The sequence below is a fragment of the Clostridium felsineum DSM 794 genome (genome assembly GCF_002006355.2).
Lineage (GTDB): Bacteria > Bacillota > Clostridia > Clostridiales > Clostridiaceae > Clostridium_S > Clostridium_S felsineum.
The window spans coordinates 4,671,388-4,729,058 of record NZ_CP096980.1; the positions used below are offsets into that span (position 1 = coordinate 4,671,388).

Below are 57,671 nucleotides of genomic sequence, written 5' to 3' on the forward strand. Positions count from 1 at the left end.
TAAATTAAAGCAAAAGGATATAGAACTCCAAATGCTTCAAAATCAAATAAACCCTCACTTTATTTATAATACCCTTGAATCCATTCATATGATGGCTGAAATAAATAACGATAAAGAAGTTTCAAAAATGTCAGTTACTCTAGGACAAATATTAAGATATGGTCTCAGTAATAAAACTAAACCTGTAACCGTTCATGATGAAATATCTAACTTAAAGCATTACCTTATGCTTCAAGAAATACGATTTGATAATTTAGAAAATATTAATATTGATATTGATTCTTCTCTATATAATAAAGAAATATTAAAACTTACCTTTCAACCTATAATAGAAAATGCCCTTTATCACGGCTTAAATTCTATGGAAACAGGTGGAAGGGTATCTATTATTGGCAAAAATCTTGGACTTAATATGACCTTTTGTATAAGTGACAACGGCCTTGGCATGGATGAAACTCAAGTTTCCCTTTTAAACGAATATATAAATGGTGGTAATGAAAATTTTAAAAGCATAGGACTTAAAAACGTAAATAGCCGTATAAAACTCCATTATGGATCTAACTATGGAATCAAAATCAAAAGCAAACTTAATCTAGGCACAAAGGTAATTGTACTTCTCCCTTGCATTACAGTTAAAGAGACATAATAGACTTAACTTTTTGAACTAAAATATTAGCCATTTTATTATGAGTCTCTATACTTGGATGTCCACCTATTCCTTGCCCATCTTTTTCAGGACAGTGTTTAGGAAACTCTAAAAAATTCAAATTATAATCTTTGTTAAAATGCTTAATAATTTTATCCTTTATACACGATTTTATTATTTCTAGTGCTTTTCCCTCCATTAATGGCCCAACCGCACAGATTATTTTTGAATTTTTATAATTTCTATGGATTACTTTTATGAACTCTATATACCCAGATATAAACTTATCTAAATCTGGTATATCACCATAGCAAAAATCATTTGTTCCTAAGTTTATTACAACTACATCTGGAACCCATTTTGAAAACTGCCAATTAATGCGGCTCTTAGGTGTTATAAGATTGTACTTAAGTGGTACTGCTTCCTTCTCATCACCCAAATAATTTTGTATCATGCCATAGCCTGAACATCCTATTATTATGGTTTCTGCCTCTAAGCTTCTTCCTGCTATTGCGCCATATGACATATACCCATTATCTTTAATAGGTTCATATTCATCTTCATTTTCTCCTTCATTTCCAAAACCACAACTTATAGAATCACCTATTATTTCCACTTTAAGCTTTGGATCATGCTCTGATTTTAAAAGTTGTCCCCCATAAAAGTTAAAGCCTAAAAATCTAACGGTTCCAACATTAAATTCATTTCTCTTTATAAGTCTTATTTCATGTGCACCCTCTGACAAATTTTCTGCTAAAATAAATTCACCACCATTACTTATATCAAGGCAATTATTTATAATCTCCCCATCCACCATAATAATCAAATAATTTAATCCAAAAGACTCAAATTTTGCAGAAAGCTTTTTTGACATAAAATTAGCTCTAACTTCACTACCTGTCCATGCAAATAATGGCCCTTTTTTTTCGCTAAAATCAAACCTTCCTATATATTTTATCTCGTTTGATATCCAACCTCTAATCTCTGACATTCTTCCTCCTCCTTTAATCTATTACTCCTACAAAAATAAGCCTAAAGTTTGTTCCTTTACAATATTCACCTTTTCCATGAACCACCTCTAACTCAAATGTATGTTCTTTATTTTCTATACTATCATAAAAGTTTTCAAGCTTAAACCATCCTTGATCTTGTACCCAGTCTGGTCTTTCACGTTTTGTCTCTCTCCATTCTCCTTTATCCAATCTATATCTAAATTCAGAAGAGGTTCTTCCAAAATCACAAGCTATAGACATGCCTCTCCCCTTAAATTGAAATGATAATTTAGCTCCTACCGCAGCTGTTTCAAGAAGCTGTGGAATCATATTGTTACTTCTTCCTCGTCTTATGCACCAAGGTCCTTTAAGCTTAATATCCTCAAATGAGACAAAATGAGTGTGTTCCCAATTATTTTTATTTAGCGATAAGGGTAAATTTTCACCATATGGTGCTTTTTCTAAACTTGTCTTATCAATCAATTCCTCTTTTAAAAATTTAGCTACACTTTCTCCGTAAACTGAACTTCCTCTTTCATCTGGATGTAGTCCATCTGGCAGCCACTCTTCCCATCTCATCATACCTTCTTTAACTTGATTTAGTGCATAAAGTCCCATAAATACAGAACTTATATTATAATATTTTGCAATTTTTTCGAATTCCTCTACCGTATTAGGCAATTTATCCTTCATTAAGCTTTCATACATATCCTGACAATAAGTATAGGTTATTATGACATCCATTTGCTGCTTTAAAATTTTTCTTATAAGCCCTTCTCTTGTTCTCATTCTTTTTTCTGAAGTTTCATCATTATCATTTACCGCATATTCTACAAAAACCACATCACATTTTCTTTCGATTATATCTCTATCCACTCTAAATACTGCAAGATCACTTCCTGTAGCACCTATTGCTGCGTTTTCAACATAAAGTCTTACTTGTGGAAAATTTTTTTCAAACCAGCCAACTATATATTCTGGCCATCTTTTATGTGGCTCTCCATCAGTTATAGATCCACCAATAAATCCAAGTGTTACTTGTCCTTTATTTAGTGCCTGAATTAGTTTTGGCATTCCACTTCTATGTTTATATACCTCAAGTTCCATTTTTACCTCACCCTAATAAATTTTATACATAAATAAATATAGATTAATTTAAGGTTTAATAACATAACAGAATTTAAGATTTATTAACCTAGTTTCACATTAAATATTTCCTAGTGGCTCTGTTGCCTTTGAATTTTTTATTGATATAATATATTGAAAATATTCTGTAGTAAAGCCTTTGGAGGAATCATCAATAAAATGTTTAGTATTATTAAGTGGAGAATTCTCCCCATTCAATTTAAATAAAGTAATATCACTTTTATCATAATTGCTAAGAAGCTTATCATTTATCACTGTAGGTATTTGTGTAGACCTATTATCATAATTAACATTCATATAAAAACTATCCTCATAAGCATATTCTATAGACAACACCTTACCCTTTACTGGTGATTTATTACTACTATTTAAAAAGGTTGCAAAATTTTTTGAGTTTTTACTTGAATATAAATCATAATTTTTCTGATAAACATGTTCCATTCCAAGCTCACCAAAGTACTTACCTGTTGGATAATGTTTATATATTTTTCGAAAATTATTGCAAATAGACATTTCTCTTACAGTATTAAAGTCAGATTTAAAAGCATTCAATTTATTAACCATGTTTTCAACTATAAAATTAACATCAAAATAGTTCTTTCCTAAATAAGCTTTATAAAATTTTGGGTTTGTCTTCATACTATTTTGTAAATCCTTGATTGCTTTTTTAACAATCTCTTCATTTTGCAATTTAGAGCTATCTATAAACTCATTTAAAACTGATTTTATTTCCTTCGGTGCATGCAGCATTATAAGGTAGTTCCGTTAAAGAATATTTTAACTTATATTTTTTATTAAGATAAATTAATAGTGCTAGCTGAACTTTAAAACTCTTTGATGTTGCATGATCTTCACCTGTTAAAAGCACATCATTTTTTTTAATATCCTCATCCATTATACTAAAGCTCTTATTACTTATCTTTTGATTTAAATTTACATACTCATGGTTTTTATTTATAAAATTACTCACCTCCTTTATTGATGAGCTTGCTTCTTTAGAACTATTATTTGAACAGCCTGTGCTAAAACATACAATTATTATTAAAGTAGCTATTAGCCTTATATATTTTTTTCTATTAAAATTCATTATATCTCCTCCAATAATATAACATTATACATATTAATTACATAACTATAAAATATATTTAATAATTTCCAAAAAATAAAAGAACGTTGCCTTTTAACTTAGCAACGTTCTATATATTTATATTTTATCTTCTATCTACATCTTTCTTTAAGACTGTAAGTAATAATGCTGATACTACCATACCTGCTATTATTGCTATTATATATCCACCTAAATTTTTAACAACATGAGGTATGAATAAAACCCATACTCCACCATGAGGAACTGCAAGTGTTGAACCAAATATCATTGATAATGCTCCAGTTACTGCTGAACCTGCCATAATTGAAGGAATAACTCTAAGTGGGTCTGCGGCTGCAAATGGTATTGCTCCTTCTGTTATAAATGATAAGCCAAGTGCCCATGCTGCTTTACCTGCTTCTCTTTCTTGTTCAGTAAACTTCTTCTTTGCTATAACAGTTGCAAGAGCTATTGCAAGAGGTGGTACCATTCCTGCTGCCATTGTAGCTGCCATTATAGTTGTTCCTGCTGTTGTTATTGTTCCTGTTGCGAATACATATGCTGCTTTATTGAAAGGACCTCCCATATCAAATGCCATCATGCATCCTAAAACTATACCTAAAACTGCTGCATTTGCTCCACTTAATCCTTTTAAGAAATCTGTAAGTCCAGTGTTAATTGCTTTTACTGGATCACCTAAGACAAACATCATTATAAGGGCCATAAATACTGTAGAAAGTACTGGTATTATAAGTACTGGCATTAAACTGTCTAAAGCTTTTGGAAGTTTTATATATTTCTTTAATAATAGAACAAAGTAACCTGCAATAAATCCTGCGAGTAACGCTCCTATAAATCCTGCGCCTATAGTACTTGCTAGCGCTCCACCAACAAATCCTGGAACAAGTCCGGGTCTATCGGATATTGAATATGAAATGTATCCTGCTAATACTGGGAGCATTAATGCAAAAGCCTGTTTTCCTGTGCTGAATATAACTTCTCCTATTGTTCCTGGAGTTTTAAAAACGTAAATTCCTCCAATTGCAAAGCCTAGTGCTATTAGTATTCCTCCTGCTACAACGAATGGTATCATGAAGGAAACACCTGTCATTAAGTGTTTATATATTCCTGATGCTACACTCTTCTCTTCTTTTCTGTTTTCTACCTTAACCTCAGACTTTTCCTTGCCGTTGCCATATACATTTTTTGAGTTAAGTGCCTCATTTATAAGTCCTTTGGGATCCTTTATAGCATCCTTAACTGGAACTTCAACTAAGATCTTTCCTTCAAATCTTGATTTATCAACATTAGTATCTGCTGCTATAATAACTGCATCTGCATCGTTTACATCACTGGTAGTTATTACATTCTCTGCTCCTACTGAACCCTGAGTTTCAACTTTAATTTCATGACCCATTTCTTTTGCTGCCATCTGAAGTGCCTCTGCTGCCATATATGTGTGAGCAATTCCTGTTGGACAAGATGTTATAGCAACTAACTTTTTCATTTTCTTTTCCTCCCTTATTATATATTATTATAAACACTTAATGTAACATTGTATTCTTTATTCAAAAACTTCTATAAATTCTTCAAAGCTTTGTGCATTTTTTATTTTTTCTCTTACATCCGCATGCATAAGCTTTCTTGATATTTCACTTAAAGCTCTAAGATGCACATCATTCGATTCTTTTGGAACTGCTATTAAAAAAAACATATGTGCTGGCTGATCATCCATTGATTGATAATCTATTCCTTCTTTGCTAAGTCCAAAAGTTATTGCTGCTTCTTTAACAGCACTACATTTACCATGTGGAATAGCTATCCCCATTCCTATACCTGTAGAAAATTCTTCTTCTCTTTTTAGTACTGCTTCTCTTAATTCTTCCTTACTAGTAACTTTTCCATCATTGTACAAAATATCTATAAGCTCATCTATTGCCTCTTCCTTTGTTTTTGCTTTTAGATTAAATGTAACCCTTTCTTTTGAAAACATCTCTTTTGTTGACATAATCCTATACCTCCTCAACTTCTACTCTCTTTAATAATTCTTGAACATCTTCTAAGCTGCATGCTTCTGTTCCCTCAGTTGATACTGATGCTGCTCCACATGCGATAGAAAATCTTAAAATTTCCATTTCATTAAGACCATTTATTATTCCATATACAAATGCTGCTACCATAGAATCTCCTGCACCTACAGTGCTTTTAACTGGCACTACCAAGCCTTTAGCATAATATGCTTTATCCTTAGTTACAAATAGTGCTCCCTTAGACCCTAATGATATTAAAACATTTGAAACACCTTTAGCAATTACTTCCTTTGCTCCTTCTATAATGTCATCATTGTTTTTGAACTTTTTACCCAATAGAAGTTCAAATTCCATGTCATTAGGTTTTATAATATACGGTTTTTCTTTTATGCCTTCACTTAAAAGCTCTCCCTCTGCATCTAAAATCACAAATGCACCATTATCCTTAGCTATTTTAGTTAAAGTTCCATATATATTTTTTTCAATTCCTGGAGCTACTCCTCCTGATAATACAACAATATCATCTTTATTACACATAGCTTTGAATTTATTTATAAATACTTCAAGTTCATCATGACTTATATTAGGCCCAGCTTCATTTATATCTGTATAAACCTTATTTAAATCATCAACAACTTTAGTATTAGTTCTAGTATCTCCATTTATAGTTATAAATTCATTATTTATTTTTCTTTTTTCTAGTTCTTCTTTAAAACTGCTTTCCCACATGCCACCAATAAAACCAGTACATTTTGATTCTACGTTAAAGTTTTTTAATACCTTTGATACATTTATACCTTTACCGCCAATATCATATCTTATACTACCTACTCTATTGACAACTCCTACATTAAAATCATCAATATTTAGAGTTTTATCCATAGCCGGATTCAATGTTACTGTTATTACCATGATTTCACCTCCAATTACGTAATTATTACTTCTACCCCTATCTTATTAAATTCATTTATTTCTTCACTTGACAGTTCTCCACTTGTAACAATTTGCGTAACCGCTTCTGATTTACAAATTACTGAGAAACTTATTTTTTCAAATTTAGAACTATCTGCAACAACTATTACTTTATTTGCGGAATCTATCATTGCCTTTTTGGTTTGAGCTTCCGTAAAATTTGGAGTTGTTATTCCCTCAATGGGCGTTATACCATTAGCTCCAATAAAAACCTTATCAACTCTAAAATTTTTAAGTATGTCCTCGCATAGCTTTCCAACCATTGCTCTAGTATTGGCTCTGAGAATTCCTCCTGCTACTATAAGCTCTATATTTTTTTCTTTTCTATTTAATAATTCTGATGCTATATCAATAGAATTTGTTATAACTGTTATATCTTCTGCTTCTATATTTTTTGCAATTTCAAGAGTCGTAGTTCCCGAATCTAAAATTATAGTATCTCCATTTTTAATCATTTTAGCCGCATATTTTGCAATAGCTAATTTTTCCACTTGTCTTTCATCTTTTTTATCTGTAAATGAAGGTTCAAAATTAGTTATATCTATTGGAACTGCGCCACCATGTGTTCTTGTTAGAATTCTTCTTTCTTCCATTTCTTTAAGATCTCTTCTTATTGTGGCCTCTGAAACATTAAAATAATTTGATATCTCATTTACTTTTATACTGCCTTCTTTATCTAAAATAGCTTTTATCTCTTTTTGTCTCTCTTCTGCAAACATATAAATCACCTTTCATATATTCGTTTACGAGCGTTTATGTCTATATTTGTTTGATTGATTATATTGTAAACGAATTCAAACATAATGTCAATATCTTTTCTCAAACTTTTTTAAAAAATAATTCACATATGAACACAAACGCTCAAGCTTTGTATTTTCAATTATTATATTATTCTTATATTTTGTTATTATAATATAAAAAAAGGTGATGTCTCAAAATGATTAAAATTAATCAAAATTTAATTATGAGAAATATTCTTTTTTTAAGCTATTAAATTGATTATAATTTTTTATATACTAATAAAGAGCTATTACAAAACTAATTTAGAGTTTTGCAATAGCTCCCTTACTAATTAGAGATATATTAAATTAAGCTTTTATAACTTTAAATTTAATTAAATCTCTATGCATTTTTTTAGTCATTACATTTAAATTTTCAGAAGTTTGTCCAACACTTTTGGCCGACAAGCTCATTTCTTCAGCTGAGGCTGCTATTTCTTCAGCAGCAGAAGCTATCTCTTCTGATACGGCAGAACTGTTTTCTATACTTGATACTATGCTCATTTTCTTTTCGTTAATGTTCATAGCAGACATATTTGCTATCTCTATCTTTGGTATTACTTCACCTATTTTTTGAATTATATTTTTAAAGGAACTTATAGTAACATTAATTATATTTGTCTGACCATCTAGCTCTTTGTTCATAAGATTTGAGCTATCTAGCATATTACCCATATTATTTACAATGTCCTTTATTAAAATGCCAATATTTTCAGAAGAAGCTTTTGATTGCTCTGCAAGAGTTCTTATCTCTTCTGCCACAACAGCAAATCCCTTTCCAGATTCTCCTGCCCTTTGAGCTTCTATCGCAGCATTTAAAGCTAAAAGGTTTGTCTGATCAGCAATGTTATTAATTAAGTCTGTTATTTCATTTATCCTGTTTACGTCTTGTTCTAAGGTAGATATCTTTGTTATAAATTCATTGAAGGAATCACTTAAGTTATCAACTGAAGATAAAAGTGTTTCCATGTTAGTTCCACTATTGTTAGCCAAATTAGTAATTCCTTTTGAATTATCATCAATACTATTTATAGACTCTACAACTTTATCTAATTCATGACTAAATTTATCTATTGCATTATTTATATCAAGTAAATTTTGAGATTGTTCTGATGTTCCCTTAGCAGTTTCCTGTATAGCTATTGAAACATTAGCAGAAGAAGAAGTCATTTCCTCTGCAACAGAAGCTAAATCATGAGATTTTGAATCTATATCATCAAACTTAGATTTTATATCATTTATCATATTTGAGATATTTATTATAGTTTTTTCCAAAGAGCTGCTCATTATGCCAAATTCGTTTTTAGGGCTACTATCCACTTTAACAGTGAAATCACAATTAGCAACTGATTCTAAATTCTCTATAATTTCTCTTGATGAACTTTTAATAATTTTTACAACTGCAGCACAAATAAAGGTTGATATGAAAATGGCAAACATCAATACTATAATAAAAGCTTCATTACTAGAAGAATATATTGAATCACTTGAATTCATAACCAATTGAGCTTTTTTAGTTTCATAATCTCTTAAAGTAGTAAGGGATTTATCTATTATATCACCAAGTTGTGCAAATCTATTTGCCTTGCTTTCTGTTATTTTCCCACCAGTCTTTAATGCAGAATTTAATTCTGCCCATAAATTCAAGTATTCTTCATAGTTAGAATTAAAAGCTCCTATATAAGTTTTTTCACTTGAATCTAAACCACTGCCTATGAAGTTCTCAAGATAAGTCTTTATACTATTATCATAATTTTTTATATTAGAGTCGTACTCAGAACTATAGCTTGTACTTCTTGCAGCATTAGTAGCATCAAGACGTATTTTTAAAAACTCTGATTTTATTCCACCGATATCAGAAATTGGCATTAAGTTTTGATTATACATACTTTTAACATTATTATTTATCTTCTGCATGTTATTGAAACCGAGAAAACCAACAATAGAAGTTAAAAGTATAGAAAATACACCCATAAATATAATTATATTTGATATTTTTACATTTTTTATTTTCCTAAACATTACTTCATCTCCCGTATTTTATATTGAATTTATACACAAAGAAATAACTATGCGTCTTTAAAATTCACATAAATTTCCACTCTCCTCGGAAAAATAAAATAGTAATCTAAAAATAAATCACCTAAAGTATAGTCCCCTTACACTACTAAATTCAATGTAAAATTATTTCATGCATTAGATATAGTTAGTTAATAATATCTAAGGTTACAACTATGAGTTTATTATATAAATTGATTTTAATATACAATGTTAGTTATAAAATGTGTTAAGTGGTCTGTTATACTATTTAAGCATTAATATGAGTTTCATTTCTATGTATTAAAATACAATATATTCCTTTATATTGTAATACAAAATAAGTATTGGTATCTAGCAATTGCTAACCTTAGGAAATAACTTAATCTATCTTAATTAAGTTGAAATTTGTAGCTTATAAGAAGTACAATTATATATGAGGTTTTATTACAATCTTGTATATGATTTTCTAAATGAGAAAGGATGATTTAATGTGGTAAAGGTAGTAGCGAAAAACTTTATTAAAGAAGAGAAAATAGAAGATTTTTTAAAGATATCAAAAGAATTAGTAGAACTTACAGTTACTCAGGACAAAGGATGTATAAAATATGAGATGTATCAAGATTTGAATGATAAAACAATTCTTACTATGATTGAAGAATGGGAAAGCATGGAGTTTTTACAAAAACACATGCAATCTAAACATTTTAAAAGATTAGTGCCTATGATGGGGGAATATTCTAAAAAGCAAGGAGAAACGAATATATACACAAAAGCAGTATAAAGGACTATGGCAAAATGATTAAAATTTAATGATAATATAAATTCCAATTCGTCATTAAATTGATATAATTTTTTGTGTACGATTTAGTTATTTTCATAATCTACTAAATAAAGAGCTATTGCAAAACTAGTTTTGCAATAGCTTCGAGCATGTGAAGAAAAGTCTGTAAATAAAAATAATAAGGCTTTCTATGGTAAAATAAAATCATAGGAGGCCTTTTATTATGGCAAGAAAAAAAGATATTTATAAGGTAAAACCAATGAATGAAGGAAAAAGAAATATTATATCAGCTCTTATAGACGAGTATGATATTCAGTCAGCTGAGGATATTCAGGAAGCTTTAAAAGATCTATTAGGTGGAACTATTCAATCTATGCTTGAAGGTGAAATGGACGAGCATTTAGGCTATGAACCATATGAACGAGCCGAAACTACAAACTCAAGAAATGGGAAAAAACAAAAAAGAATTCGAAGCAAATATGGTGAGATGAATATAGATGTACCACAGGATAGAGAAAGTTCTTTTGAACCTAAAATAGTACAAAAACACCAGAAAGATATTTCTGGTATAGAAGAAAAAATTATTTCTATGTATGCTAAAGGATTAAGTACCAGACAAATTTCAGAACAAATTGAAGATATATATGGGTTTGAAGTTAGTGAAGGAATGGTTTCAAATATAACCAATAAACTTCTTCCTGAAATAGAAGCATGGCAACATAGACCTTTATCTACAGTATATCCAATTGTTTTCATTGATGCAGTTCATTTTTCCGTAAGGGAAAATAACGTTATACGTAAGCTTGCAGCTTACATTATTCTTGGTATAAATAATGAAGGCAGAAAAGAAGTACTTTCTATAAATATTGGAGAAAATGAAAGCAGTAAATATTGGCTTAGTGCTCTCAATGAATTAAAAAATAGAGGTGTTCAAGATATCCTTATCCTTTGTGCAGATGGTCTTACAGGGATAAAGGAATCTATATCAGTAGCTTTTCCAAATACTGAATATCAACGTTGTATAGTTCATCAAGTAAGAAATACATTAAAGTATGTTTCTGATAAAGATAAAAAAGAATTTGCAAAAGATTTAAAAACTATATATCATGCACCTTCTGAGGAAATTGCATATAAGCAATTAGAAGAAATCACTGGAAAATGGGAAAAACATTATCCTAACTCAATGAAAAGCTGGAAATCAAATTGGGATGCTATTAGCCCTATTTTTAAGTTCTCTGCTGATGTAAGAAAAGTTATTTATACTACAAATGCAATCGAAAGTCTCAACAGCACATATCGTAGATTAAATAGACAAAGAACTGTATTTCCAAGCGATACATCACTTTTAAAAGCTTTATACCTTGCTACTTTTGAAGCTACAAAAAAATGGCGTTTGCCACTAAGAAATTGGGGTAAAGTGTACGGTGAATTATCCATTATGTATGAAGGACGACTTACTGAATAAAAAGCTTAATATGCCAAAAACGCCTGTTTTTAAAGGCGTTCTTGACATACATATTTTTAGAATGTATATTTAAAACAAGATAGAAAGTCACTTTTGACAATCTTGTCTTTTAAAACTTACCATAGAAAGTTATTTTACAGAAAGAATTTTACACTCTCATAGCTTCCCTTTTACTTTCCTGCTATAGTTATATTCTTCATTTCTATCGCCTTAGGTCCTATAAATCCATTTTCACTCTGCATTTCTTTTGACAAGAAGATATTATTCTGCACATCTTGTATATTTATATTTAGAGAACCTCCTGTAACAGGTATAGTTTTTTCACCATCAAAATACCATCCAAGTCTTATTTCTCCTCCAAAATCTCCTGTTGTTGAATCCATTTGAAAATCAGAGAAAGCTACGAGCTCTAAATATGGTTCCTTTTTCATTTCTTCTATACTCTTACTTCCGGTCTCTACAACAAAATTTTTAATTACTCCTGTGGGTTTGTTTTTCAAGTAATAGCTATGTCTTAAATCTCCATGATAATTTTTAAGTTTTCCATTTTCTAAGATTTGAGTCTTTGATAAAACAACTCCATCATCATCTATTGGTGATGAATATATAGAATTCTTTACACTAGGATCAAGAATTAAGTTTATTGAATCTCCCTTGATATTATCTCCTTGAATGGAATCTTCCATTTTAAAGGTAGATATTTTATTGTAAATATTATTAGCATTAGATTTATCTAAATAATAGCTTAAAACTTCTTTCACAGGACTTCCACTTAGTATGAGTTTATATTTTCCTGAATTAACTGTATTTTTAGCCTTAGCTCTTTCTTTAGCTAAAAATAGCATTTCACTAGCAGCTTTTGATATTGCTTCTGGATCATAATCTGAGAAAGTTAACATCTTATATAATTCAATCTCCTCATCTGTTTCCTTCCAAGATGTTATAAATTCAATCATACCTTCATAACTTTCATAGCTTAAATCTACCCCATAAGATGTAATTATTCTTTTATACTTTTTGTTTAAAAACATCTCAGCTGAATTAATTTCACCATTTTTTTCATTATCACTTTTATATAAAGCTTCTACTAATTTAGGCATCCAATCTGCTAATGTACCTTCTGAGAATTTACTTTCAACATTTTTAATTTCTGCTGTTTCCATTTTAGGAATATCATAATATGCATTTTTTACAAAACCAGCTGCAAAAATCCCATCTTCTATTATTTCATTAATCTCTTTATCATTCATAGTTGGATCTACATTAAATGTAGAACTTCCTCTATATTTAACCTCATTCTCCTCAAAATCTTTATATACAGTAACCTTATAATGATGTACTTCCTTACTTCTTGTCATATCTATATCTTTTTTAACAAAAAACGCTTCCTCTGAATTTATCTTTTCTTCTATAATCTTATAGTCATCAATACTTTTACTCTCTAATATTTCCTTTATTCTACTTACCATTATCCTAACCTCACTTTAGCTTTAATATATGGTCCACCACTTGAAACTTTTACTAGCTCTTTATATCCTTTTCCACAAGCTCCTCCACCTTCAAGCTGAACATTCTCAGAAACCATAGAAATTGATTTTAAAAGGTCAGGTACATAACCCGTTAACACTACTGGTGATACAATTTTTCCAGTTAATTTTCCATCTTCAATTTCTAATCCATAATTAAGCATACACTGGATGCCCCAATTCTTAGGATCCTCCATACCACTATAAGGACATTCTAGTAAATATCCCTTCTTTATTGAAGCTATCATATCTTCAATCTTATCTTTTCCTTCCGAAAAAAAGGTATTTGTCATTCTTGCATAAGTTTTTCTTTCAAATGAAAATCTCTTACCGTTACCTGTAGGTTTACTACCTAATCTCATAGCAGATAGAGTATCTGAAAGCCCTCTTTTTAATATTCCATTTTCTATTATTACCGTATCAGTTCCTATAACACCCTCATCATCAAATAAATATGACGATACATGGTTTGCACTTTTGGCTCCATCACGCATAGATACTAGTTTTGAAGCTACTGGTTTATCTATATATTCAACAGCTTTTGCTCTATTTTTTACAAACATATCCATTTCAACACCATGTCCAAAGGCTTCATGTGCAATTATTCCTGATACATCTGGAGAACATACAACTTCATACTCGCCTGGTTTTACTGGCTCAGCATCTAATAACCTAACAGCTATATCTGCTGTGTCTTTAACTTTACTCTCTACTTCATCTAATAATTCAGGTCCTTTTAATCCAGAACATGATGAATAGTTTACTCTTGTAATATTATCTTTTCTTGATAAAATTGTTATATATCCTTCGCTCCATATATATGATTGATATAAATCCTTATCATTTGAAATAAAAATTTTTGACACATGTACTTGATGAAATATAGCCTTTGCTTCAATTATAAAATCAGATATAGCTAAAGCTTTATCCTTCATCTTAGTGAGCCTTTCTATTATATATTGACTATTAGCCTTTTCTTTAGGTATTGCAATTTCCCCCAAAAAGCTATCTTGCATTTTTTCTTCTTTAATAACATCATATTGAGTTATTTCATAAGATTTTTTTAACTTATCTATTTGATCATTTACTCTATGTTTTATATTTTCTGCTAACCTATCTATATTATTTTCGTCCAACTCGTTAAAGGAATATTCAGAATAACCTATTCCATTGTATACCCTTACTACAAAACCTCTTTCATTCCAAAAAGAATCAGATACATCAATACCTGTCTTTTGCACTATGTATTTTTTACCATAAGAATCAGTGCCTAAAACAGATACATATTTAAAATCTTTATTTAATATTTGTATAAGTTTTTTTATGCTCTGTTTTTTTTCTACTAAAAATTCAGACATTTTAACCTTCATTATTTTTTCCCACCTTTAGCAAATTTTAAGTATATAAATTAATATATACTTAAAATAAAAAAAACTCAAGTATAAACTTGAGTTTTTTGGTGGCCGGACCAGGAATCGAACCAGGGACACGAGGATTTTCAGTCCTCTGCTCTACCGACTGAGCTATCCGGCCAAACATTACCCGGCGATGACCTACTCTCCCACAGAGCCTCCCCTGCAGTACCATTGGCGTTCTGGTTCTTAACCTTCGTGTTCGGTATGGGAACGGGTGTTACAACCATGCTATGATCACCGGATTTATTTAATTATAGAAAGTACTTTATACTTTCAAGATTGCATAGTAATTATTATATATTTACTTATTAATTGGTCAAGCCCTCGACCTATTAGTATCAGTCAGCTTAAAATGTTACCATTCTTACACCTCTGACCTATCACCTGTTGTTCTTACAGGGGTCTTACTAACTTATGTTATGGGAAATCTAATCTTGAGGTGGGCTTCACGCTTAGATGCCTTCAGCGTTTATCCCTTCCCGACATAGCTACCCAGCCGTGCCTTTGGCAAGACAACTGGTACACCAGAGGTCAGTCCATCCCGGTCCTCTCGTACTAAGGACAGCTCCTCTCAAATTTCCTTCGCCCGCGACGGATAGGGACCGAACTGTCTCACGACGTTCTGAACCCAGCTCGCGTGCCGCTTTAATGGGCGAACAGCCCAACCCTTGGGACCTACTTCAGCCCCAGGATGCGACGAGCCGACATCGAGGTGCCAAACCTCCCCGTCGATGTGGACTCTTGGGGGAGATCAGCCTGTTATCCCCGAGGTAGCTTTTATCCGTTGAGCGATGACCCTCCCACGAGGAGTCACCGGATCACTAAGCCCGACTTTCGTCTCTGCTCCACTTGTTTGTGTCGCAGTCAGGCTCCCTTCTGCCTTTGCACTCTACGCGCGGTTTCCAACCGCGCTGAGGGAACCTTTGGGCGCCTCCGTTACTTTTTAGGAGGCGACCGCCCCAGTCAAACTGCCCTCCTAGCTATGTCCCGTGACCAGTTTCATGGCCTCCGGTTAGAACCTCAGTACTGTCAGGGTGGTATCCCAAAGACGACTCCACAATTCCTGACGGAACTGCTTCCAAGTCTCCCACCTATTCTGTACAGACAATACCGAAATTCAATGCTAAGATACAGTAAAGCTCTACGGGGTCTTTCCGTCCAATCGCGGGTAGCAAGCATCTTCACTTGCACTACAATTTCGCCGGATTTGCTGTTGAGACAGTGCCCAAATCATTACGCCATTCGTGCGGGTCGGAACTTACCCGACAAGGAATTTCGCTACCTTAGGACCGTTATAGTTACGGCCGCCGTTTACTGGGGCTTAAGTTCATGCCTTCGCTTGCGCTAAGCATTCCCCTTAACCTTCCAGCACCGGGCAGGCGTCAGCTCCTATACTTCAGCTTTCGCTTTAGCAGAAACCTGTGTTTTTGATAAACAGTTGCTTGGGCCTATTCTCTGCGACCTACTCTCGTAGGCACCCCTTCTCCCGAAGTTACGGGGTCAATTTGCCGAGTTCCTTAACAGCAATTCTTCCGATGGTCTTAGGATTCTCTCCTCACCTACCTGTGTCGGTTTGCGGTACGGGCACAGAGCTCCTGGATAGAGACTTTTCTTGGCAGTATGAAATCAGATATTTCGGTAGTAAACTACCTCACCATTACACCCCAAGCTTAAGGAAGACGGATTTTCCTATCTTCCACTCTCAGTGCTTAGACGTACTTCCAATAACGTACGCATATCCTATCCTTCTGCGTCATCCCATTTCTCATAACGTTACTCTGCGGTATCGGAATATCAACCGATTGTCCATCACCTACGCCTTTCGGCCTCGGCTTAGGTCCCGACTTACCCTGGGCGGACGAACCTTCCCCAGGAAACCTTAGGTTTTCGACCACTAAGATTCTCACTTAGTTCTCGCTACTTATGCCAACATACTCTCTCCTGTACAGTCCACCGCTCCTTTCGGTACGACTTCAGCCCATACAGGATGCTCCTCTACCACTTGTACGAAGTACAAGTTCACAGCTTCGGTGTTAGATTTTAGCCCCGGACATTTTCGGCGCAGGATCTCTTGACTAGTGAGCTATTACGCACTCTTTTAATGAATGGCTGCTTCTGAGCCAACATCCTAGTTGTCTTAGAAATCCCACATCCTTTACCACTTAATCTATACTTTGGGACCTTAGCTGGTGATCTGGGCTGTTTCCCTTTTGACTACGGATCTTATCATTCGCAGTCTGACTACCATGATTCAAGTATCCAGCATTCGGAGTTTGATAGAGTTCGGTAACTGTTGTCAGCCCCTACCTCATTCAGTGCTCTACCTCCGGTACTCATTCATGGCGCTAGCCCTAAAGCTATTTCGAGGAGAACCAGCTATATCCGAGTTCGATTGGAATTTCTCCCCTATCCACAGCTCATCCCATGGTTTTTCAACACCATTGTGGTTCGGGCCTCCACGGAATTTTACTTCCGCTTCACCCTGGCCATGGATAGGTCACCCGGTTTCGGGTCTACAGCATGCAACTATGCGCCCTATTCAGACTTGGTTTCCCTTCGGCTTCGCACCTTAAGTGCTTAACCTTGCTGCATACCGTAACTCGTTGGCTCGTTCTACAAAAAGCACATCATCACACATTAACGTGTTTTGATCGGTTGTGGACACACGGTTTCAGGTTCTATTTCACTCCCCGTCTGGGGTTCTTTTCACCTTTCCCTCACGGTACTGCTTCACTATCGGTCACTAGGTAGTATTTAGCCTTGGGAGGTGGTCCTCCCAGCTTCCCACAAGGTTTCACGTGTCTCGTGGTACTCTGGTACAGATCGGGCTTTTTTCTCTTTTCACCTACAGGACTATTACCTTCTATGGTTTAACTTTCCAGAAATCTTCGGTTAAGATATAAAGCTTTAATGATCTGCCCGCAACCCCGGAAACAAGTTTCCGGTTTGGGCTCTTTCCGTTTCGCTCGCCGCTACTAAGGAAATCGATTTTTCTTTCTCTTCCTCCAGGTACTTAGATGTTTCAGTTCCCTGGGTTTACCTCTATATACCTATGAATTCAGTATATAGTTCATGGGGTTACCCATGAGAGTTTCCTCATTCGGAAATCTTCGGTTCACAGACTATTTGCGTCTACCCGAAGCTTATCGCAGCTTATCACGTCCTTCATCGGCTCCTAGTGCCAAGGCATTCACCATGCGCCCTTTGTAGCTTGACCTTAAATAAATATATTTAAATACAAACAACAAAGAATTAACTTTGCCTTGCTTTAGAGTATTACTCTTAATTACTATGCAATTTTCAAAGTACAATGGTGGGTTTAAATGGACTCGAACCATCGACCTCACGCTTATCAGGCGTGCGCTCTAACCAGCTGAGCTATAAACCCACGTATGGTGGAGAATAAGAGATTCGAACTCTTGACCCCCTGCGTGCAAGGCAGGTGCTCTCCCAGCTGAGCTAATCCCCCACATTATAGATATTATAGAGAGTTGAACTCTCAAAATTAAACAGAGAACAAAGAACCTTCATGGAAATTACATTTCCATGTCGACTCCTTAGAAAGGAGGTGATCCAGCCGCAGGTTCTCCTACGGCTACCTTGTTACGACTTCACCCCAATCATCAACCCCACCTTCGACCGCTGGTTCCAAAAGGTTACCTCACGGGCTTCGGGTGTTGCCGACTCTCATGGTGTGACGGGCGGTGTGTACAAGACCCGGGAACGTATTCACCGCGACATTCTGATTCGCGATTACTAGCAACTCCGGCTTCATGTAGGCGAGTTTCAGCCTACAATCCGAACTGGGATAGGGTTTTGAGTTTAGCTCCACCTTGCGGTATAGCATCTTTTTGTCCCTACCATTGTAGCACGTGTGTAGCCCTAGACATAAGGGGCATGATGATTTGACGTCATCCCCACCTTCCTCCCGGTTAACCCGGGCAGTCTCACTAGAGTGCTCAACTAAATGTTAGCAACTAATGATAAGGGTTGCGCTCGTTGCGGGACTTAACCCAACATCTCACGACACGAGCTGACGACAACCATGCACCACCTGTCATCCTGTCCCCGAAGGGACTTCATCCATTACGGACTAATTCAGGAGATGTCAAGTCTAGGTAAGGTTCTTCGCGTTGCTTCGAATTAAACCACATGCTCCGCTGCTTGTGCGGGTCCCCGTCAATTCCTTTGAGTTTTAATCTTGCGACCGTACTTCCCAGGCGGAATACTTATTGTGTTAACTGCGGCACAGAAGGAGTCGATACCTCCTACACCTAGTATTCATCGTTTACGGCGTGGACTACCAGGGTATCTAATCCTGTTTGCTCCCCACGCTTTCATGCCTCAGCGTCAGTTACAGTCCAGAAGGCCGCCTTCGCCACTGGTATTCTTCCTAATCTCTACGCATTTCACCGCTACACTAGGAATTCTGCCTTCCTCTCCTGCACTCCAGACATCCAGTTTGAAATGCAGCCCCCAAGTTAAGCCCGGGGATTTCACATCTCACTTAAATATCCGCCTACACATCCTTTACGCCCAGTAAATCCGGACAACGCTTGCCACCTACGTATTACCGCGGCTGCTGGCACGTAGTTAGCCGTGGCTTCCTCCTATGGTACCGTCATTATCGTCCCATAAGACAGAGTTTTACGATCCGAAGACCTTCATCACTCACGCGGCGTTGCTGCATCAGGGTTTCCCCCATTGTGCAATATTCCCCACTGCTGCCTCCCGTAGGAGTCTGGACCGTGTCTCAGTTCCAATGTGGCCGATCACCCTCTCAGGTCGGCTACGCATCGAAGCCTTGGTGAGCCGTTACCTCACCAACAAGCTAATGCGCCGCGGGTCCATCTCATAGCGAATAAATCCTTTGGCTCAGAAATCATGTGATTTCCGAGTATTATGCGGTATTAATCTTCCTTTCGGAAGGCTATTCCCCACTATGAGGCAGGTTACCCACGTGTTACTCACCCGTCCGCCGCTGGGAACCGAAGTTCCCCGCTCGACTTGCATGTGTTAAGCACGCCGCCAGCGTTCGTCCTGAGCCAGGATCAAACTCTCAATTTAAAAGTTTGATATAATACAGATGCTACTCCGTATTCCTTTAGCTCATCGCTAAATTTATTTAAATAGAATAAATTCTATTCAAAAGAATTGCTGGTTCTTTAATTCTCTGTTTAATTTTCAAAGTTCAATTGTCTGCTGTAATCATACAGCTTTTATATAATAACATTTTTGTTTCTTGTTGTCAACATTTTTTTATCAAATTTGTAAGTGATAAGTAATTTATCTGACAACGCTAATTATAATAACATGTTTTTTGACACGTTGCTAACTATAAGTTTTTATTTTATACGAAATAATTATATATTTCTACATTATACTCTTTATTGCTCTATTTTAAATACAATGATACTTTAGGGAAAGTTTATTATGGTTTTCATCTTAAATCTCCAAAATAGTTGTATAAATTTAACAAAAGTAAGTTCTTTATAATCTTTAGAACTTACTTTTTTATCTTTTATTCTTTAATATTTATCAAATAACTTTTTAGTGTTATAAAATAGTATATACTATAAATTAATAAATATGCTATCTCTATAATTACATATTCTTTCATTATTTTAAATTCAAGTAGTTTACTTATAGAAAATGATGCAGCATAGGTATTTAATGAAGCTATTAAAAATGGTGCTCCAAAAATAATAACAAGTTCTTTTATTACAGATTTTTTAACCTCATTCTCACTAATTCCAACTTTCCTTAGAATTATAAAATTTCCTTTATCCTCTCTTGATTCCATAAACATCTTAAAGTATATTATGCTTCCTGTGGCCATTACAAAAAGTATTCCTATAAATAGACCTATAAAAGCCAGCACCCCCATAAGCTTCATACCACTAGTATAATGTTCATAAAATGTTGCTAAGCTATTTTCTTTAGGCATCTTCTTTTGAAGTTCACCTACAAACTTTTCTGCTTTGAAATCATTTTTTAATATATACCCATTAACTTTAAAGAAACTTTCTTGGTTAGCTTCTTTTTTCATATTATTATAAGTAGAATCATTTACAACAATAATATCCTTATAATGATCTAATGCTATAAAATTTTTACTATCTACATACCTTACTGTAAAATTGTGATCCTTACCTGCAAATTTGAAATTAACATTTTTTCCAATTGCTTTTTTAGGATCTCCTGAGAAGTCTTGGACCTCAGAATAATAAACCTCATTATTTTTTAAATTTATATTCTTACTATCCCCTTCATCATTTTTTACTTTATTAAACTCACTCTGATTTATTACGAAAAAATTGACGTTTTGATTAACAAAAGGTACTCTGCCATTTACCACAATAAAATTTATATTCTCTTTAACTTTAATATCTATCTCTTTATGCTTTTTTACTATACTGTCAAAAAGCTTATTAGTACTATCATTGCCATTAATATATTCTACTGAAAGGGGACATAAATTTCTCGCATTTTCTACTGATTTAGAAAATCCCCCCCAACAAAATAAAAGAGCGCATAAAGCAATTGTAGTTGTTATTGTTATTACACTTAAACTTCCTACATTTCCTCTATATCTTTGATGCATTTGCGACACTGTTACAAGTCTAGCTCCTTTAAAAAGATATTTTTGATTTTTTTTCATCATCTCTATAATAACTGCTGTTACAGAAGTAAAAAATAATACAGTTCCTACTGAAATTAGAATTACTACCTTTGGTGCCAAAACTATGTTATATCCTAACTTTTTTATTGCTACGTAATAACCATATGACATACAGATAATTGCTACTACACTCATAACTATAGTTATAACTGATATCTTTAACCCTTTTTCTATTTTCTTTGCTGCATTAAACATATCTATTAGTTTGCTTTTACATATTATTAGGTAACTTTGTAAACTTATTAATGCAAATATTATAAAAAATACTATTAACGAAATTTTTACAGCTCTAATATCAAACTGAAATTCTGCTTTACCTGTAGTTTTCATAAGTGCAAACAAAAGCATTATAAAAAACTTATTAAAAATAGCTCCCAGAATGATTCCTGTAATTAAAGATGTAATCATTATTATAAGATTTTCACAAAAATTAAGCATAGCCACCTGACCTTTGGACATTCCAAGAAGCATGTAGGTTGCAAATTCTTTCTTTCTTGACTTAGTAAAAAATGAATTTGAGTACCAAATAAAAAACGCAGAAAATATTATTATCATAACAGTTCCCATATGAAATAGAAGTGCTACGGATTTTATATCTTCTAAACTCTTTTGTACACTCTTATTGTAACTTATAGCCATAAATATATATATTATAAAAACACTAAAGGAGGAACTTAAAAAGTAAGCCCAATAATTTCTGATGCTACTTTTCACATTATTTAACGCCATTTTACATAATGTCATCTGTATCCCCTCCAATAACTGAAAGTACTTTTAATATACTTTCATAAAAACTTTTTCTATCTCTATCACCCTTATATATCTCATTAAATAACTTTCCGTCTTTAATAAAAATAACTCGTTTACAATAAGATGCCGCAAAAGCGTCATGGGTTACCATTAAAATTGTAGCTTGATTCTTTTCATTTAAATATCTTAGAGAATTCAGAAGTTCTTTAGATGCCTTTGAATCCAATGCTCCCGTTGGTTCATCTGCTAAAACAAGTGACGGTTGAGTTATTATAGCTCTTGCTGCTGCCGCTCTTTGTTTTTGTCCTCCTGACACCTCATAGGTATGCTTATTTAATATTTCACTTATTCCAAGTTTTTTAGTTATGTCTATGAGTCTCTTTTCAATTTCATTGTATGGTACCTTTGCTAATGCAAGTGGTAATACTATATTCTCCTTAATAGTCATATTGTCTAGTAAATTGAAATCCTGAAATATAAAACCAAGTTTCTCTCTTCTAAACTTTGACAAACCAGGTTCTCTAAGCTTTACTATATCTTTACCATCAATAACTATCCTTCCTGAGGTTGGCTTATCAATAGTAGATATTACATTTAGAAATGTAGTTTTTCCAGAACCAGAAGGTCCCATTATTCCAACAAACTCTCCTTTTTCTACTTTTAAATCTATATCCTTAAGAACTGAATATTTAGTGCCTCCAAACTTAGAACCATATACTTTTCTTAATTTTTCTATACTTAAAACTTCCATTTTCCTACCTCCGTTAATCAAGGAATATTTTTAATTTAAATTCCTTTTTCTTATTTCCTATGTGTAAATTATACAAAAAAGCAAAATGTACAACCATTTTTCTGGCTTACATTTTGCTTTTTTACCTTACATTTTTGTAACCTCGTAATAATCACACCATTTTGGAAAATGTATAAAAACCTCAGTTCCCTTGGTATACCTAGATTTTATGGTTATATTATGTCCTAATTTTCTAGCAAGCTTATATGATAGATATAGGCCCATTCCTGTGGCATTAGAATTCTCTTTTCTACCATTAAATCCGGTAAATGATTTATTAAATACTTTGTTCAAGTCTTCTTCTTTTATTCCTATACCATTATCAGATATTATAACTATCTTCTCTTTATCATCCTCAAAAGACTTTATTTCTATATTACCATTATCTCCTGTATACTTAAGTGCATTTGCAATAACCTGATTTAGTATAAATAAAAGCCACTTCTTATCTGTATCTACTTTAAAATTATCATCTACTTTAAGACTTAATTTTATATGTTTTCTTATAAATAACTTTGAATGATTCTTTATACTTTCCTTTACAAGCTTATTTATATCTATTTCCGAGATAATATAGTCCTTAGAAAAATTATCACCTCTGGAATAATATAAAACTTTTTCAACATAATCATCTATTTTTTCTATTTCCTCTTCAAAAGATTCAATATTTATTTCACCATTTTCAATTAAAAGCTTTGAAGTTGCAATAGGTGTCTTTATTTCATGAACCCACATTGTCATAAATTCATTATTGTTTTCAAATTCCTTCTGAAGCGCCTCTAACTTTTGACTATAATCTTTATATAAATCTTCTATTATAGCCGCATACACTTCATCCTTATACTCCAATGGCTTTGGAAATATGGGTGTTTTATCCTCTACATTATTGTCTATAAGTAACCTTTTTATATATTTATTTTTTATATTAAAGTCTATAAAAATAAATATTACCAATAAAAACGTTATTACAAAAATTACATACGCTGCGTCAGTTGAATTCATTATATTTTCACGTTCTAAATACATAAATAGAACTACAAATATGCCAATAAAAATATATAGTGCTATAAATCTCAAATTATCCCTTAAATATTTTAAAAATATCATCTTATAACATATCCTTGTCCCTTTATAGTTTTAATGAAATCCACACCTAATTCTTTAAGTTTTTTTCTTAACCTATTTATATTTACCGTAAGCGTGTTATCATCTATAAAGCTCTCATCATTCCAAAGTTCCTGCATTATTTTTTCCCGACTTACTATATTATCATGATTCTTCATAAGTACATATATTATTTTAAATTCATTTTTTGTAAGCTCCACACTATTTTCATTATAGTATACGGTATTGTTTTTCAAAGAAATTATTACGTCTTTAAACTCTAAGGTATCCATTTCCGTTTCACTATAGGAGTAGGTTCTTCTTAGTATTGCATTTATTTTAGCTAATAAAACCTCCATAGAAAATGGTTTTGTTATATAATCGTCTCCTCCCATATTAACAGCCATTACCACATCCATATTAGAACTTCTTGATGACAAAAATACTATAGGTACCTTTGATATACTTCTTATTTTACTACACCAATAAAACCCATCACAGACGGGCAAATTTATATCCATAAGAACAAGCTTAGGCTCAATTTTCACAAATTCTTCAAATATATTATTAAAATTTTCTACTGCATAGGCTTCAAAGGACCACTTTTCTAATGATTTTTTTATAATATTTCTTATTTTCTCTTCATCTTCTATTACCATTATCCTATACATAGGTAGCCCCTTCTCTACTTTCTATCCCCAAAGTACTGATAGTAATAACATTTTAGTTTACCGTTATACAGCTTTCTATTCTTATCACTCTTTCTTCCAAAACAATCCTCAAAGTTTTCATGTGCTGTTATTATAAAATATGACCATCCATCAAGAGCTTTAAATACTCTTCCTATTTCCTTATATAATCTTTCTACTTCTTTTCCTTCTCCAAGTCTTTCTCCGTATGGTGGATTAGTTATTATAGATCCTCCCTTTTTCTTGGATGAAAATTCCTTTACCGGTAGCTTTTGAAAGTATATGTAATTTTCCACTCCTGCCTTTTTAGCATTTGCCTTGGCTGTTTTTATTACCCATCCATCTATATCTGAGCATAGTATACTAAATTCCTTATCATTTATTGAATTTCTTGCATGCTTTCTAAGATCACTCCATAAATCTTTAGGTATTATATCCCAATCCTCTGATACAAACCTTCTTTTAAGTCCAGGCGCAATATTTTTTCCTATTAATGCTGCTTCTATAGCTATAGTTCCCGAACCACACATAGGGTCTGCAAGCTGTACCTCTGGTTTCCATTTACTTAAAAGTACCATTGCTGCTGCTAAAGTCTCCTTTATAGGTGCTCCACCTGAGTTTTCTCTGTAGCCTCTTTTATGAAGACCTTCGCCCGATGTATCAAGTGTTAATGTTACTATATCTTTAAGTATTCCTACCTCTATTTTGTATTCCGCACCATATTCAGTAAATTTCTCAAGCTTATATTTTCTTTTCATTGCTTCAACTACAGCTTTTTTTACTATCCCCTGACAATCAGGTACGCTGTGAAGCTTTGACTTTATGGATTTTCCAGTAACATGCATATACGCATCCTGTGGCATTATATCTTCCCATTTAACTTTTAAAGTACCTTGAAACAATTCCTCAAAACTTTCCGCTTTAAATTCTGCCATTTTTATAAGTACTCTATCTGCACATCTAAGCCATAAATTGCAAGTTACTATATCCATTTCATCGCCTGCAAACGTAACTCTGCCATTTTCTATTTTTAAATCCTCATATCCTAATTCTTTAAGTTCTTTTGCAACTACGGATTCTAATCCGAAGGTGGATGTCGCTATTAAAGTAAAATCCATTTTTCAGTCTCCTTTTTTATATTTATATTGTTTATTATCTCATATTGGATTTATATATATCAATACAATAAATACAATGATAACTATAACTGCAAACACCTTAGTTATAGCATCGCTTTTTTCTTCCTTCCTTACATAACGGCGCTTACATTTTCTTTTAAACATAATTTTTTCAATAAAATAAAACATAATTAAAGCAAATAATATTACTGTTTCTAAAATTAATTTTTTTAACCCATAATTATCATTAATATTTAACCATGCACCTGTACTTTTACCTATTTTAATATAAGAATAAATATTTAAGGCATAAAATACAGCACCTATCACTCCTAAAATTTTAAATATTTCATTATACTTAAAAAATATTAAAAACATAACAGCCATACATAATATGAATTCCATTATACCTATAAGAAAATCCATAATTGGACTTTTAACTTCTTTATTTTTAGAATTCACTTCTTTTGCTGTTATGCCCTCCTGTGAATTGGGTAAATACTCTATTGAATATTCTGTATAAGTATTCATATTTGATTCTAAAGAAAAGGTAACGCCAACTCCATTTATGTATACAGTTTCAAAATACCCTTTAGAATCCTTTTTTATTTCATCTATATATCCCTTTTCAACTGCGAAATTTCCACTTATAAGTACCGGTATATCCTTTGTCATGGGAATAAGAATGATTGAAGAAGAAATAATCAAAATCAACATTAAAGTAGTTACCGAAATTTTAATTGCATATCTTTTCTTTCTACTCCTTGTTTTTATTCTATAATTTTTTATCACTATACGATAAAAGCCTACTATCCCAATCATCATTAAAAATATAAATATAAATATATTTCCAATAAACGCTGCTATCTGAAACTCTTTCATCCCCTACCCCCAAAACACCTTTTACACCATACTACCACCATTTTACTTATTTTACAACAAGTTCAACAGGGCAGTGATCTGACCCCATAACTTCAGTATGAATATCAGCACTTACAAGTCTATCTTTAAGGCTTTCTGAGGTACAAAAATAGTCTATACGCCAGCCTGCATTTTTTTCTCTTGCCTTAAATCTATAGGACCACCAAGAATAAATGCCTTCTTTGTCTGGATAAAAATATCTATATGTATCTATAAAACCTGAATTTAAAAGCTCTGTGAATTTGCTTCTTTCTTCTGGACTAAAGCCTGCGTTTTTAGTATTTGTCTTTGGATTTTTAAGATCTATTTCTGTGTGTGCCACATTCATATCTCCACAAACAATTACAGGCTTCTTTTCTTCTAAGGTTTTAAGATATTTTCTAAAGCTATCCTCCCACTCCATTCTATAAGAAAGTCTTGCCAGCTTTTCCTTGGCATTTGGAGTGTATACTGTAACCATATAAAAATCCTCAAATTCAAGTGTTATAACTCTGCCTTCTTTATCATGCTCCTCCTCACCTATTCCGTAGCTATGACTTATAGGTTTAATTTTAGTAAATATGGCCGTACCCGAATACCCCTTTTTCTCTGCATAATTCCAAAAATCATAATAGCCTGGTAAATCCAATTCAACCTGACCTTCTTGAAGCTTACTTTCCTGAATACAAAATATATCTGCATCAACTTCTTTAAAATAATCCAAAAATCCTTTTTTAATACAAGCTCTAAGCCCATTTACATTCCAAGAAATTAATTTCATACAAAAACCACCTTATCTATAAATACAATTTAAAATTTTTCTAAAAATACTTTCGTCATATCATGCTTAAATTCAAATCCATAGTGTTCAAGAGTTCTTTGAAGTGCAAACAAAGTATAACTAACTTTATCAATTCGTGCATTTTCCCCCATATGACCTATTCTTAACACTTTACCTTTCAAGTAACCAAAAGCTCCTGCTATCATAACATTATAATTTTCTTTCATATAGTTTAATATTTTTTCATCATTCATACCATGGGGAACTTTAATCACTGTTACAGTATTAGAAAAGCCATTTTCTATATATATATCCAATCCTCCAAGCACAACTGCTGCTCTAGTTGCTGATGCTATTTTATCATGCCTTACTATCATATCTTTGTCTTTAAGAATATTTTCTATTGCCTCTCTGAGTGCCAATATATCACTTATAGGTGGTGTATATGGGAACCACTTCTTTTCATAATAATCTTCCCATGCCAGTAGATTGCAGTAAAATGCTGCTATTGGTGTTTTTCTATTTTTCATAGCATTAAATGCATCTTCGCTTATACTTACAATTGTGAGTCCTGGAGGGGCTGAAATACACTTTTGTGAAGCACCTATAACTACATCTATGTTCCATTCATCAACTTTTAACTCTTCTCCTCCCATTGCCGATACGCTATCTACAACTGTCATTATTCCCTTACTCTTAAGCAAACCACATATATCTCCTATATCATTTAACATTCCTGATGGAGTATCACAATGAACTATTGTAGCATATTTAAAATTACTATCAATATCTAGAAATCTTCCAAGCTCTTCTGTGCTTATTTTACATTTTCTATTTCCTCTAAAGAAAAACGGATTTCCACCATACATTTTAACAAAATCTGCAAACCCTTCTCCAAATATACCATTTTCTATAACAAGAACTCTATCATCTTTTTCAGTAAGAGATGCACAAGCTGCTTCAAGTCCTAATATACCTTCTCCTGATAGAATTCTCACTTGATTTTTGGTTTTAAGAAATTCACCTATCTTTTCAGTAGTTTCCTTATAAAAATCATAAAAATTTATATCTAAATCCGGATTTGTAGTTTTCTCTGCTCTTTTTAATCTTACATTTTCACTAACCGAAGTAGGTCCTGGTGTCATTATAATTGGTATTCTCATAAAATCACTCTTTTCTAATTATAATTTTGACATGTTATATACAATATTGTGTACACAAATAAATTGTTTTATCAATTCATTAATCTTAATACAAAAGGGACATACTATATAATCAAGCATTGTCCCTTTTAAAGTTCAGTTAATTTTTGCTATTTCTCCATTCTATCAATGTTTCATATTTATCCTTTGCAGTGTCATAATACAATATTTCGTTTGTATCCTTATTTATTGCAAACCTATAAGTATTAACTATATGATCCGGAAAAGACTCACCTACATAAATCATGTAATAATTCTTTTCATAAGTATTAGTTGCTGCTGCATTAGGGTATCTTTCTACATATATAGTTGATTTGGAATTCGTATTGTTTGCATGTACATTCATGAAACTTCTAACTTCACTTACATTACTTACAAGATAATTTACAAGCTCCTGTTCCTTTGAAAGTGACTGTACACTATTAAGTGTAAAATAATTACTATCCTTATTATAGCTTATAGAGTCAACGCTCTTTTTATCTTTACATTTAACCTTTATATCTGCATTTCTACCTTCATCTACTATTTCAAAATTCCAATACCCATTAGCTAAAGCAATTTCCTTCATGAGCTTTCCATAATACTCTTTATTGTCAGTATTTAATTCTTTACTAAAAGTAACATAAAATATGGGATATGTCTTATTATTTTGCAAAACCACCTTATTTATTTTAATATTTTCCCTATTTAAAATGTTTTTAACAGGGTGATTCCAACTATTTATATCCTTTATAATATAATCACCGTTAGCATCATTACTGGCATTACCCTTATTGCTTTCCGCTTTGGAATTACTACTATCAGATGAAGTTTTATCCTTATCATTGCTCACATTATTTTTATTTGAAGATGCACTTGAGTTTACCTTTTGCGCCTTACCTGAATTATCACTTTTTACGTTTTTACTGCTGGATGAGCATCCTGACAATACTACTATTGCTGCTACTACTGTTGATATTAATGCTAATTTTTTCATTTTACTTCACCTTCCTTTTTTTATTTTAAGTTTAAATGTTATTTTTTGTCCTCTTGTTTGGTAAAATATATAGAGATTCACATTAAGGAGTTGTAAACCATATAAATCAAACTATAGTTAGGAGTATATTTTATGAATAATTTACAAACGCTAAAAACTAAAATTGAAACTATATCAAATAATTATAAAGAAGAAACTACCGGCGGATTTATAACCGGAGATGGTCCTATCCCTTCAGACATAATGTTTGTAGGCGAAGCTCCTGGAAAATCAGAAGTTGAAAGTGGAAAGCCTTTTGTTGGTGTTGCTGGTAAAAACTTTGAAAAATATCTAAACTCCATAGGTATAGAACGAAAAAATATCAGAATAACAAACACATGCTTTTTTAGACCTATTAAAATAAAAACTTCAAAAACTGGTAAAACTACTATAAGTAACAGGCCTCCTAAAGTCTCTGAAGTGAATTTATTTAAAGAAATATTAGATGAAGAAATTTCACTCACCAAACCAAAGATAATAATAACTTTAGGTAATGTTCCTCTTAAAAGACTTACAACCTTTAAAGCTATAGGTGAATGTCATGGTACATCCATTCACAGTGATGAATTTAATTGCACCATTTTTCCTATGTATCACCCCTCATCATTAACTTATAACCGAAATGATGATTTCAAGAAAATGTATGAAGAAGATTGGCTCAAATTAAAAGACACTCTTCAAAAAGTACTTTAAAGATATAATCTTACTTATAATTTTACTATTTTTTTATTATGTTATCAATTATATAATACAATAATCAATAGAAAGAAGGATGGTTATCATAGATACAAGAAAAGCCTTAAAACAAACTTTAATCTGGATTGCTTTGGCTCTAGTTTTTAATATCTTCATATATTTTTTTATGGGAAAACAAAATGCTTTAGAGTTTTTAGGTGGTTATGTTATTGAATTAAGTTTAAGTTTAGATAATCTTTTTTTATTTTTGATAATCTTCCAAAACTTTCTTCTAAAAGGGGAACATCAAAAGAAAATCTTAAACTATGGAATCCTAGGTGCTGTGATACTTCGCCTTATATTTATACTTCTTGGTGTTGCAGTAATTGATAGATTCCACTTTATTCTTTATTTTTTTGGTATATTACTTATAATAAGTGGTATAAAAATGTTCCTCCAAAAAGAAGATGAAAAAAAAGATTATAAAAATTCTTTTTTCTTCAAAATGGTAGGTAGGTTTATCCCCGTTGAAAAGGAAAGTAATAGTAATAAATTTTTAATTAGAAAAAAAGGAAAACTCCACGCAACCCCTCTTCTTCCAATTTTAGTTTTAATTGAGGGCTCTGATTTGCTATTTGCTGTAGATTCAATCCCTGCAATTTTTTCTATAACTACTAATGCATTTATTGTTTATACTTCAAATATATTTGCTATCTTAGGCCTTCGATCCATGTATTTTCTTTTAGAAAAACTTCATGATAAATTTCAATATGTTAAATTTGGAGTGGCGTTAATTCTTATTTTCACAGGGATTAAGCTTGCTATTCTATTCTTTCATATAGAAATATCTATAATTTTATCTCTAACAATAATATTCGTGATTTTAGCTTTAAGTATTATATTTTCAATGTTAAAAAACAAAAATGGAGAATCCTATTAATAGATTCTCCATTTTTGTTTTTAGGTATTAAATTTCTTAGCGTAAAACTTTCAGTTTTAATAAAAATACTCTTTCTTAACTTTCACTTCTTGAAATCTATAAACTTAAATACGATCCAACTATTTTCACAACACTATGCTGTTTTATATCTTCTATTGCTCCTTTAAGCTTATTATCACCATCATAATTTCCTTCAGCTTCAATAAAAAAATAGTATTGCCCAAGGCCCTTTTTAGTTGGTCTTGATATTATAGATGTAAGGTTTATTTCACACAATGCAAACTCTTTTAATACTTTCCATAATGCTCCTGGCTTGTCCGCATTGGCATCTGAAATTATTATTCCTGTTTTATACTCTCCACTGTGATAACTTTTATTTTTTTGCTTTGATAATACTATAAATCTTGTTTCATTATCCTCTGCATCCGTAACATTTTCAATAATATATTTAAATTCTTTTTCTTTCTCTATTGCATACGCAGGGATTATTGCTCCTTCTTCCCAAACTCCTTTTTTTAGATTTTCTAAAGATGTACCATTACTTTCTGTTGTAATAACTTCAAGTTTGTCATACTTTTCTAAAAATTCTAAACACTGACCTTGAGTTTTAAATTGAGCATAAATTCTTTTAACTTCATCCATTTTGCTATTGGCTGCGAATGCAAATTGTATTGGAAGCGCAAATTCATAAACTATACTAAGATTTGTTTTATTTAATAAATCCAATGTGACTTGTACAAATCCATCAAGAGTATTTTCAATAGGTACTATTGCAATATCACACTCATTTTCTGCTGCCATAACAACCTTTGATATTGTTGGATAAAACTTCATCTCAATATCACTATCAATCTTTTTCTTATATTCCTTAACTGCAAATTCACTAAATGTCCCTTTAGGACCAAGTGCTGCCACTTTTTTCAATTATGCCACCCCTTTTTATTTTTTATACAACTAAGGAAGCCTAAGAAACAACATAATACGTTTTATTCCGGCTTCCTTTGCCCCTATTTAAATTTTACACTGAACTTTACTCTTTTACAATGGAAGAGATAAGCTTAACTAAATTGTTTATATCCTCATAATTTACAGCTTCATTTATACTATCCTTATTCTTACAAGGCAGTGCTATATTTGCTGTTTTTATTCCTCCCACTTCCTTATGTACAGAGCTTCCATCACTAAAGAAATCAGAAACACATCTTTGAAGTTTTATATTATTTTCTTCAGCAGTCTTAATTATTTTTTCTTTAACACATGTATTTGTTATAAGTCCCTTCCCCATTAAAACAAGAACAGGTCCCTCTCCTAACTTTATTTCTCCTTCTACTTCAGTATTTACAGAAATGCACATATTGGGTTCTATTTCAAAAGCAGCAGCTCTAGCACCTTTACCACCTAAATTTCCCTGAGTAGAAAATACAAAATACACTTCTTTATTTATATCTTTAATTTCTTGTATTACTTTAAGAAACGCAAAACATGCTGCTCTATTACTTAAATATGAACCAACTATATTTTTTCCATCTTCAAATATATTTCCAGAAAATGAACCTACTTCACCTTCACTTATATATTTTAATACTGTTTTCTTTTTCTCCATATTAACTTTTACATACAAATCTCTAAACTCATTGTTTTCCTTTTTGTCTGATTCTATTTTTCCAACTATCTTACTTCTAAATATTATACTTTTACCCAAGACATCATCTGCCTTTAACTCTCCTACCGGTTCAATTCTAATTTTCCCATCATCCTCTATATAATACACAATTACACCCTTCGTATCCATGCTGGTACTTAACATTATTTTTTCTTTTCCTTCTCCAACCTTTGCTATAACATTTCCAAGCTTATCTTCTTTAACCGTGCAATCATATTTTTTAAGTTCTTTCTTTATTATTTCTGATATTTCTTTTTCTCTTCCACTTACACCAAAGCTGTTAATAACTTTCTCAAGTAATATATCCATAACCTTATCTCACCCCTTTTAAGCCTAGTAAATATTTCTTTAAAAGTTCCACTGTATTTTCTATATCCTCTAAATTTGCAACAGAAACAGAGGAATGTATATATCTACAAGGTACTGAAACGGCTGCTATTTTAGCACCATTTGTACTTGATACTATTGCGCCTGCATCATTTCCACCTGCCACGGCTTTTCTTCTTTGATAAGGCACATTATTTTCCTTTGCTACTTTTATCAAATCCTCTGTTATTTCTTCATTATATATGCTAGTCTTATCCATTATAGAAATAGCAGGTCCTTTAGTGAGTTCGGTTGCCCTTAATTGTTCAGGTATATTAGGCATATCCGCACATATGGTTCCCTCTATAGCGATTCCAATATCTGGCCTAACACTAAAGGCTGATACATAAGCTCCTCTTTCTCCAACTTCCTCTTGAACATTAAATACAGCATATAAATCACACTCATAATTTTCTTTTAAAAGTTCTATTAAAACAGCACATCCAACTCTATCATCAAGCGCCTTTGCTTTAATAAAACCTTCTCCAAATTCACCGTATTCTGTATCAAACACAGCATAATCACCTAAAGAAACATGTTTTTTTGTTTCTTCCTTTGATTTGGAACCAATGTCTATACAACAATTCTCATAAGAAGCACTATTTTTTCTTTCCTCTCCGTTTTGAAGATGTATAGGCTTTATTCCGATTACCCCCGGGATTTTATTTTCTCCTATGTAAACTACCTTTGAAGGTATGATTTTGCTGTTTATACCCCCAAGTGAAGCAAATTTCATTGTGCCATCTTCATTTATTGCTGTTATTATAAATCCCACTTCATCCATGTGAGCATCTAACATTATCTTTTTTCCGCTGCCTTTTTTATGCGCTATTATATTTCCCATTCTATCTACTTTTATTTCATCAACAAAATCCTTAATTTCTTCTTTAATAATTTTCCTTACTTCTCCCTCAAAGGATGAAGGACCAGCTGCATTACAAAGTTTTTTTAAAAGCATAAAAGTTCCTCCATTTCAACATTATTCATCTCTTCTACAAATTTAGCTATAAGAATACCCACATTCTCTATATCTTTTACATTAACAACTTCAACAGAAGTGTGCATATATTTTTCAGGCACAGATATTAAAAGAGATGGTATTCCAGTACCTGAAATTTGTGTATCCCATGCATCACATCCCGTATTTCCTGGTTCAACCTCAACCTTATAAGGTATATTGTACTTATTAGCTGTTTCAATTATTTTTTTTCTAACCTTTGCATGTATATTAGGACCAATACATATAACAGGTCCGCCTCCAACTTCATTTTCTCTATCCGGATCTCCAAGCTTTCCACCATCAAAAGTGACATCTATAGCTATACATATATCAGGCTTTACTTTATATGCAGACATTTTAGCGCCTCTATGTCCAACCTCTTCTTGGCAGGAACATATAAAAACTACATCTGCATTGTGAGATATATGACTTAATTCTCTTGCACAAACATACATAGCAGTTATACTAGCTCTATTATCCATCGCCTTGCAAGCTACATTATCATTTAAAAGCTCATAAAAGTCTCTCTTTATAGTTACATAATCACCTATACTTACAATTTCTTTTAATTTTTCTGTACTTATGCCTGTGTCGATTAGAAGTTCCGTTACCTTAACTCCCTCTTCCTTTTCTTTCTCATTCATAAGATGGGGAGGTTTTATTCCTATAATGCCAAGTACATCTTTTTTTCCATGAATCTTAACTTCTTGAGAAATTAAGACCTTTGGATCTATTCCTACAGCTTTAAATTTTAGGAATCCATTTTTTTCAAAACCACTAACCATAAGAAAAATTTCATCTCCATGTGCCATTAAAGCTATTTTACCCATTCCTTTTCCCTTTTTACTTGCGTATATATTATTTAATTCATCCATCTCTACATCGCAAAACTCAGAAAATTCTCTATTTACAGTATCAAATAACTCTTTCTCAACTCCACTTGGAGCATCCTTTAAACATAATTCCTTAAGCAATAACTTTGTATCCATTTCTTCACCTACCAATTTATATTATTGTATATAAAAATATTAATTTATCAATCTATATATATATTCTTCCAACAACGACTACATTATAACACATATATATAACGTGATAAATTCTTACATTTTGACCTATAAAATATTCCTACTTAAAAGGTTCGACCATAGAATCTTTTATAGGGCATAGTGTTTAGTATTTACACGCTTATATATATAACGTGATAAATTCTTACATTTTGGCCTATAAAATATTCCTGCTTAAGTGTTTATCTATTTGTGCTATTTATACAATTTAAAATTTTTTCAAGAAAATATGTATAATTTTTTTTTGCTAGTCAATAATTACCAATATAAAAGGAAAGAGGTGCTAATTAATGAGTAAAAACAAATTACGCTTTATACTATTTATAATCTGTGTTTTTATTGTTGGCAGTGGTATTGTTTATTACGATAAAACTAGAAACAACTCTCAAAAACATAGCGCTTCATCAGCATTGCAAAAAGAACCGAGTCAAAAAACTACTTCAATGCAATTATCTAATACCGGTAATTCTAAAACTGATGATGAAGCTGCTATAAGCACAAGTGGAAATGTTCAAAATGTTGATAACTCTACACAATCATACGAAATTGTAAAAACAGTTTCTGAGGATGCAGATTATGTATATATAAAATACAGAGTTAAATCTGGTGATCATCTTTGGAGTTTAGCTCAACATTTTATGCCAACTTACAAACCTCTTGGTGTTGTCACAGATATTCAACAGCATAATAGCTTCAAAAATAATAATGTTTTATCGGTTGGTAATTCTATAGTTATACCTGCTGAAAAAAATGTTTTAAAAACAAAATAATTCAGTTCCCCCTAAGATTAATATATAAGCATTTCTGCCTACTGTTGTGTAAGCATTGGGCAGAAATTATTTAATATCAATCCCCAATTATTATATAAAATAAGAAAATCTAGCCATTAACTCCCCCTATGACTAGATTTTCTTATTTTTTATTTTCGTAATTAATTCTACATATATTGGTTCAATACTGTTTAGTATATCGCATAATATTTTTTTTCTCGAAAAAGCTTTATTTCTACATATTCTTAAGGATGTAACTTTTAAATCTGCATTTTGCGGAAACACTTCTTGATTAACATTAATTCCTATACCTATAATAATATAATTTAATAAAGTTAATTCTCCATCTATTTCTGTTAATATTCCACAAATCTTCCTTCCATCTAACACTATATCATTAGGTTTTTTTATTTCAATATTAGGTTCTATTTTAATTAAACCTTTTCCTACAGCTTCTATTGCAGCATTGGTAATTTCAGCTGCAAACTCAGGTCCAACTTCTGGTCTTAATATTATAGACATCCATATTCCTTCACCCTTTGGAGAATACCAGCTTTCTCCCATGCGTGCCTTACCAAGTGTTTGCTCTTCAGCAATTACAATAGTTCCTTCCTTTTCACCTGTCTCTGCTAATTTTTTAGCTTCTATATTAGTAGAATTAGTAGAATTAAAATGCACTATTTTTCTTCCTATAAATTTTGTTTTCAGTTCTTCTTTTATTTCTTCATATGTAAGAATATCTGGACAGCTGTCAAGTTTATAACCCTTATTTGTAACAGATGATATAGTATACCCATTATCTCTTAACGACTTTATATTTTTCCATATAGCCGTCCTAGTTATCCCTAGTTCATCACTTATTCTTTGCCCAGAAACAAAATCATCGCTATTTGCTTTGAGTATTTGTAAAACTTTACTTTTAGTTTCCATTAAACTTCACACCTTATTTTTTATATGTTTAATGATGTAATACTATAACTTACAGTTTATTCTACCATATAAAAATAACATTTACATAATAAAATAAAAAATCCATATGGATTTTTTACACATGGATTTTTTATTTTAATTTTCTATTTTCCCCTTGCCATTTCCATAAGTCCTGTTTCATAATTTGAAATATTCGTAGGTACCCATTCACTTAAAGCATTAACCTTAAAATCAAACTCTCTAGTTTTTTTATCAGTTGATGGCTCTGCTGAATTAAGATTAGTAACCAAATTATTTGCATAAGCTTCTACATATTTTTGTTTAGCCACACTTAAATCTGATAAATGCATTGCTACAACGTCATTCTTAGCCTTAGCAGCTGATTGATCTCTAACTGAATCAAAATTTATGTACGTCATTTCTATTTTAACTGATGCTGTTTTATCATTTTCAGTTATCTTTTTTGCTGTTATTGTAACTTTTTTCACAGCATTTCTATATGCATTATATACATTGTCCCATTGTGCATCATTAGTTTGTATACCTTCTTTTAAAAATGCTTGTTTAATACTTGTTGTAAACACATTTTTCTCCGTATCAGAAGTATCACTTAATAACTTATCATAGAAACTAAACTTAGATGATTCTTCCTTATCATCTTTAACTATAAGATCAGCCATAATTTGTGCTGATTTTTCCACATCAATTTTAGGTTCTTTCTTAACTTCTGTTTTAGGTGTATCTTGAAATTTCTTTATAGCTGTAAGCTTATTTGTACATCCCATTAACATTGCCGAAACTAGCAGTGTTACAATTAAAATTCCTATCTTTTTTTTCATCTTTCTTAATTCTCCTATGTATATTAAAAAATGTAAAACTTAAGCGGAAACTCATAAGAATTCCCGCCCAAGTAACACGTTTATTGTGCTAAAATCATTTGTCCAAGTTTTGTTTCAAAAGAAGTTTCATCTTCTGGAACCCAAACATTATTTTCTACCTTAAATTTAAAATCATTACTTACTGTTTTACTTGAAGGTTTTGCTGCTTTTAAATCTTTTGATACATTTTTTATGTATGCTTTTACTGCTTCATTCTTAGCTTGAGTTTCATCTGTTAATCCTTCTGCCATAACTTCTTGTATAGACTCAGTAACAGCTTGTTTTACAACAGTCTCCATGTCGATATATGTTGTTGTAACATTAACAGTTGCAGAATCTTTAGTTTCAGATACTTTCTTTGTTGTTACATTTACTTTTTTAAGTGCATCTTTAACGCTATCATACACTTCATCACATTGAGCATCAGTTATAGTTAAATCATCAGTAGAAGATGAATCCTTTAATTCTTTAACAAATTTATCTTTTTGAGTTTTGTCGTATTTGTCCAATTCTTTTTTATCAGTTATGATTTGAGATACCTTTGATCTATCTCCTTTAACCATAAAATCACATAATATTTTTGCTGATTCGTCTGCCGCTATTTTAGGTTTACAGCCAATTAACATTGCTGGTACCATTAAAAGTGTTAGTGCAACAGCTATATTTCTTTTTATGTTTTTCATAATTACCCTCCATTTTTTTTCATTCGTTCAAATTTAAAACTAATTAACTTTTTATATTGTAACAGTTTTGTGAACAAAGGTCAACACACTTTTAGCAATAATTTTAATTTCGTTAAAATTATTCTATGAACAGTAGTAAATTTATTCTCTTCTTTTTATATTTATCAGATTTTTTTAAATATTATGTACTATTATATCTTAAAAAAGTAAAATATATAAATTTATTGTTAATAAAAAAATTGTGCACAGCTTTCTAAAAAGCTGTGCACAATTTTTCTATTGCTTATCTATTTCAAAATAAACGCCGCCACCACTTAAGATCATGGTTTTAGAATCCTTTATATAAAATACACATCCATTACCACTAGCATCCTGAACCTGAACCTGAGTTACAGTTGACCCACTTAGACCTAATTTATCAAGAGTAACCTTATTATTCTGTTCAAAGTCACTTTTTAGAACACTAGTTTTTTCATACATTGGTGTTTTTACAGTCTTATCCATATCACTTATGCTATCACCAAAACAAGTTGCGCTATCTGCAGAAAACACTAATTTCTTTCCAATAAGCTTATTTATATCTTCTTTACTATAAGTACTAGCTGGTGCATAAGCTAAATCCTTTTTTATAACCCATGTTCCCATGTATATCTCTTCTTGACTTTTTTCACGTACAGCCTTTGTTGTATCCTGTGGATTTGGATTAGTTTTTGCACTACTACTATTATTATTGGTACTAGTATTACTACTTGAGTTTTCATTAGCACTTTGAGCCGTATTATTAGCTGTACTATTATCTGAAACCTTTTTCTCAGCCTTTTTGGGCTTACTCTTTTTTGATGAAGCCACTTTATTTTCAGACTTATCATTTGATTTATTAGAGTTTACATACATATATCCACCAACAGCTACTATTACAACAGCTATTATTCCTGCTATAAATTTTTTCTTCATATTACCACATTCCTTCTTATGAGCCATAAAGAATTAGCCTTTCTCTATAGCATATACTTATTTCTTTAATTATTATATCAAATATATCATATAAATAAACTGTGTATTATAAATTTGCCTTTTATTTAAAGTGTATTATCTTAACTTCTTATTTAATAATGGTATTATTCTTGAACATACAAATGCGGTGATCGGTACAGTCAAAACAACTGCTAAACTTCCAGTAACCCCTTCAATTATTTCAACACTTATCATATCCATATTAATCATTTGAGTAAAGCTAATATTATAGGCATATATTACAATTAAAATATTAAGGGAAGATCCTGCAAAAGCCAAAATAAGAGTATTTGCCATAGTGCCCATTACATCTTTTCCTATATTCATTCCAGACTTAAATAACGCATTAATATCAATATCCTTATTAGTTTCATATACCTCCTGCATTGAAGATGCTATTGATACACTTAAATCCAAAAGAGCCCCTAAGGCTGATATAATAATGCATGCCAATAGTAAGCCTTGAACATTCATATTTGTTTTAGTAGAAATTAAACTTAAAGTCTCTGCATTTTCCATATTTAATCCTGAAAGATGACTAACACCTCCAAATATTGTTCCCACAAGAATTGCTATTAAAACGCCTAAAATAGTTCCAACTGCTGCTGATATTGATTTAGGTGTAATTCCTTCTAGTGAGATTAAAGTAACTGCTGTAGTTAAAATTACTATTAAAATACATGCAAAAATTGGTGAATATCCATTATAAATCATAGGTAAAAGCAAAAATACTATACATATTAATGTAAATATTATTCCAACAATAGACTTAAAGCCTTTTTTTCCTCCTATGATGCATAATGCTGCAAAAAATATAAACACAAACACATATTCTACAGGCGCTCTATAATAATTATAAACAACAGCTGTATATTTACTTTGATTTAATGTATCAACCTCTAATACAATCACCATATCCTTTTTTACAAATACGTTATGTATATCCGAAAGGTAATTTTGAACTACCTTAATATCTCCTTTATGTTGTCCTGTAAGAACCTTTACCTTAACCTTCTGGCTTCCAAAATATATATTTTTTAAACTTATACTTTTTCTTAAATTTTCATTAGTCACCTCTAAAACCTTAGCCTTTTCATATCTAACATTTGCTTTTCCATTATCATAGGTGAATTTAACTGGATGTGTTATATTAAACATATACAAAAAACCCAAAAATATCATTATTGCTACAGTAAAAATAATCATCCTTAACGTTTTACTTTTATTTATCATACCTATCCTCCAATTTAATTTGTGTCTATTTAAAGTAATCATAATTACATTATAAGATTTTTAATGGTAAAAATAGTTAATCCATTGTAAAATTCAGGTTAACTCTATGTTATGAATTCTTTACAAAATTTTACATGAATGTGCAAGTACCTTGAGCTCAAAAATGTTAGCATTATATGGTAAATGCATTGTTTAATCTAATATAGAGGAAGGATGATATCTTTGAAAAGCCAAAAAAAATTAATTGCTATAGCTGTGGGGGTAACTATGATAGTATCCGCTACTGCCCTAAGTTTTAATACCTTTGCAAACTCAGCTACTAATACTGCTACAAAATTAGCTAGCTCTGGTGCTGCGGGAAATTTTAGTGATATTGTATTATCTCCCGGTAGTGATCCTAGTCAATTATGCTTTAATTGGTATTCTAACAATAGTAGTTCAACTCCAACCGTTCAAGTAGCACTTAAATCAGATATCAGTAATGGTAGTTTTCCTACAAATAAATGCCAAACCTTTACTGGGAAAACCTCTCAAGGAAACTTGAATTTTACCTCCAATAAGGTTTTTATCAACGGCTTAACACCATCTACTCAATATGCGTATCGTTTAGGTGACGGAACAAATTGGAGTGATACTTATTATTTCAATACACATGATACAAGTCAGTATAGCTTTTTATTTGCTGGCGATCCTCAAATTGGAGCAAGTGGAAATATAGACTCTGATGCAGCTGGTTGGAAAAATTCATTAGATAAAATGACTGGTGCTTTTTCAGATAGTAGTTTTTTAATTTCTGTAGGTGATCAAGTTAATAATTTAAAAGAGCTTAATGGCGGAAGCAATGAGCCAGAATACACGGGATATTTTTCTCCAGATGAATTTAAAAGCTTGCCTGTTGCTGCCATTGCTGGTAACCATGAAACCTATGGTGTAGGTCATAACACACACTTTAATGCTCCGAATTTATCCTCCACTTATGGAGCTTGTAGCGATTACCCTTCTACAGGCACTGATTACTATTTTACATACGGAAATACTTTATACCTGATGTTAAATAGTAATGATATGAATGAAGCTGACCATGAGGCTTTTATAAAAGATGCTATAAGCAAAAATCCAAAAGCCACTTGGAAGGTAGCTGTATTGCACCACTCAGTTTACAGTTCTGCAAATCATGAAACTGATTCAGATATAATACAAAGAAGAAGTGATTTACCTCCTATCTTTGATGAGTTTGGAATTGACGTAGTTTTAGACGGTCATGATCACTGCTACACTAGATCTTATCAAATGAAGGGTGGTCAGCCAATTAAGGATCAGACTGTTGATAGCTATGGTAAAATTATAAATCCCAAAGGAACTGTATATATAACCGCAAACTCAGCCAGTGGAAGTAAATATTACGAAATTCATGATCCTGGTGTGAATAACTATTATGAAGCAAAAAAAGAACAGCTTCATGAACCTGAAGTTTCACGCGTTGTTGTAACAAGCAACAGCTTTACAATAGATACTTACAGAATGGACACAATGACTAAAACCGACAGCTACTCTTTAGTTAAATCCACTGCACCAGCACCTGACACTCAGAATGTTATAAATGCTATAAATAATCTACCTGATCCTACTTCAGTTACTCTAAATGATGATCCTAGTGTACAAAATGCCTTAAATGCTTACAATGCTTTAAGCCCAGATCAAAAACAATTAGTTCCAAATACTGATAAGTTAAATCAGGATTCAAATAAAATTCAAACTTTAAAAGCCAACGCAGCTAACAGTCAAGCTGCAAATGATACTATTTCTAAAATAAATGCAATACCAAATAATGTTACATTAAATGATGAGGGAAGTATAAATGCAGCAAGAGCTAGCTACAACAATTTAACTGACCCTCAAAAACAATTAGTGTCAAATTACTCAAAATTAACTGATGCAGAAGCAGCTTTAGCTAAACTTAAAGCACAAACTAGTCCAAATAGTACTAGTTCAACTAATGGAAGCTCCATAGCCAGTACTTCAACTCCTTCCAATCAAGCTTTAAGCTCGCTTCCTAAAACGGGAGAATTTCTGGATTCAACTATGCTATTAATAATTTCTGCATTATGCCTTGCATCTGGTGTTGCTCTTCTTCTTATTAACAAAATAAAAAAGAAAGCTCTTACTGATGATAATAACTAGTTATCTGCCATTAACTTGTAATATGTTGGATTTAACAAGTTATATGTAAACAAAATACTTGTATTTAAATTCCAACTAAACTACAATTTTTAGGGGAACCAATTTAAATAGTTGGTTTCCCTATATAAAATTTTATACATATATAATTTCATGCTATAAAAGGGAGGAATTTTCATTGAAAAAATTAACCATTGTAGCTGCTACACTTATATCAGCAGGTGTTATATTAATTGGCTTTACCTTTGGGGCAAAATACTGGACTTATCATAAACAAAATAGCATGATAAACGCTTATGAAAAGAAAATCAACAATGCCAAACACTCTAAAAAGAAAAATCCCGCTCATGCTGCTGAACTTAAAGATAAAATAGCTGATGGAACCATAGGTATACTTGAAATCCCTAAAATAGACTTAAAGGTTGCTATAGGTGAAGGTACAGATATGAAAACCTTAAAATATGCTGTAGGTCATTTTAAAAATACAGCTATGCCAGGAGAGGATGGAAACTTTTGTCTAGCTGGTCATAGAAGTTATACCTACGGACAATATTTTAACAGACTAGGGGAAATTAAAATTGGTGATGAAATGACTGTTGAAACCATAAATGGCACATATAAATACAAAGTTTACAGCACTCAAGTTGTTCTTCCGAGTGAAGTTCATGTACTTGATCAGAGCAAAGATGCCACTATGACCTTAGTTACCTGTACACCTATAAGAATCGCTACTCACAGACTTATTATAAAAGCCAAAAAAATTTAAAAATAGCTATTTGCATCAACATAATGGTGTAAATAGCTATTTTTTATGATGTGCAAATTTCTAAAAACCTTCTCATAATTGGTGAAATCCACTTATCCTTATTGTATATAATATATATATTTCTTTTTATATTCCCTCCATAAATAGACTTAAATATAAGTTCCCCCCTCTCAATCTCCTTTTCAACTGCTTTCCTTGATATTATAGAGATCCAATCTGTTGACATAACAACCTGCTTTATAGCCTCCAATGAATCCATCTGTATAGTAGCTTTAAATTCTATTTCTCTAATTTTAATCCATTTATCCACTAAAGCACGAGTTGATGATAACTCTGTGTGGTGTACAAAGGTTTCTTTTTCAAATACACTTTCAGGTATATAATTGTATTTATTTAATGAACTTTTATTTGAAAATATAATTCCAAGTTCATCCTCATATATTTTTTTATATTCAATGCTGCTATTTATTAATCCTGTTGAACAAATTATTCCCACATCCAAATTATTGTTTAAAATCATTTGAACTGTCTTAGACGAAGGTAAAACAGTCAGAGACATATTAATTTTATGAGAACCTATTTTCATTTTCTTTAGTATATCTGGAATTAAATATGTAGCTGGAACATAACTGGCTCCTATTTTTAAGGAACCTATTTCAAAACTATTAAATTCATAAACAGCCCTTTCAACCTCACTCTTTAAACTTATAATTTTTTTAGCATAATGAAGAAGAATCGTGCCTGATTCTGTTAGCGTTATATATCCACCTTCATATTCAAAAAGCTTCGTTTTTAGTAACTTTTCAAGACTTTTCATATGAAAGGTTACTGTAGGCTGCTTTATACCAAGCTTATTCGCTACTGTAGTTACCTTGTTATACTTCCATATCAATATTAATATTTCAAGTTTTAAAAAACTCATAACATCACCCTCCATAGCTATTATAGAAAATTTCTATGGATAATAATATATTTTAATACTTTATTTAACACCACCTTTACATAAACTCAATATTAGTACAAAGAACAAAGGGTATCATTTACCTTGAGGAGTGAAACAAACAATGAATATATTAATTAAAGGTGTTGAGAAATCATATAAACAAAATAAAGTTTTAGATTGTATAAATATAAGCTTTAAAACTGGAGAATTTACTACTCTTTTAGGTCCTTCTGGCTGTGGGAAGACCACTTTACTTAGAATTATAGCAGGTCTAGAAACTCCAACCCATGGAGAAATATATTTTGACAATAAGTGTATATTTTCAGATATAAAAAAAATAAATGTCCCTTCAAATAAAAGAAACTTAAGTATGGTATTTCAAGATTTTGCACTGTGGCCACATATGACCGTATGGGAAAATATAAGTTTTCCACTACTTGCAGCTGGTAATAAAAAAAATCTATCTTCTAAGGTATCTTCTGCTATAAAAACGGTTAAACTTGAAAATTTAGAAAAAAGATATCCTCATGAACTTTCAGGTGGACAGCAGCAGAGAGTAGCACTTGCAAGAGCTATAGTTAATAATCCAAAGGTTATTTTATTTGATGAACCCTTAAGTGCTTTAGATGCCAAATTAAAAGAAGAAATGAAACCTCAATTAGTAGAACTCATCAAAAAATTAAAGGTAACAGTAATTTACGTTACTCATGATCAAGTTGAAGCAATGTCAATGTCTGATAAAGTTATTGTAATGAACAAAGGATACATACTACAAAATTCATCTCCAGAAAATATCTATAAAGCTCCTATAAATAAATTTGTAGCACAATTCATTGGTAAATCAAACTTTCTTAATTCTGGTGTTATACGTCCTGAAAATGTAAGTTTAGTAAACCTTGAAAACAGCACCAAATATACAGGTTTAATAAAAAGCATATTTTACATGGGAAGTTTTTATGAGCTTACTATTGATATTAAGAGTATTGGACTATGGAAAGTATATTCAAAACAAAGAAAAAACATAGGTGAAAAAATTAATGTTTATATACGTAATTCTGATATTCATATTTTAGGGGGAACGAAAAATGTTAAAATTAAACAAGAAAATTATTAGCTCTTTACTCTTAATTTGCACTGCCCTTTCTTTTATGCCTGGTTGTAGTAAAGTAACTGCTTCTAATCCAAAGGAAGTTGTCATTTATAGTGCAGGACCTGACAACCTAATAAAGAAAATAACAAAAAACTTCACTAAAAAAACAGGGATAAAGGTCAAGCTTTTTAACAGTACTACAGGAAAAATAATGAGTAGGCTTAAAGCTGAAAAGTCAAATCCTGAGGCTGATGTAGCAATTTTGGCTTCACTTTCTTCTGCTATAGGTCTTAAAAAAGACGGCATGACTGAACCTTATAGTAATGCTAAAAATGCAGATAAGCTTTTTACCAACTGGAAAGATAAAGATAATAACTATTTTGCTTATAGTGGCTCTGCTTTGGCACTAGTTTACAACACAAAGCTTGTTAAAAATCCACCTAAAGATTGGGACGACTTAACATCTACTACTTATAGAAACAAGATAAATATTTCAGATCCTAGTCAATCTGGTTCCTGTCTTGATTTTATAAGTGGATATGTAAATATAAATGGTGAAAAAGCTTGGAAATATTTTAAAACAATAAAAAACAATGGAGCTGAAATGGCAGGTGCAAACAATGAAGCTTTAACCCCTGTAATTACTGGAGAGAAAAGTATCGTTCTTGCAGGTGTTGATTATATGACTTATCAGAAAAAAAACAAGGGAGAACCAGTTGATTTAATTTATCCTTCAAGTGGAACAGTAATAAGCCCAAGGCCTGCTCTTATATTAAAGGGTTCTAAAGATAAAGAAAACGCCGAGAGGTTTATAGATTACCTTCTATCTGACGAAGCCCAAAAAACAGTTTCTGATGAATACCTTCTTCCTGGCAGAAAAGACATAGCACCTGAAGGTAAACCAACTGCAAATGATATCAAGTCACTTAATGTTGATTGGCAGTGGACTGCTAAAAACAATAAAGCTATAAGCAATAAATTTATTGAAATGTTTAAGTAAGCTGGTGATATGAATTGAAAAATTTTCTTAATAATAATAGCCGAAAAATTACAGTAATTATCTCTTTGATATTCCTTACATTATTCATAGTACTTCCTCTTGTAGTTATATCCACCTACAATTTATATAGTAATGAAGCTTCAAGCTTTAAAACCCTTTTTACAAAAGATATAGCTCATATATATTTTAATACTTTAAAGCTTGGAATTTTAGTAATTTTAGTATCAAGCGTGATCTCTTTTCCTCTAGCTTTTATAAATGTGAAAACAAATTTACGTTTTAAAGTTTCAATTGATATACTAAGTTTTATTCCCGTTATGATTCCACCTTATATTGAATCTATGGGGTGGATTTTATTTCTACAAAAAAAGGGCTACCTTGATACTCTTTGTCCAGCTTTATCCTTTTTAAGGAACTACTTTTTCTCGTTAACAGGCTTAGTTATTATTATGAGTCTTCATGTTTTTCCTTTTATGTATCTAGGTTTAAAAAACACCCTACTAAAAGTAAGTTCAAACTTAGAAGATGCAGCCTTTGTACATGGTTCCAGTTTATTTTTCACCCTTAGAAAAATAATATTTCCACTACTACTTTCAAGTTATATGGTGGGAGCACTTTTAATATTTTTAAGAACCGTTTCTGAATTTGGAGCACCTGCAACCTTTGGTAGAAAAATTGGATACTATGTTTTGACAACAGAAATTTATAAGTATGTTTCAGATTGGCCTATAGACTTTGGAAAAGCCTCTACACTTTCATTACTTCTTACTCTAAGTTGCCTTATACTGTGGTTTTTTCAAAATCATATTTCTTTAAAACATTCTTATTTATTAATTGGTGGCAAAAGCTCTAAAAAAAATTTACATAACTTAAATATTTTCGCTAAGGTAATTTTATATATGTATATTTTTTTAGTATTTACTTTGGCAATATTAGTTCCAATTATATCTATATTTTTTACCTCCATAATAAAAGTACAAGGCTATGGACTTTCTTGTAGAAACTTTACTTTAATTAACTATATTAATATATTTTCTTCTGGTTCTGATGGTTTCAATGCTTTAATAAACACCTTTAAAATATCTATTTTAGCTAGCATTTTAACCACAATTATTGGAACCTTTTACGGTCTTATTATAGGTAAATACAAAAAAGGATTATTATATAAATTAACTGCTATCTTTAGCATACTTCCAAATACCGTTCCTGGCATTGTAATAATCATTGGATTAATTTTAGTCTTTAACAGTAAATATATGCCTCTTCCTATATACAATACTTATGGCATGGTTATATTAACTTATGTAGTTCTATTTCTACCTTATACGGTGGAATATGTATCTAATTCCTATTCTCAAATAAATTCTAATCTTGAAGAAGCTGCGAATCTATTTGGGTCAAAGTATCTATTTATGCTAAAAAAAATAATAATTCCTTTGAATTCAAAGGCAATATTTTCTGGATTCATAATGACTTTTATCGTCTCTGTGCGTGAATTAGTTGCTCCTTTGATGATTTTACCTCCATCCATGCAAAATTCAGCCTCTTTTATATACTCACAATTTGAACAAGGAAGCGAGGGTGCTGGCATGGCTATGGCTTTGGTATCAATAATAATTACAGCTATTCTCTTAATAATTTTAAATATGCTTTCAGGAGTAAAAAAGGAGAGAACTTAAATGGATCTTGCTATTTTAGCTGGTATACATGGCAATATGGAAACACTGATTTGTGGTTATAAAAAAACAGTTCTCTTTATAAAACCTCCAGTTGAAGTATGAAAGATATTGAGATATTTTATAATAAATAATCTCACTGAAGAAAGTATTAATTTCATTTTTAAAAAACTCTGTAAAAAAACAATTGAAATAAACGTAATAAAAATACTTCAAAAACAAATAACTTTCTAAATTTAGAAGACTATAAAAAAATTAATTATAAATGAAAAAACTTAAAAGGAAGGTGTCTTTATGAAAAATATATTTAAATTTATATCATTGGCTGGTTTAATGTTTACTCTTTCTTCTGTTAGTGTAAATGCTGCTAATTTAGCAAATCCAAACTATGAAGTAAAATTCATGGTAGACTCAAGTAAAATTTTAAATTCTGATGGTTCACTAAAATCTAACGCAATTTCTGATTTTGACATTACCTCTTCTAAGAATCTAAATGTACAATACCTTGATACTGATAATCTTGATTTAAATAAAAATGGATGGATTGTGCGTTTTAGAAAATTTAATGATGATACTTCAACTGAACTAACCTACAAAAAAAGATATTCTATTACAAATGGTGATATAAAATCTGCTCTTAAAACTGCTGCAAATGATGGTTTTGATGCTAATGAGGATAACTACTCCCCTCAAGTAGATTGGGGATATTCAAATGAATCTCTAAGTTTTTCTAATAATAAATATTTTTCTCTTGACGATTACTCAGGACTAGAGCTTCCTAACACATCTGATTCAATTGATGAAGCTATAGAAAACATTCCCGGAAAATTAAGTAAATTTATATATAAAGGATGGGCTCAAAATTATTTGAATTCCTCAACTCTTCATGGTCCTTACCTTGGTACTAGATATATAGGTAGTTTTAATGGTCTAAAAATAGAATTAGAAATTTATAATGTACGCGGGACAAGTATATCTGAAATATCCTTTAAAGAAGATGATTATTCTAACGCCTCGCAGGATAGGCAAGCTTTGATGAACACTTTGGATTCCAAAGGAATATTAATTAAATCAGATGACACTAAAACAGGTATAATGCTTGGTGACTGATAGTTTTAAAACAGGGTTAGCTTATGAAATTATTTAAGCTAACCCTTTTAATTTAACTTATACAATACATTGATTATAATTTATTATACTTGTATCTGGATAATTCACCTTTTTTATTGTTACTGTATAACTAGAGCTGTTTTGATCTACTTCAACAAATGTCATCATCATATTTCCATCTGATACATCTGGAACTGCGGGACACATAAACCCTGAATTTACATAAACTGAATTTAAATGTTGTTGCATTGTAGGCACATGAGTATGTCCCATTACTACGACTTTATTTTTAACCCCATTATAACTATCATTACATAAGTTTGCACCATAATTGTCCAAGCAATTATTTAAATCAACTGTAAGTAGCTTAGTAACATCCTCCCAACTTGTTACCAAATCCGGATAAAGGTTCAAAACATCTGACCTCTTTATTGATGTTCCATCAGGCATGGTAAATACTATTTTATAAAAGTCGTTATCAAAAATTATTGTCCAAAAGTCATTAGCGCTAGGATTCCCTTGATTTTGAAGCTCAGAAGAATTTGATTTTCCAGCTTTTTTTAGTTGCTTTTCGCACCACCAAGCTGCTATCCTAGAAATAAAATAACCTATAGGTAATGGCTTATATTTATCAGTTTTTCCACTATAAGGCTTACAAAGTGTATCATAATAATGTCCATGTTCTGCATAAATACCATTCTTCCCATAAATTCTATCTGTACAAATTACCTGCTTATTTTTACTACTTAGAGGCGCAAAGTATTTATTTACTTGATTAAAATCAATATTCATATCGTGATTTCCATGTACATAATATAGGTTCCCTTGAATACTATCCATACACGTTATAAAATCACCATCACTTTGTTTAGTAAATACATTTAGATTGTTATTTATAATGTTATTTAAAGTAGCTGAAATTTGAGGTTGTGGTGTATACATCCATAAATCAAACCAATCTCCAAGTATAACAACATCTTGTATATCCTCTGCATTAGATTGTACATATTGTAATATTGCTTTAAGATACTTTTCATGTACAGACTTTTGATACCAGTTCTCTGGAGTATTTTGCCCTATATGAGTGTCACTAATAAAAATAGTTTTCAAATCTATTCCCCCACAAAAATAATTATATATAATAAAGGCTTTTGTTTACTTAAACTCCACCTTTATATGCATTATTTAAAATATTGGCCTTAAAACACCTAGGATCAACAGAGTATGGATTTTCAGAATAAATCAAAGAACTCATGAAGCAACCTGTCCTACATCCATCTAAATATTCACAACTTTTACAGGGTTCTTGTACTAATTTCATATTTACTTTAGAAATATTATCTGGCAGCTCAGAATTCCATATATTTTTTATGCTTGTTGCTTTTATATTACCTAATACAAAATTCGAATTATTTCCTAGTGCCTCACAAAGTGTAACATTTCCGTTAGATAGTATTGTAAGCTTAGTTTTTATTCCTCCACATTTTACAATATCTGATTCTTCACTCCAACACATGCTTTCAAAAGATGGTTCTAATACTTTGATTTTTCTTTTTTTAGAATTAACTACTTCATGTAAAGCTTCTAAGTCTTCTAGCGAAGGCATAAGTTCACTTCCTGTACGAGCTATATGTGTAAGTATGAATGGTGCCAAATGCACACAATCCACTCCATTTTCATCACAAAAATCTAATAATTCTTCAACATATTTTATATTATTAGGCATCAATACCATCTTTAGCCTGATATAAATATTGTTCTTTTTCAAAGACCTTATTGCAGCTTTTACCTTAGGAAAATTCCCCTTTACACCCACTATACTGTCATACAATTTTTCATTGGCTGCTGACATACTTAAATGTACAAAATCCACTCCTAATTCTAAAAGTTGTTTTGCAGTATCTTCCGATAAAAGCGTCCCATTAGTTGAAATAATTGGATACATCCCTTTGTTCTTAGTTCGCTCTACTAACTTTATAAAATCAGGATACATAAGAGGCTCTCCACCCGAAAAATTTATTACTTCAACCCCTAATTCAGCCGCCTCATCAATCACCTTAAGCAAATCGCTAATAGACAGCTCATTTTTCAATCTGTATCCTGAACTATTACAGCAATAAATGCATTTATGATTACATAAATATGAAAGTGATAGCAAAAGTTCCTCCGGTGTTTCATATCTTAGAGGACTATAATTCCACTTTTGAGGTATCTTTTTAAATATTCTCATTGGATTACACAACAAATTGGTCTTAATTTCATGAGAATAAAATTTTATATGTGAAGCATATTCTTTTATAACATCATTTATACATTCTCTAGACTTTTCAAAATCGATGTTAAATGTACCCGAAAATATTTGTATAATGGTTTGTAAATCATACTTTCCAGTAAATAGTTCCCAAATAAGTGCCTTCTGATTAGATATAGGTTCAGATCCACCATCTCTAAAATTAGATATTATATTATAATCATTCATAATGTGTACTCTAATATAATTAGCTCTTACTGGGTATACATTTAATGTTTCAATTTCAGTTCCCATGATTATATCCCCTCATAAGCTGCTTTTATGTAAGGATTATTGGGGATATTACCTTTCCAGCATCTCGGATCTACGGAATATGGATTTTTACTAACAAATAGAGATAAAGCAAAACAACCAGTGTGACATCCACTTAAAAACTCGCAGGTTTTACAAGGCTCCTCTATGTCATCTTTTTTGGGATTTAAAATGTCATTAACGTTTTTTGAATTCCATATTTCCTCAAGAGTATTTTTTCTAACATTTCCTGCTGTCATTTCTGGAATTCCAACAAGCTTTTCACATACACTTATATCACCATTAGGCAGAATGTTAAGAGATTGTCTAAAAGCCCCACAAACTATAAGATCCTCTTTACTAGTCCAACACCTAGGAATTGTAACTGCAACAAGTTCCATTTTTCCCTTAAGCTCTTTTGCTTTTACTTCAACCAATTTTGCCAATTCAATTTCTTGTTCACGTGTCATAAAAAGATTTGTATTTCCTCTTCCAGCATTACTAAGATCAAATCTGTCAAGCACTAATCTTTTTACTCCTAAATTACCACACAAATCGATAAGATCACTTACATTACTATAATTTATAGGGGTGAGTACTGATTTTATATAAACATCTATACCCGCCTCTCTTAATAGCTTAATAGAATTAATTACCTTATGATGTGTATTTTTAACTGCTGACATTTTATCATGAACCTCTGATGATGCTGCATCAAGGCTAAATTGAATACATGTTAATCCTATTTCCTTAAAACGCCTAACCGAATCTTCATCTATAAGGCTTCCATTTGTACAAGTGTATACAGCCATACCGCAATCAGTAAGATATTTTAGAATATCAAAAAATCCAGGATGCAGCATAGGTTCTCCACCACTTACAGTACATTTTACTACTCCTAATTTTCGTGCCTGCTCTATTACATTTATCCATTCTTTAGTATTTAATTCCACTTCCTTTGTCTCACCCGAACTATTAAAACAGTATATGCATCTAAAATTACATTTGTGTGTTAAAATTATTGTCATTTCGCCAGGACTTTCAAATCTCAATTGAGATGAAGAATTGTCTTTTTTTAAATCATATAGAAATGTTTTAGGGTTATATCTATGAGCATTATATGAAATTTCATCATTACATATAATGTATTTTTCAAGTTTATTCAAAACAGTATCAAAAGCATTATTAGTTTCCATTCTAAATACTGATGAAAATATATGCCTCAAATTTTCAAGAGTATATTCACCTGTACATAGTGACAATGCAAAAGCTTCAAATGGATGTATTAAAAGTCCATCATCTGCAACTAAATCTACAATCCAGCATGCCGAAGTCATTTTTTTTATTCTTACTGTATTTTTTAATATAGGGTAACAGTCTTTTTTCATATTTCCCTCCTAAATTCTTTTAAGTATGAATGATATAATCTTTAAAATAAAATGTTTGACAGCAAAAGCTGTCAAACACAGTACACAAAACATATAAAAGGTATGTTTTGTGTAATAAATTAGTTACATTAAAGGAGAAACTTTAATGCATGCATTTTGACATGGTGGTATAGCACTAACACCAGTACATGTACCACAGCAGCTCATAAGTCCACTAGGATTTTCAACTATGTGTTTTACAACTTCAGGTGAATTTGAATTTTTTAATGTATCTAATTCATCTGCAGCAGCACGTAAATTTTTTACTAATTCGTCTATATTTTGGCTCATATTTCTCACCTCCTATATATTGCTGAAAGAATAAATCAACTTTTTTTAGCTAATTCTATAGCTTTAGCTAAATCTAAAACTCCACGGCCTTGAAAATTAGGATCTCTTTTTAAATCCTTACAAGAATCCATAATTATATTTTTCACTTCCATTGGATTACCAATTAAATTAGGGTAAGCCTTTATAAGTTGAGCTGCTGCACCAGAAACAAATGGTGTTGCAGCACTTGTGCCACTTGCCGTAGTGTAAATATTATTGGGAGCAGTTGAACTCACTTCTTCACCGGGCGCAACTAAATCTGGTTTTATCCTACCATCACCAGTAGGCCCTTTAGATGAAAAAGAAGAAACTCCATATAATTCAGGTTCTGTTTTATGAGTTGATCCTACTGTTATTACTTTTTCAGCGTTACCTGGATCAGTTACAGAAATCATCTCAAAATTCGCCCACACCTGAGTACTATTATCTCCTGGAACTTCAAATGCTTGGGCACCATAATTTCCTGCCGCAACACATACAATTACTCCTGATTCAACTAATCTATTTGCTTCTTCACAAATTGGACTATGCCCTGTATTAAATTCTTTTACATTTATCTCATTTGATATTCCTAAACTCAAATTTGCCCCTTGAATAACTAATTTATTTGCTTTTTTATTTATATTTCTTATTTGTTCCATGGCCTTTATACAAATGCTGACCCAATTAGAAGAATTTTTGCCATATACCTTAAAATTATATAACTGACATTTAGGTGCTACTCCTGAAAATTTATTACTAGGATCCCAGCCTGCAATTATTCCAGCTACATACGTTCCATGAGCTCCTATAGGACCTTCCCCTGTTAAATCAACATCTACTACCTTTGAATATTTAAGTGCATTATGATTTTTATCAATTCCATCATCTAACACTGCCCATGTTATGTCATTGCAAAAATCAGCTCCACCATATAAAAAACTAGGCTCGTTTATAGTTTTTAAAACCTCATAATCCATCTTCTCTACTTTTCTATCAAGCCATACGTTTTTTACTTCTGGAATATGCTCTAACAACTCTAATTGGTTATTTGTAAGCTTTGCGAAAACAAAATATTCAGTATTTTCAATCAAGTTCAAATCTACACTCGGAAGTTTCTTTATTGCCACAACTAAATCTTTAATAGTATAATCCTCAGCCAAACTAATAATAACTTTATGCAAAGCCTTATCTTCTCTTTTATTATTACTTAAATGAACCTTAACCTCGTTGGTGATCTTGGTTTTATTAATCATTATATTTCCTGCCTTTTTAAATAATATTAAATACAATTAACAAATCTGTAAATAAATTAAAGATCAAAAGTACTACACGACCATAATACTATAATATTTTCAAAGTTATTCCTACTTTTTAATTTTTATACTAACTTTTTTTAAAAAGCTGTTACAATGTGGTTCATTAATTACCACGATTAATAATATGAGCGAAAATTATTATTATGCAAAAAATAATTAAAAATAATTAAAATAATTTATGAATTCTTGAGAATGTTTTTTAAATCCCCTAGTATTCCTGTAGTATTATGAGGTTATTAAGAAATTTTAATTTTGAATGCATAAAAAAAATAGCTTAACCTAGTTAAACTATTTTCACACCGGCAACGATACCTTTATTTGAAGCATATTGCCTTGAATATCTGCACCTACATTTCCTCTCTGTTCTTCAGTGAGTAGCTTTACAATAGATAGTCCAAGTCCAGTACTCTTATGCCTTAAAGAATCTCCCACATAAAATCTGTCAAATATTCTCTCAATATCAATTTCTTTATGATTTTCTAATGGATTTTTAAATATAATAATTGCCATATCCTTTTTAAAAACCTTAACTGTAACATCTCCAGCAGAGTGGGCTATACAATTACGAATTAAGTTTTGTATTATTCTAATGGTCATTTCCTTATCAACCATAGCAAAAACTTGATTTTCATCTTCTATTATACATTTACCTAAATATAAAAATTAGCCTGTCAATTTAAAACAGGCTGATTTTTACAAATAAATTATTTTTTATCTTTTGTCAAAAGTTTATAATTCACATAATAATATACCACCAACATAAACACCGCAAAAAAGTTTGGAATCATCAAATTAACACTTCTAAATACACCTTCATAATGCTGAAGCTGGGTTAAATATATTGCACTAAATACAGATACGCCAACAGCAATAATAGTTATACTGGCAAATAATTTTTTCATTTTTATTGTCATTATAGTTATATAATAAAATATAACGCTATACATCCAAAAATCTGCTACAAAAAAAGCATGAGATAACCTAACATAACTTCTAGACTTGAAATGTACCAAAATAAATATAACTATTACAACAAAAACTATTATAGGTGCAAAACAAACTATTCTTAGCATCCTATCTAATTTATTTTTCACATTAACATTTATTTTGCTATCATGCCTATACAAAACATCTTTAATGAATATTAATAAAAATATCAATGTTAAACTAATTAATAAAAATAAATACGCCATCTATTACTTGCCCCCTTTACAAAAATAAAGCATCATACTTGCTTTAACCATTTTTTAGTATTCATTATATCATCCTTGGTATAATAAAAGCTATAAAAATTAGTTTCCATCCAGTTAATTTTTTTAAGTTTAATTTAACTTTTACTCAATTGAATGTTAACTACTGTACCAATATAATGATTATTGAAAGGTGGTATTGAACATGCGAGATTTAAATATAGGTATTAAAATTTCAAGCAAGCGAAAAGAAAAAAGAATAACTCAAGAGGAACTTGCAGATTTCCTTGGCGTAACAAAGCCAGCTATATCAAAGTGGGAATCAGGTCAAACTTATCCCGATATTACGCTACTTCCCCTTATAGCCTCCTATTTTAACACCACTATAGACGAACTAATAGGTTATGAACCTCAGTTATCAAAGAATGATATAAGACTTCTTTACTCAAGACTTGCAGAAAATTTTTCTTCAAAACCGTTTGAAGAAATCTATGATAAGTGTATTGAGTATCAAAAAAGGTATTATTCTTGTTTTGAACTTCAACTAAATATTGCACTAATTCTTATAAATCATTCATCTCTTGGGCAAAATACAAGTGCTATTATTTCTAAAGCCTCTAATATATTGCAACATGTAATAGACGATAGTGACAATATAACTATAGAAGGAAAGGCTATTTTTCTTCAAAGTTACTGCTTTTTAATCTTAAAAAAACCAGATTCCGTTATAAAAAATCTTAACTATACTGAAAACCTTCATCTAAACCCTGAAATTCTCTTATCAAGTGCCTATCAAATGAAGGGAGATAACAAGAAAGCTATATCCATACTTCAAAATTATATTTATGAATGTATAATTGGAATTGTAAATGCATGCCCTAATCTAATGATGCTTTACTCAACTGAAAGAGAAAAAGCATATAAGTGGGCTGATGCAATAATTAAAATAGAGGACGTATTAAATATTTCGAAAATCAATCCTTCTCCAAATC

Annotated in this window: 50 protein-coding genes, 3 tRNA genes and 3 rRNA genes (2 of these 56 only partly in view); 13 read left to right on the top strand and 43 right to left on the bottom strand. The window is 31.5% G+C overall.

All coding sequences use genetic code 11. From position 1 onward, the window contains the following. Positions 1–646 carry the final stretch of a sensor histidine kinase gene (locus CLFE_RS21620; RefSeq protein WP_250944683.1) on the top strand. Its footprint begins 1,007 nt before the window's first position, so only the last 646 of its 1,653 coding nucleotides appear in the window; its start codon lies beyond the left edge, outside the window; it ends in the stop codon at positions 644–646. On the opposite strand, the gene CLFE_RS21625 is transcribed toward CLFE_RS21620, so the two are convergent. The 9 genes from CLFE_RS21625 to CLFE_RS21665 all read right to left on the bottom strand — a co-directional run bounded on the left by CLFE_RS21625 (position 633) and on the right by CLFE_RS21665 (position 9,674). Continuing rightward, positions 633–1,637 (bottom strand): SGNH/GDSL hydrolase family protein, encoded by a 1,005-nt coding sequence (locus CLFE_RS21625; RefSeq protein ID WP_077895460.1) that lies wholly within the window; start codon positions 1,635–1,637, stop codon positions 633–635. The genes CLFE_RS21620 and CLFE_RS21625 overlap by 14 nt on opposite strands. Positions 1,638–1,650: 13 nt before the next feature. Then, on the bottom strand, positions 1,651–2,745 hold the full coding sequence (locus CLFE_RS21630) for an SGNH/GDSL hydrolase family protein (protein WP_077895461.1): 1,095 nt from the start codon (positions 2,743–2,745) through the stop codon (positions 1,651–1,653). A gap of 99 nt (positions 2,746–2,844) precedes the next feature. Next, entirely contained in the window at positions 2,845–3,474 is a 630-nt protein-coding gene (locus tag CLFE_RS21635) for a hypothetical protein (RefSeq protein ID WP_139356242.1), read from the bottom strand. Positions 3,475–3,493: 19 nt separating this feature from the next. Further along, entirely contained in the window at positions 3,494–3,871 is a 378-nt protein-coding gene (locus tag CLFE_RS21640) for a hypothetical protein (RefSeq protein WP_077895463.1), read from the bottom strand. Positions 3,872–3,995: 124 nt separating this feature from the next. Then, complete coding sequence (locus tag CLFE_RS21645) at positions 3,996–5,378, bottom strand: PTS fructose transporter subunit IIC (RefSeq protein WP_077835276.1); 1,383 nt, start codon at positions 5,376–5,378, stop codon at positions 3,996–3,998. Between the two features lie 57 nt (positions 5,379–5,435). After that, positions 5,436–5,879 carry a PTS sugar transporter subunit IIA gene (locus CLFE_RS21650; protein WP_077835275.1) on the bottom strand — a complete coding sequence of 148 codons (444 nt, stop codon included), beginning with the start codon at positions 5,877–5,879 and terminating at the stop codon, positions 5,436–5,438. Positions 5,880–5,883: 4 nt separating this feature from the next. Then, entirely contained in the window at positions 5,884–6,813 is a 930-nt protein-coding gene (gene pfkB, locus CLFE_RS21655) for a 1-phosphofructokinase (protein ID WP_077835274.1), read from the bottom strand. A 14-nt stretch (positions 6,814–6,827) separates the two neighbouring features. After that, positions 6,828–7,592 (bottom strand): DeoR/GlpR family DNA-binding transcription regulator, encoded by a 765-nt coding sequence (locus tag CLFE_RS21660; protein ID WP_077895464.1) that lies wholly within the window; start codon positions 7,590–7,592, stop codon positions 6,828–6,830. 369 nt (positions 7,593–7,961) lie between these two features. Further along, complete coding sequence (locus tag CLFE_RS21665; RefSeq protein WP_077895465.1) at positions 7,962–9,674, bottom strand: methyl-accepting chemotaxis protein; 1,713 nt, start codon at positions 9,672–9,674, stop codon at positions 7,962–7,964. Between the two features lie 508 nt (positions 9,675–10,182). Between CLFE_RS21665 and CLFE_RS21670 the strand changes: the two genes are divergently transcribed. Both CLFE_RS21670 and CLFE_RS21675 read left to right on the top strand, forming a co-directional pair. Then, positions 10,183–10,473, top strand: coding sequence for a putative quinol monooxygenase (locus tag CLFE_RS21670; RefSeq protein ID WP_077835271.1), 291 nt, complete (start codon positions 10,183–10,185; stop codon positions 10,471–10,473). 259 nt (positions 10,474–10,732) lie between these two features. Further along, a complete protein-coding gene (locus tag CLFE_RS21675) occupies positions 10,733–11,938 on the top strand; it encodes an IS256 family transposase (protein ID WP_169851002.1) in 1,206 nt (401 codons plus the stop codon). A 170-nt stretch (positions 11,939–12,108) separates the two neighbouring features. Here CLFE_RS21675 and CLFE_RS21680 read toward each other — a convergent pair whose 3' ends face one another. From CLFE_RS21680 to CLFE_RS21760, 17 genes are all read right to left on the bottom strand, one after another. Beyond that, positions 12,109–13,407, bottom strand: coding sequence for a TldD/PmbA family protein (locus CLFE_RS21680; RefSeq protein ID WP_077895573.1), 1,299 nt, complete (start codon positions 13,405–13,407; stop codon positions 12,109–12,111). Next, positions 13,407–14,834 (bottom strand): TldD/PmbA family protein, encoded by a 1,428-nt coding sequence (locus CLFE_RS21685; protein ID WP_077895574.1) that lies wholly within the window; start codon positions 14,832–14,834, stop codon positions 13,407–13,409. The genes CLFE_RS21680 and CLFE_RS21685 overlap by 1 nt, the downstream gene beginning before the upstream one ends. A gap of 87 nt (positions 14,835–14,921) precedes the next feature. After that, positions 14,922–14,997: transfer RNA gene (locus CLFE_RS21690), tRNA-Phe, on the bottom strand. A gap of 7 nt (positions 14,998–15,004) precedes the next feature. After that, positions 15,005–15,121: ribosomal RNA gene (gene rrf, locus CLFE_RS21695) — 5S ribosomal RNA — on the bottom strand. 70 nt (positions 15,122–15,191) lie between these two features. Then, a 23S ribosomal RNA gene (locus tag CLFE_RS21700) occupies positions 15,192–18,096 on the bottom strand. Between the two features lie 94 nt (positions 18,097–18,190). Continuing rightward, positions 18,191–18,267, bottom strand: a tRNA-Ile gene (locus tag CLFE_RS21705). Between the two features lie 5 nt (positions 18,268–18,272). Next, a tRNA-Ala gene (locus CLFE_RS21710) sits at positions 18,273–18,348 on the bottom strand. Between the two features lie 92 nt (positions 18,349–18,440). Continuing rightward, a 16S ribosomal RNA gene (locus CLFE_RS21715) occupies positions 18,441–19,946 on the bottom strand. The 16S, 23S and 5S rRNA genes sit together here with 3 tRNA genes alongside, the layout of an rRNA operon. Before the next feature lie 454 nt (positions 19,947–20,400). Next, positions 20,401–22,305: an ABC transporter permease gene (locus CLFE_RS21720; RefSeq protein WP_077894453.1), complete on the bottom strand. Its 1,905-nt coding sequence runs from the start codon at positions 22,303–22,305 to the stop codon at positions 20,401–20,403. Beyond that, positions 22,292–23,062, bottom strand: coding sequence for an ABC transporter ATP-binding protein (locus CLFE_RS21725; protein WP_077894454.1), 771 nt, complete (start codon positions 23,060–23,062; stop codon positions 22,292–22,294). Before CLFE_RS21725 ends, CLFE_RS21720 begins: the two co-directional genes overlap by 14 nt. Before the next feature lie 126 nt (positions 23,063–23,188). Further along, positions 23,189–24,127: a sensor histidine kinase gene (locus CLFE_RS21730; RefSeq protein ID WP_250944686.1), complete on the bottom strand. Its 939-nt coding sequence runs from the start codon at positions 24,125–24,127 to the stop codon at positions 23,189–23,191. 77 nt (positions 24,128–24,204) lie between these two features. Next, positions 24,205–24,876, bottom strand: a complete 672-nt coding sequence (locus CLFE_RS21735; protein ID WP_077835743.1) for a response regulator transcription factor — start codon at positions 24,874–24,876, stop codon at positions 24,205–24,207. Positions 24,877–24,890: 14 nt separating this feature from the next. Next, positions 24,891–26,012 carry a THUMP domain-containing class I SAM-dependent RNA methyltransferase gene (locus CLFE_RS21740; protein ID WP_077894456.1) on the bottom strand — a complete coding sequence of 374 codons (1,122 nt, stop codon included), beginning with the start codon at positions 26,010–26,012 and terminating at the stop codon, positions 24,891–24,893. 39 nt (positions 26,013–26,051) lie between these two features. After that, positions 26,052–26,894, bottom strand: coding sequence for a hypothetical protein (locus CLFE_RS21745; RefSeq protein ID WP_077894457.1), 843 nt, complete (start codon positions 26,892–26,894; stop codon positions 26,052–26,054). Between the two features lie 46 nt (positions 26,895–26,940). Then, positions 26,941–27,693, bottom strand: coding sequence for an exodeoxyribonuclease III (locus tag CLFE_RS21750; RefSeq protein WP_077894458.1), 753 nt, complete (start codon positions 27,691–27,693; stop codon positions 26,941–26,943). A 29-nt stretch (positions 27,694–27,722) separates the two neighbouring features. Continuing rightward, positions 27,723–28,856: a pyridoxal-phosphate-dependent aminotransferase family protein gene (locus CLFE_RS21755; RefSeq protein ID WP_077894459.1), complete on the bottom strand. Its 1,134-nt coding sequence runs from the start codon at positions 28,854–28,856 to the stop codon at positions 27,723–27,725. 139 nt (positions 28,857–28,995) lie between these two features. Next, positions 28,996–29,871 carry a hypothetical protein gene (locus CLFE_RS21760; protein ID WP_077894460.1) on the bottom strand — a complete coding sequence of 292 codons (876 nt, stop codon included), beginning with the start codon at positions 29,869–29,871 and terminating at the stop codon, positions 28,996–28,998. 132 nt (positions 29,872–30,003) lie between these two features. Between CLFE_RS21760 and CLFE_RS21765 the strand changes: the two genes are divergently transcribed. Further along, on the top strand, positions 30,004–30,603 hold the full coding sequence (locus tag CLFE_RS21765) for a uracil-DNA glycosylase (protein ID WP_077894461.1): 600 nt from the start codon (positions 30,004–30,006) through the stop codon (positions 30,601–30,603). 88 nt (positions 30,604–30,691) lie between these two features. After that, positions 30,692–31,525: a TerC/Alx family metal homeostasis membrane protein gene (locus CLFE_RS21770; protein WP_169850989.1), complete on the top strand. Its 834-nt coding sequence runs from the start codon at positions 30,692–30,694 to the stop codon at positions 31,523–31,525. Between the two features lie 96 nt (positions 31,526–31,621). Here the strand turns inward: CLFE_RS21770 and CLFE_RS21775 are convergent, their stop codons facing one another. From CLFE_RS21775 to CLFE_RS21790, 4 genes are all read right to left on the bottom strand, one after another. Further along, complete coding sequence (locus CLFE_RS21775; RefSeq protein WP_242951677.1) at positions 31,622–32,440, bottom strand: prephenate dehydratase; 819 nt, start codon at positions 32,438–32,440, stop codon at positions 31,622–31,624. A gap of 115 nt (positions 32,441–32,555) precedes the next feature. Beyond that, positions 32,556–33,497 (bottom strand): aminopeptidase, encoded by a 942-nt coding sequence (locus tag CLFE_RS21780; RefSeq protein ID WP_077894464.1) that lies wholly within the window; start codon positions 33,495–33,497, stop codon positions 32,556–32,558. Between the two features lie 4 nt (positions 33,498–33,501). Beyond that, entirely contained in the window at positions 33,502–34,512 is a 1,011-nt protein-coding gene (locus CLFE_RS21785) for a M42 family metallopeptidase (RefSeq protein WP_077894465.1), read from the bottom strand. Next, positions 34,503–35,543, bottom strand: a complete 1,041-nt coding sequence (locus tag CLFE_RS21790; RefSeq protein ID WP_077894466.1) for a M42 family metallopeptidase — start codon at positions 35,541–35,543, stop codon at positions 34,503–34,505. The genes CLFE_RS21785 and CLFE_RS21790 overlap by 10 nt, the downstream gene beginning before the upstream one ends. A 521-nt stretch (positions 35,544–36,064) precedes the next feature. On the opposite strand from CLFE_RS21790, the gene CLFE_RS21795 reads away from it, so the two are divergent. After that, a complete protein-coding gene (locus CLFE_RS21795) occupies positions 36,065–36,391 on the top strand; it encodes a LysM peptidoglycan-binding domain-containing protein (RefSeq protein ID WP_250944689.1) in 327 nt (108 codons plus the stop codon). 132 nt (positions 36,392–36,523) lie between these two features. Here CLFE_RS21795 and CLFE_RS21800 read toward each other — a convergent pair whose 3' ends face one another. The 5 genes from CLFE_RS21800 to CLFE_RS21820 form a co-directional block, all read right to left on the bottom strand. Continuing rightward, positions 36,524–37,321: a biotin--[acetyl-CoA-carboxylase] ligase gene (locus tag CLFE_RS21800; RefSeq protein WP_242951672.1), complete on the bottom strand. Its 798-nt coding sequence runs from the start codon at positions 37,319–37,321 to the stop codon at positions 36,524–36,526. A 143-nt stretch (positions 37,322–37,464) separates the two neighbouring features. Further along, on the bottom strand, positions 37,465–38,160 hold the full coding sequence (locus CLFE_RS21805; protein WP_077894467.1) for a DUF5105 domain-containing protein: 696 nt from the start codon (positions 38,158–38,160) through the stop codon (positions 37,465–37,467). 80 nt (positions 38,161–38,240) lie between these two features. Further along, complete coding sequence (locus tag CLFE_RS21810) at positions 38,241–38,882, bottom strand: DUF5105 domain-containing protein (RefSeq protein ID WP_077835868.1); 642 nt, start codon at positions 38,880–38,882, stop codon at positions 38,241–38,243. Positions 38,883–39,158: 276 nt separating this feature from the next. After that, a complete protein-coding gene (locus CLFE_RS21815) occupies positions 39,159–39,836 on the bottom strand; it encodes a hypothetical protein (protein WP_077894520.1) in 678 nt (225 codons plus the stop codon). Between the two features lie 135 nt (positions 39,837–39,971). Then, positions 39,972–41,129 carry a YibE/F family protein gene (locus CLFE_RS21820; protein ID WP_077835867.1) on the bottom strand — a complete coding sequence of 386 codons (1,158 nt, stop codon included), beginning with the start codon at positions 41,127–41,129 and terminating at the stop codon, positions 39,972–39,974. Between the two features lie 213 nt (positions 41,130–41,342). Here CLFE_RS21820 and CLFE_RS21825 point away from each other — a divergent pair, with 213 nt between their 5' ends. After that, on the top strand, positions 41,343–43,310 hold the full coding sequence (locus CLFE_RS21825) for a fibronectin type III domain-containing protein (RefSeq protein ID WP_077894468.1): 1,968 nt from the start codon (positions 41,343–41,345) through the stop codon (positions 43,308–43,310). Positions 43,311–43,485: 175 nt separating this feature from the next. Next, positions 43,486–44,073, top strand: coding sequence for a class D sortase (locus CLFE_RS21830; protein WP_077894469.1), 588 nt, complete (start codon positions 43,486–43,488; stop codon positions 44,071–44,073). Between the two features lie 43 nt (positions 44,074–44,116). Here CLFE_RS21830 and CLFE_RS21835 read toward each other — a convergent pair whose 3' ends face one another. After that, positions 44,117–44,995: a LysR family transcriptional regulator gene (locus tag CLFE_RS21835; protein WP_169850987.1), complete on the bottom strand. Its 879-nt coding sequence runs from the start codon at positions 44,993–44,995 to the stop codon at positions 44,117–44,119. 142 nt (positions 44,996–45,137) lie between these two features. On the opposite strand from CLFE_RS21835, the gene CLFE_RS21840 reads away from it, so the two are divergent. The 4 genes from CLFE_RS21840 (at position 45,138) to CLFE_RS21855 (ending at position 49,892) form a co-directional block, all read left to right on the top strand. Further along, a complete protein-coding gene (locus CLFE_RS21840; RefSeq protein WP_077894471.1) occupies positions 45,138–46,130 on the top strand; it encodes an ABC transporter ATP-binding protein in 993 nt (330 codons plus the stop codon). After that, a complete protein-coding gene (locus tag CLFE_RS21845) occupies positions 46,102–47,106 on the top strand; it encodes an ABC transporter substrate-binding protein (RefSeq protein WP_077894472.1) in 1,005 nt (334 codons plus the stop codon). The genes CLFE_RS21840 and CLFE_RS21845 overlap by 29 nt, the downstream gene beginning before the upstream one ends. A gap of 14 nt (positions 47,107–47,120) precedes the next feature. After that, the gene (locus CLFE_RS21850; RefSeq protein WP_077894473.1) at positions 47,121–48,785 is read left to right on the top strand and encodes an ABC transporter permease; all 1,665 of its coding nucleotides are present in this window, start codon (positions 47,121–47,123) and stop codon (positions 48,783–48,785) included. Positions 48,786–49,076: 291 nt separating this feature from the next. Next, a complete protein-coding gene (locus CLFE_RS21855) occupies positions 49,077–49,892 on the top strand; it encodes a hypothetical protein (protein ID WP_077894474.1) in 816 nt (271 codons plus the stop codon). A 57-nt stretch (positions 49,893–49,949) separates the two neighbouring features. Here the strand turns inward: CLFE_RS21855 and CLFE_RS21860 are convergent, their stop codons facing one another. From CLFE_RS21860 to CLFE_RS21890, 7 genes are all read right to left on the bottom strand, one after another. Continuing rightward, positions 49,950–51,002: a metallophosphoesterase gene (locus tag CLFE_RS21860; protein ID WP_077894475.1), complete on the bottom strand. Its 1,053-nt coding sequence runs from the start codon at positions 51,000–51,002 to the stop codon at positions 49,950–49,952. A gap of 49 nt (positions 51,003–51,051) precedes the next feature. Further along, positions 51,052–52,437: a radical SAM/SPASM domain-containing protein gene (locus CLFE_RS21865; protein WP_077894476.1), complete on the bottom strand. Its 1,386-nt coding sequence runs from the start codon at positions 52,435–52,437 to the stop codon at positions 51,052–51,054. A 2-nt stretch (positions 52,438–52,439) separates the two neighbouring features. Then, positions 52,440–53,822: a radical SAM/SPASM domain-containing protein gene (locus CLFE_RS21870; protein WP_077894477.1), complete on the bottom strand. Its 1,383-nt coding sequence runs from the start codon at positions 53,820–53,822 to the stop codon at positions 52,440–52,442. 123 nt (positions 53,823–53,945) lie between these two features. Further along, the gene (locus tag CLFE_RS21875) at positions 53,946–54,152 is read right to left on the bottom strand and encodes a hypothetical protein (protein ID WP_077850668.1); all 207 of its coding nucleotides are present in this window, start codon (positions 54,150–54,152) and stop codon (positions 53,946–53,948) included. A gap of 35 nt (positions 54,153–54,187) precedes the next feature. Beyond that, positions 54,188–55,426, bottom strand: coding sequence for a S8 family peptidase (locus tag CLFE_RS21880; protein ID WP_077894478.1), 1,239 nt, complete (start codon positions 55,424–55,426; stop codon positions 54,188–54,190). A 357-nt stretch (positions 55,427–55,783) separates the two neighbouring features. Continuing rightward, positions 55,784–56,101, bottom strand: a complete 318-nt coding sequence (locus CLFE_RS21885) for an ATP-binding protein (protein WP_077894479.1) — start codon at positions 56,099–56,101, stop codon at positions 55,784–55,786. A gap of 92 nt (positions 56,102–56,193) precedes the next feature. Continuing rightward, a complete protein-coding gene (locus CLFE_RS21890) occupies positions 56,194–56,682 on the bottom strand; it encodes a hypothetical protein (protein WP_077894480.1) in 489 nt (162 codons plus the stop codon). A gap of 202 nt (positions 56,683–56,884) precedes the next feature. Here CLFE_RS21890 and CLFE_RS21895 point away from each other — a divergent pair, with 202 nt between their 5' ends. Next, a protein-coding gene (locus CLFE_RS21895) for a helix-turn-helix domain-containing protein (protein ID WP_077894481.1) crosses the window boundary here: on the top strand, positions 56,885–57,671 show its 5' portion. It continues 308 nt past the right edge of the window; 787 of the gene's 1,095 nt are visible here — the first part of the coding sequence; it begins with the start codon at positions 56,885–56,887; its stop codon lies beyond the right edge, outside the window.

Bases quoted from the DNA above. Each gene is read 5' to 3' on its own strand.
- CLFE_RS21840 (WP_077894471.1), top strand. From the start codon at position 45,138: ATGAATATATTAATTAAAGGTGTTGAGAAATCATATAAACAAAATAAA.
- CLFE_RS21745 (WP_077894457.1), bottom strand. From the start codon at position 26,894: ATGAAAGAGTTTCAGATAGCAGCGTTTATTGGAAATATATTTATATTT.
- CLFE_RS21855 (WP_077894474.1), top strand. From the start codon at position 49,077: ATGAAAAATATATTTAAATTTATATCATTGGCTGGTTTAATGTTTACT.
- CLFE_RS21680 (WP_077895573.1), bottom strand. From the start codon at position 13,407: ATGGTAAGTAGAATAAAGGAAATATTAGAGAGTAAAAGTATTGATGAC.
- CLFE_RS21820 (WP_077835867.1), bottom strand. From the start codon at position 41,129: ATGATAAATAAAAGTAAAACGTTAAGGATGATTATTTTTACTGTAGCA.
- CLFE_RS21720 (WP_077894453.1), bottom strand. From the start codon at position 22,305: ATGACATTATGTAAAATGGCGTTAAATAATGTGAAAAGTAGCATCAGA.
- CLFE_RS21800 (WP_242951672.1), bottom strand. From the start codon at position 37,321: ATGGAAACTAAAAGTAAAGTTTTACAAATACTCAAAGCAAATAGCGAT.
- CLFE_RS21630 (WP_077895461.1), bottom strand. From the start codon at position 2,745: ATGGAACTTGAGGTATATAAACATAGAAGTGGAATGCCAAAACTAATT.
- CLFE_RS21880 (WP_077894478.1), bottom strand. From the start codon at position 55,426: ATGATTAATAAAACCAAGATCACCAACGAGGTTAAGGTTCATTTAAGT.
- CLFE_RS21625 (WP_077895460.1), bottom strand. From the start codon at position 1,637: ATGTCAGAGATTAGAGGTTGGATATCAAACGAGATAAAATATATAGGA.
- CLFE_RS21845 (WP_077894472.1), top strand. From the start codon at position 46,102: ATGTTAAAATTAAACAAGAAAATTATTAGCTCTTTACTCTTAATTTGC.
- pfkB (WP_077835274.1), bottom strand. From the start codon at position 6,813: ATGGTAATAACAGTAACATTGAATCCGGCTATGGATAAAACTCTAAAT.
- CLFE_RS21795 (WP_250944689.1), top strand. From the start codon at position 36,065: ATGCAATTATCTAATACCGGTAATTCTAAAACTGATGATGAAGCTGCT.
- CLFE_RS21780 (WP_077894464.1), bottom strand. From the start codon at position 33,497: ATGGATATATTACTTGAGAAAGTTATTAACAGCTTTGGTGTAAGTGGA.
- CLFE_RS21735 (WP_077835743.1), bottom strand. From the start codon at position 24,876: ATGTATAGGATAATGGTAATAGAAGATGAAGAGAAAATAAGAAATATT.
- CLFE_RS21805 (WP_077894467.1), bottom strand. From the start codon at position 38,160: ATGAAAAAAAAGATAGGAATTTTAATTGTAACACTGCTAGTTTCGGCA.
- CLFE_RS21870 (WP_077894477.1), bottom strand. From the start codon at position 53,822: ATGAAAAAAGACTGTTACCCTATATTAAAAAATACAGTAAGAATAAAA.
- CLFE_RS21825 (WP_077894468.1), top strand. From the start codon at position 41,343: ATGATATCTTTGAAAAGCCAAAAAAAATTAATTGCTATAGCTGTGGGG.
- CLFE_RS21815 (WP_077894520.1), bottom strand. From the start codon at position 39,836: ATGAAGAAAAAATTTATAGCAGGAATAATAGCTGTTGTAATAGTAGCT.
- CLFE_RS21750 (WP_077894458.1), bottom strand. From the start codon at position 27,693: ATGAAATTAATTTCTTGGAATGTAAATGGGCTTAGAGCTTGTATTAAA.
- CLFE_RS21875 (WP_077850668.1), bottom strand. From the start codon at position 54,152: ATGAGCCAAAATATAGACGAATTAGTAAAAAATTTACGTGCTGCTGCA.
- CLFE_RS21675 (WP_169851002.1), top strand. From the start codon at position 10,733: ATGAATGAAGGAAAAAGAAATATTATATCAGCTCTTATAGACGAGTAT.
- CLFE_RS21730 (WP_250944686.1), bottom strand. From the start codon at position 24,127: ATGTATTTAGAACGTGAAAATATAATGAATTCAACTGACGCAGCGTAT.
- CLFE_RS21835 (WP_169850987.1), bottom strand. From the start codon at position 44,995: ATGAGTTTTTTAAAACTTGAAATATTAATATTGATATGGAAGTATAAC.
- CLFE_RS21760 (WP_077894460.1), bottom strand. From the start codon at position 29,871: ATGAAAAAATTAGCATTAATATCAACAGTAGTAGCAGCAATAGTAGTA.
- CLFE_RS21725 (WP_077894454.1), bottom strand. From the start codon at position 23,062: ATGGAAGTTTTAAGTATAGAAAAATTAAGAAAAGTATATGGTTCTAAG.
- CLFE_RS21740 (WP_077894456.1), bottom strand. From the start codon at position 26,012: ATGGATTTTACTTTAATAGCGACATCCACCTTCGGATTAGAATCCGTA.
- CLFE_RS21785 (WP_077894465.1), bottom strand. From the start codon at position 34,512: ATGCTTTTAAAAAAACTTTGTAATGCAGCTGGTCCTTCATCCTTTGAG.
- CLFE_RS21890 (WP_077894480.1), bottom strand. From the start codon at position 56,682: ATGGCGTATTTATTTTTATTAATTAGTTTAACATTGATATTTTTATTA.
- CLFE_RS21865 (WP_077894476.1), bottom strand. From the start codon at position 52,437: ATGGGAACTGAAATTGAAACATTAAATGTATACCCAGTAAGAGCTAAT.
- CLFE_RS21660 (WP_077895464.1), bottom strand. From the start codon at position 7,592: ATGTTTGCAGAAGAGAGACAAAAAGAGATAAAAGCTATTTTAGATAAA.
- CLFE_RS21790 (WP_077894466.1), bottom strand. From the start codon at position 35,543: ATGGATACAAAGTTATTGCTTAAGGAATTATGTTTAAAGGATGCTCCA.
- CLFE_RS21685 (WP_077895574.1), bottom strand. From the start codon at position 14,834: ATGAAGGTTAAAATGTCTGAATTTTTAGTAGAAAAAAAACAGAGCATA.
- CLFE_RS21640 (WP_077895463.1), bottom strand. From the start codon at position 3,871: ATGAATTTTAATAGAAAAAAATATATAAGGCTAATAGCTACTTTAATA.
- CLFE_RS21765 (WP_077894461.1), top strand. From the start codon at position 30,004: ATGAATAATTTACAAACGCTAAAAACTAAAATTGAAACTATATCAAAT.
- CLFE_RS21810 (WP_077835868.1), bottom strand. From the start codon at position 38,882: ATGAAAAACATAAAAAGAAATATAGCTGTTGCACTAACACTTTTAATG.
- CLFE_RS21665 (WP_077895465.1), bottom strand. From the start codon at position 9,674: ATGTTTAGGAAAATAAAAAATGTAAAAATATCAAATATAATTATATTT.
- CLFE_RS21755 (WP_077894459.1), bottom strand. From the start codon at position 28,856: ATGAGAATACCAATTATAATGACACCAGGACCTACTTCGGTTAGTGAA.
- CLFE_RS21645 (WP_077835276.1), bottom strand. From the start codon at position 5,378: ATGAAAAAGTTAGTTGCTATAACATCTTGTCCAACAGGAATTGCTCAC.
- CLFE_RS21885 (WP_077894479.1), bottom strand. From the start codon at position 56,101: ATGGTTGATAAGGAAATGACCATTAGAATAATACAAAACTTAATTCGT.
- CLFE_RS21650 (WP_077835275.1), bottom strand. From the start codon at position 5,879: ATGTCAACAAAAGAGATGTTTTCAAAAGAAAGGGTTACATTTAATCTA.